Consider the following 57671-nt stretch of genomic DNA (forward strand, 5'->3'; position numbering starts at 1 on the left):
AACAATCATCTGTGTGGACACTACGAACAAATAAGTTCTAAATCGTATAAGGAGGTGATCCAGCCCCAGGTTCCCCTAGGGCTACCTTGTTACGACTTCACCCCAGTCATGAATCACTCCGTGGTGAACGTCCTCCCGAAGGTTAGACTATCCACTTCTGGAGCAACCCACTCCCATGGTGTGACGGGCGGTGTGTACAAGGCCCGGGAACGTATTCACCGCATCATTCTGATATGCGATTACTAGCGATTCCGACTTCATGGAGTCGAGTTGCAGACTCCAATCCGGACTACGACGCACTTTAAGTGATTCGCTTACCCTCGCAGGTTCGCAGCACTCTGTATGCGCCATTGTAGCACGTGTGTAGCCCTACACGTAAGGGCCATGATGACTTGACGTCGTCCCCACCTTCCTCCGGTTTATCACCGGCAGTCTCCTTAGAGTTCCCGACCGAATCGCTGGCAACTAAGGATAGGGGTTGCGCTCGTTGCGGGACTTAACCCAACATCTCACAACACGAGCTGACGACAGCCATGCAGCACCTGTATCAGAGTTCCCGAAGGCACCAAACCATCTCTGGTAAGTTCTCTGTATGTCAAGTGTAGGTAAGGTTCTTCGCGTTGCATCGAATTAAACCACATGCTCCACCGCTTGTGCGGGCCCCCGTCAATTCATTTGAGTTTTAACCTTGCGGCCGTACTCCCCAGGCGGTCTACTTAATGCGTTAGCTTTGAAAAACAAGTCCGAAGACCCGAGCTTCTAGTAGACATCGTTTACGGCGTGGACTACCAGGGTATCTAATCCTGTTTGCTCCCCACGCTTTCGTACATGAGCGTCAGTGTTGACCCAGGTGGCTGCCTTCGCCATCGGTATTCCTTCAGATCTCTACGCATTTCACCGCTACACCTGAAATTCTACCACCCTCTATCACACTCTAGTTTGCCAGTTCGAAATGCAGTTCCCAGGTTGAGCCCGGGGCTTTCACATCTCGCTTAACAAACCGCCTGCGTACGCTTTACGCCCAGTAATTCCGATTAACGCTCGCACCCTCCGTATTACCGCGGCTGCTGGCACGGAGTTAGCCGGTGCTTCTTCTGTAAGTAACGTCACAGCTAAGTGCTATTAACACTTAACCTTTCCTCCTTACTGAAAGTGCTTTACAACCCGAAGGCCTTCTTCACACACGCGGCATGGCTGCATCAGGCTTGCGCCCATTGTGCAATATTCCCCACTGCTGCCTCCCGTAGGAGTCTGGGCCGTGTCTCAGTCCCAGTGTGGCTGATCATCCTCTCAAACCAGCTAGGGATCGTCGCCTTGGTGAGCCATTACCTCACCAACTAGCTAATCCCACTTGGGCTAATCTTATGGCGTGAGGCCCGAAGGTCCCCCACTTTGGTCCGTAGACATCATGCGGTATTAGCAGTCGTTTCCAACTGTTGTCCCCCACCATAAGGCATATTCCCAAGCATTACTCACCCGTCCGCCGCTCGACGCCAGAGGTGCAAGCACCTCTTCGTTTCCGCTCGACTTGCATGTGTTAGGCCTGCCGCCAGCGTTCAATCTGAGCCATGATCAAACTCTTCAATTAAAAGTTTTTTCTGTCCCGAAGGACATGCTCAATGAATTCTGAATTTTGATTCTTTCGAATCGAATTGACTGTGCTGAAACAAGTAAACTTGTTTCCGTTGGTCACTCAGTTCAATTGAGACTCTAAATTTGTTTGCGTCATCTAGCGAACTAGAATCTGCTGTTAGAACTCAATCTGTACGAGTGCCCACACAGATGATTGCTTTATATTGTTAAAGAACGTTGCGACGTTGTCGCTAGGGATGCGTATAATACATCCTTAATTTTTCGAGTCAACACTTAATTTTAAACTTTCTTTTTAGACCGTTTTAAACCGAAGTTTTACTTAACTCTCTGCTACGTTGTTCAGCGTCTTTCGTTGCTGCCCGCCGTGTCATTGGATGCGCATTATAGGGATGCGAAGAATTAACGCAAGCACTTTTTGTAGAAAACTACTAAAAACTTACCTTTCGCGCAAAAAACAAGCTAAAGGCAGTAAAAAACACAGTTTACTGTACAAAATACAGCCAACTTTTCTCGAGAGGATCTTAAGTATTATCGATATTAGGTAATACGCAAGTTTTTAAATAAAAAAAGCGCCACTAATTTTAATGGCGCCTTTATCAATCAACTCTGAATTAGTACAAGATACTATATAACTTACGGCGATACTTAGATGCCAAGGCATCACCATCAGGTAATGAAGCGATAATTTCTAGATAGGTTGGTTTTGCATCTGCGTAGTTAAGATCTTTTTTAAGTACATTAAATAACATCTCTAAAGCTTCTTCTTTACGGCCCGCACTATTAAGAGCATTACTTAGTTCTACTTTTATCTCTAAATCATTTGGGTATTTTTCAACTTTATCTTGCAGTGCTTTTATTTCTGGTGAATCTGTTGCAGCTAATGCTTGTTCACACTTTGCTTGAATATTTGTGAAATACGCATCACGTTCACTTTCAGCAACCGAATCTAATAATGCTTGTGCATCTTCCAATTTATGAATTTGAATGCAGATATCAGCTAAAACTAACTTTACACGCGTATGATTTGGATCAAGCTCATAAGCCTGCTTTGCATAGTTAAAGGCATTGTTTAGGTCTTGATTAATTAACGCTTGCTTAGCCTGCTCTAGTAATAACTCGTTTTGAGCTGGTAAATGTTTGGCTAGCGCATCCCGAATTTGCTGCTCTGTTTGAGCGCCAGGTAACATATCTACAGGCGCTGAATCTTTTAACATCACAAGTGTAGGTAATGCTTGTAAACCGATTTGCTGTGCAAGTTGTCCTGCAAGTGCCTGCTCAACATCACAATCTAATGTTGCTACTAATAAATGCTCACCATATTCATGTGCGATTTTTTCTAAAATAGCAGCTTGCTGATGACACTCTGGGTTTTGCGAAGAGTAAAAAGTAAGTAATACTAATTTTTCAGCGGACGTTTCACCCAATGCTTGCTGCAAATTTTGCTGGGTAAGTTTTATCATATTATTCATTTGATCGATTGCACTATATAAGTATTTAGGTTTTTATATAGTGGCAAACATAACAATTACAAGCCCCACGGGTCGAGGTCATTATGAAATTATCTACTATTTCTGCAGCTTTGTTACTTCTTAGTCCATTCGCGCAAGCAATAACACTAGATTTAAACCTTCAAAAAACCATGCCTGAGATTGAAAAGCTTTATTTAGATTTACATCAATCTCCTGAGCTGTCTTACCACGAAAAACAAACAGGCCAGAAGCTAGCAAAAAAATTAAAGCAACTAGGCTTTACTGTTACAGATAACGTGGGTGGTTTTGGCGTTGTTGGGATTTATAAAAACGGTGATGGCCCAACAGTAATGATCCGCACTGATACTGATGGATTACCAATTGTTGAGCAAACTGGTAAACCCTATGCCTCTAAAGTTACTGTAACAAATGATGCTGGTGCAACCGTTGGCGTAATGCATGGTTGTGGTCATGATATTCACATGAGTTCATTTATTGGCACAGCTCAACAGTTAATGACACATAAAGATCAGTGGCAAGGTACTTTAATGATGGTCGCACAACCAGCAGAGGAAGTAGGTGGTGGTGCAAAAGCCATGCTTAAAGAAGGGCTTTTTACTAAGTACCCTACTCCAGATCATGTTATTGGGTTACATGTAAGTGCCAGTGTTCCTGCTGGTAAAGTCAGTATGAAAACAGAATACACGATGGCTAGTGTTGACTCTGTTGATATTACTGTAAAAGGTAAAGGGGGTCACGGTGCCTATCCACACACAACAATAGATCCAGTTGTGATTGCTTCACGTATTGTGTTGGCACTACAAACAATTACTAGTCGCGAATTGTCACCACTAGAGCCATCAGTGATCACGGTAGGCTCAATTCACGGTGGCTCCAAACACAATGTCATTTCAGATGAAGTAAAACTACAACTTACACTGCGCAGTTATAACCCTGAAGTTCGCTTACAACAAATTGCAGCGATCAAACGAATTTCGAAAGGCATCGCATTAAGTGCGGGACTTGATAAAAGTTTAGCACCTGAAGTATATGTGCATGAAGATGAGTCAATTCCTTCAACATACAATAATCCAACTCAAACCAACTTAGTACGTTCAGCGATTGCTAATGCGATTGGTGAAGACAATGTACTTGAAACTGAAGCTGTAATGGCTGGTGAAGACTTTGGCCTTTATGGTCGTACAGAACAAAATGTACCAATTACTTTGTTTTGGTTAGGGGGTGTTGAACCTAGTCAATATGATGCTGCAATGCAATCTGGCGCAACATTACCTTCTTTACATTCAAGTAAGTTTGCACCTGATTACAAAAAGGCGCTTCCTACAGGGATAACTGCAATGAGTAATGCCGCGGTTGCCCTATTTAACAAAAAGTAGTTTAGGCTGACCTAGCTCTAGGCTTAGACTTTCTTTTAAAACGTCGCTTTTGCGGCGTTTTTGGTAATTGGGCAAAAACTTGGCTGTCGCACTGTTTGGCTTGATCAACTAAAGCATGTAACTCAGTCAGTAATGGCGTTAAAAATTGCTGATAACTCATATGCTGTTCAGCTATATTCCCTAATGATGCTTCCCACTTAGCAGTTAAGTCAGGGCTAGCAAGCTGCTCAGGTAAAGTGCTAATAAGCGCTTTACCTGTTGCCGTAGCTAAAATATTTTTACCCTGACGCTCTAAAAAGCGGCGCTTAAATAAAAGCTCGAGAATACCTGCCCGTGTAGCCTCAGTACCTAGTCCATCAGTTTCTTTAAGGATCTTTTTAATCTCAGGGTCTTTCACATAGCGGCTGATGCCTGTCATAGCACTTAATAAGGTAGCATCAGTAAAATGTGCTGGCGGTGTAGTCATTTTGTCTACCACGTCCCCCTGATTACAATGCAGCTGCTGACCTTTTTCAAGAGCAGGTAAGATTTGCTCATCTTTTAACTCTGTTTTGCCCATTAATGTTTTGAAGCCTAAGCTAACATCTTGCTTAGCAGCGGCTTTAAAAAGTCCACCAGCAATCTCGACTGTTACTTTGGTTTCGTTAAAGACATAGTCAGAATAAAACTGGATTAAATAATGACGACAGATCAACCGATAGATTTTTTGTTCATCACTATTTAATGATGCTGAGCGAAGTTGTTTTTCGGTAGGAACAATAGCGTGGTGTGCCGCAACTTTGCTGTCATTAAAACATTTACTCCGCTTGCTGGTGTCAGCTTGCTTGCAAGCTTCACTTGCTTGGCCTTCATTATTAGCAATAGCAGCAATAATACTCGCTGCATCTTTATGATGCTCTTTTGGTAAATAGCGATTATCTGAACGAGGATAAGTAATTAACTTATGACGCTCATACAAGCTTTGGCAGGTATCTAACACCTTTTGTGCAGGCATTGAAAACGCTTTTGCCGCATCGATTTGTAAAGCTGATAAATTATAAGGTAACGGTGCTTGTTGTTTTTTTTGTTTTTGCTGAAGGTCAACCACTTTAGCTGGTTGATTAGTTATACGTGATACAACATTTTCAGCAAGCCCTCTATGTAATACTCTTCCCTCCTCATCTTGATAAGGTTCGCATGCTTTACTTGGTTGCCACTTAGCTGAAAATGTTTGCTGCTGCTCAGTTTCAAGATGAGCTAATACTTCGTAAAAAGGTTTCGCTACAAAGTTAGCTATTTCATTATCACGATTTACAACAAGACCTAAAATAGGTGTTTGAACACGACCTACAGATAACACATTACCAAACCCTGCTTTTTGCCCAGCAAGCGTATAAGCCCGAGTTAGATTCATGCCAAATAACCAATCAGCACGTGAGCGAGCTAATGCAGACACACTCAAGGGAATAAAATCGCGATTCGACTTTAAATTATTAAGTGCTTTTTTAACTGCACTTAAGTTTAAATCGCTTATTAATAGTCGTTGAATTTGCTGTTTTTTGGCTTTGCTCAGTTTGACCTGCTCGATCACTTCATCAACCAATAGCTGGCCTTCACGGTCAGGGTCGCCAGCATGAACAATTACGCTTGCCTGCTTAATAAGCTTTTTTAATACGGTGAGTTGTTTGCGTGTTTTTGCTTTAGGTTTTAATTGCCATTGCTCAGGCACAATAGGTAAATGCTCGAATCGCCACTTTTTAAAACTTGTGTCGTAATCATCTGGCTCGGCTTGTTCAAGTAAATGCCCTATACACCAAGAGACACAATCACCATTACCAAGCTCTATATAACCATCCTGTTTTTTATGAGGTTTAGGCAGTGCATCCGCAATGGCTCGCGCCAATGACGGTTTTTCGGCAATGTAAAGTTTCATAACGCAACACTAATACTGTTTTTATAAACAGTATTCTAGCACAGGAATTTTAACTTAGGAATGGCTTACGCCTGCTGCCGGCGTCGGGTGAAAAGGTAAATAAGAGGTAGATAACACACAACCACTGTACCAACATTGATTAAAGGTAACAGGGTTTTATACATATAGGTGCTGTACGATAAGTCCCAAAGATGACGATCGACTAAACGAAACAACTGTAATATGGGAGCCATTATAACGACCAGTTGCCCTAAAGCACTTTGCCATAAATAGACTTTGTCTTTAATCCCCAAGTAGGCAATTAAGGCCATCCAAGCAATATCATTAAAAGCCCACACAACATAGCGCCACACATAAATATCATCAAATGCTTTTAGAGCAGAATAAATAAGAGTTCCGAACAAGAAGAAGGCTGCCGTGATAACAGCAAAGTAAAGTGCGGGCCAATCTTTACGAAGATAAAATACAAAAATAGCCGGGCTCAGAATGAACACCCAGCTATGATCTAATGTCACAATGACAGAATCAATCCAATGAGGCAAAGTTACTCACCTTGCGTTTTACCATCATCATTGTCATCGCCACCGCCGCCATTACCTGGCATATAGCTGTACTTATCAACTTTTTTCATTTTTATACTCCATTACATGTGTTAATGAAGTTTCACTTTAATTGATTTATTGTCTTACATCAATAGGGTCAGATTCGTGAGCTTTACCTTGCATGATAGATATTTCGACACGACGATTCCGCTTGCGATCTTCATCAGTCACATTCGGTACAAGAGGCCTAGTTTCTGCGTGACCTACAACCATCATACGAGATTTATCAAAACCAGGGGCTTTTTCCATTTCGCTTGCAACGGCAACTGCACGTTTTGAAGATAAATCCCAATTATTAGTATAAAGCTCATTTGATACTTGGAAGTCGTCAGTATGTCCTGACACGGTTATTTCACCCGGCACATCTTTTAATAGTGTCGCAATATCACGAATAATAGGCTTAAACTTAGGCTGTAAAAAGGCGCTGCCAGATGGGAATGAGCCATTCTCACGGATGCGAATAATAATTTGTTGACCTAATGACTCAAGTTCAATCGCACCATCCATAATTTGCTGTTCAAGCTGCTGGGCAATTTTCTTCACAAGCTCATTAGTCTGTTCTTGGTCAGCCGCAGAAATTGACTGCTCCAATGCTTGTTGCTGAGCCGTACTTTGCGATTCACCACCACGCTTATTACCACGTTGCTCTTGACGACCACCGGCAGAGCTTTCATCACCAGCTTGAAACTCAAGCATTTGCTGAGTCATTTCTACAGTTTGTTGTTGAATCGTTTCGATAGGGGTAGGTTCAGGTTTACCAGGGGTAAACTCCATTGCTATTACCGAGGTCCCTTTTGGAATATCTTTTACTTCAATTTTGTTTTGCACACCAAATGCAAACTTCATTGAACCAGCAATTTGCTTAAACTTCAGTACATCCATTTCCGAGAAAGCAAGTAAGAGTACAAAGAAGCACATTAATAATGACATTAAATCTGCGAAGGTTCCCATCCAGGCTGGTAAACCTGGTGGTGGACATTTGCACTCTTGATCGGACATGCCCTACTCCTCGGTATCAACTTTACGTTTTGATTCAGCTAGGTAATTTTTCAATATACCTTCAATGACTTTCGGATTTTGGCCATCTTGAATACCTAGTACTGCATCGAGAATTAAGCGTTGGTTAAGAGCTTCTTCATCTTTACGTAGTTCTAGCTTTACCTGAATAGGAATTGCTACAACGTTTGCTAAGAAAGCACCATATAATGTTGTTAAAAGTGCAACCGCCATCGCAGGGCCGATTGCTTTCGGGTCATCCATGTTTGATAGCATAGCAACCAGACCTATTAGCGTACCGATCATACCCATCGCAGGGGCAATATCAGCAAGTGACTTGAATAAGCCTGCGCCAAGTTCATGACGATTAGCGGTGAGAGAAATATCTTTTTGCAGAGTGGCACGAACAACATCAGCATCATGACCATCCACTAACATATCCACCCCTTTACGCATAAAACCGTTGGGGATTTCGGCTTCTTCTAATGCTAGAAAACCACCTTTACGTGCTGAGTCAGCTAACTCTACTGCTTTTTCAATTAATTCTTCTGGAGATTCGATTTTGAACATAAAGGCTTTAGCAGCCACTTTACCTATGCCCAAAAATTGCCCCATGGTGAAATTCGATAACACGATAAAAATCGAACCACCAAATACAATGACCACCGAAGGCGTGTTGTAAAACATTGCAACTTGGCCGTCACTACTTAACACCATCGACATAGCAATTAAGCCTATGGCACCAAGAATACCTATTATGGTTGCTAAATCCACATACCCCTCCAGAGGAACAATTACACGACACCCTCAGGCATCAAATTTTTATTATTAACTGCTTATCGGCAAGCAATTGAAATACTTAAATCATTAAATGAATTAATTATATTTTAATGTAAGATTTTTAAGCTACAAGTTTAAGCTGTATGTAAAAGCGTAAAAATAACATATTGAAAATGGATTATGCGTAAAAAAACACATCATTCTTTGACCTAGTTTAGCATTCCCCCTAAAATTGGCCTCACTTTCTAACAGCTATCGAGGCCACAATGGCAACAAAGAAACCAGAAAACTTAAGCTTTGAAGAAGCGCTGGATGAATTATCTCAAATAGTTGCACAAATGGAGCAAGGTGAATTGTCTTTAGAACAATCACTAAAACAATTTGAACGTGGTATTGCGCTGGCGAATGCTTCATCTGGTAAGTTGCAACAAGCCGAACAAAAAGTTGCCATCTTAATGGGTAACGATAGCCAAGCTCCTCTTAGCAATTTTGATTCAAACTTGGACTAATTAAGTGCAACTAAAAGAACAATTACAACGCGCTCGAGAAGACGTTGAGGCACATTTAAATCGCTATTTCGCACAGCCACTTAATACCGAAAAGAACATTAAAGAAGCTACTCATTATGGTGTTTTAAATGGTGGTAAGCGCTTACGTCCTTACCTTGTATATGCGACGGGCCGAATGATGGGTGCTAACAAGGCCGATCTCGATATTCTTGCTGCTGCCATTGAATGTATTCATAGCTACTCATTAGTCCATGATGACCTACCTGCAATGGATGACGATGACTTAAGACGTGGTCGTCCCACCTGTCATATTGTCTATGGTGAAGCGCAAGCAATACTCGCTGGTGATGCATTACAAACACTAGCATTTGATTTAATCGCCAACCACCGATTTTCAGTTCCTGCGAGCCAGCAGGTAAAAATGATAGCCTCGTTAAGCAAAGCCTCAGGTATTGAAGGTATGGTAGGTGGACAGGCACTGGATATAGAAGCGACTGATAAAGAAATTAGCGTGTCTCAGCTAGAGCGTATTCATCAGTTAAAAACGGGCGCCTTATTAAACTGTGCAATTACACTTGGTGCATTAAGTGCTAATAGCTGCGATGAACATACTCTAAAGCAGTTGAACTTATTCGGCCAAGCAATAGGTCTGGCTTTTCAGGTACAAGACGATATCCTAGATGTAGAAGCTGATACTGAAACATTAGGTAAGCCACAAGGTTCAGATATTGCCGCCAATAAAGCAACTTACCCTGCTTTATTGGGAATGGCAGGTGCAAAGCAAAAAGCACAAGACTTACTGGCTCAAGCTCATCAAGCTCTTGAGGCAATTGATTACGACACCAGCGAACTGGCAAGCCTTGCTAGCTATATCGTTGAACGTAATTATTAATGCCTAAAAAAGAAAGACAAAATAACTAAAAAATCAGAGCAGCAATGGGCTATAATGCACTCTGGTTAGCGAAGGATGTATATAAAATCATGACACTTGATAGTAGCAAGTATCCATTATTAAGTTTGGTTGACGAACCAGCACAACTGCGTGATTTAGCGCAAGACAAGTTACCTGCGTTTAGTAAAGAGTTACGCGAATACCTACTTAACTCAGTTTCGCAAAGTAGTGGTCATTTAGCATCAGGTTTAGGCACTGTTGAACTAACGGTTGCGCTTCATTATGTTTATAACACGCCTGAAGATCGTTTAGTATGGGACGTGGGTCATCAAGCATACCCACACAAAATCTTAACTGGTCGTCGTGACCAAATGCATACTATTCGTCAAAAAGACGGCTTACACCCTTTCCCATTCCGTGAAGAAAGCCCTTACGACACCTTCAGTGTAGGTCATTCGAGCACTTCAATTTCGGCTGCACTAGGTATGGCCATTGCTGCTGAAAAAGAAGGTAAAGATCGTAAAACAGTTGCTGTTATTGGCGATGGTGCGATTACTGCAGGTATGGCATTTGAAGCGATGAACCACATGGGTGATGTAAACCCTAATGTGCTAATTATCTTAAATGATAATGAAATGTCGATCTCTGAAAACGTGGGTGCACTAAACAATCACTTTGCACGTATTTTGTCTGGTAGCTTCTACACCAATATTCGTGAAGGTAGCAAAAAACTTCTTTCAGGCTTACCACCTGTGAAAGAGCTTGCCAGTCGAATGGAAGAACATTTAAAAGGTATGGTCATTCCAGGTACTTTCTTTGAAGAGTTAGGCCTAAATTACATCGGCCCAATCGATGGTCATGATGTTAATATGTTGGTCGATACCTTACGTAACATGCGTAACCTTAAAGGTCCGCAATTACTGCATATCAAAACACAAAAAGGTAAAGGTTATAAACCTGCTGAAGCGGATCCAATTGGCTACCATGGCGTACCAAAATTTGATCCTAGCATGTCAAAATTACCAAAATCAAAACCTGGCGCGGCTACATTTTCTAATGTATTTGGTGACTGGTTATGCGATATGGCAGCACAAGACGACAAGCTGATGGCAATTACCCCAGCGATGCGTGAAGGTTCTGGCATGGTGCGCTTTTCTAAAGAGTACCCTGCGCAATACTTTGATGTAGCTATTGCTGAACAACATGCTGTAACGCTTGCAGCTGGCCTTGCCTGTGAAGGCTTAAAACCTGTTGTTGCTATTTATTCAAGTTTTTTGCAACGCGCTTACGACCAACTTATCCACGATGTGGCATTACAAAACTTACCTGTTTTATTTGCTATTGACCGTGCAGGAATTGTAGGTGCAGATGGTGAAACTCACCAAGGAGCCTATGACTTGAGCTTTATGCGCTGTATTCCTAACATGATTATCATGGCACCAAGCGATACTAATGAGTGTCGCCAAATGTTGTATACAGGTTACCAATGCAATCAACCTGTTGCTGTTCGTTACCCTCGAGGTAGTGCGGGTAATTGTGACGTTGAATCGACAATGAGCGCGATTGAAATTGGTAAAGCGCGTAGCATCAAGCTAGGTAGCAAAGTGGCAATCTTGTCGTTTGGTACGCTATTAGAGAACGCCAAAGTAGTCGCCGATGAACTTAACGCAACAGTGATTGATATGCGCTTTATTAAGCCTCTTGATACTGATGCTATTAGCGAATTACTAGCTAGCCATGATGTGATTGTTACCTTAGAAGACAACGCCATTGCGGGCGGTGCAGGTTCTGCTGTGAATGAGCACCTAGCTGCAATTAAGGCTAACGTGTCTATCTTAAACTTAGGTATTCCAGATGAATTCATTAAGCATGGCACGCAAGATGAAATGCACGCCGAAATGGGCTTAGATGCTAATGGCATCTTAGCTAGCATCAAAGAGTTCATGGCTTAAGCCAAACAGCATTCACAAAAAAGGAGCTTTAAAGCTCCTTTTTTAATACCAATCCGCTTAATTAAGTAGTCTATTTTGAGGCAATTAAACCTCGTTGATAACAAGGCAAAAATTTCGTTATTTAGTTGTTCTAAATGAGAAATTTTTAACGCAATTAGCGACAGGTTTAATCCCTCAAAATGATTAAGTATTATTGCGGGTTGGTATAATACCAATAGAAACTCTATCGCATCCAAATTTTTATATCGGCTAAGCCATTAGCTTGTAATGCACTGAGCTGCTGATCAACATTATTGCTTTGCTCGAACTCAAAGGCATCTAATTGCTCATCAAAGGTAATGTTTGCAACACCATCACCACCACGCTTTTTAACTTGATGTAATGCGATATCAGCAAGATTGACTGAAGTTTCCCAACCAATAACTTGTCCACCCAATAAAGGTAATGGGTAGAAAGACCAGCCAATCGACGCAGTAATGGTGGTTGACTCACCATTTGGTAATCTAAATGGATTTGCTGCAATCGCTTCACATAAATCAGCAACATAATTGTCTATCGCTGTACGTTTGAAATCACGTAGTAAGAGTAAAAACTCATCACCACTCCAACGTGCGACATAGTCAGAACCTTGTGTACGGCTATTAAGTAAGGTTGCCATTTGCTGTAAACAGCTATCGCCTGCAAGTGGCCCATAAGCATCATTAATTCGGCTAAAGTTATCAAAGTTAATGATCAACAATACCAATGATTTGCCCTGCGCTTGTAATGACTGCGAGTTTCGCTGGAAGTGCTCGATATCTTTTGGTAGTTGATCAAACAAGAAACGGCGGCTACGTAATCCAGTAAGCTCATCAGAATGGCTAACTAACTTAAGCTGTGAATTTACTTGATTAAGCTTATCGTTGGCTTCACGAAGCTCAACAGTTCGTTCTGTTACTAAGCTCTCAAGAGCTAATTGTTTACGTTTCTCTTGCGCTCTAAATACCCAGAACACAAGATAAAACAATAAAATAAAACTGCTGGTGATCAAAAGTCTGAAATAGATAGTCTCGTCAAAGCGACGCGGCACCACAAAACTATACTCAGTACGACGTGCTTTTTGCCAATCTTCACCACGGCGTTTTGCTTCAAGCTGGAATAAAAAAGAACCCGGCGGTAAGTTGGTATAAATTGCCTCACGACGAGTATTAGCATAACGCCAGTCACTGTCCAAGCCACTTAAGCGGTAACGGAACTCAATACTTGAAGGGGCATAATAATCAATCGCAGTATATTTTAATGTCACATCACGCTCATCAATTTGCAGCTCAGGTTTATTACCTAAGGTTGCCGTACTTAAATGACGAAGCGGCGTGATCAGGCTTTCAATACGAGGTTTCAGAGCTTGCACACCAAAGAGCTCAACACTCTTTGGAATTTCAACAACACCTTGTAGGCTTGGGTACCAAATAGAGTTACCTGTATCTGCCACAGCATCATGGCCAAGACCGGCACAACATTGACTAGCTTTACCATCGAGCTGACGGTCAAACGATGAGATCACTTGTTCTACTTTTAAGCTCTCAATGTCAGTACCAAACTGCTCTACCGGCATGCGATATACGCCTTTCATGGTACTTACCCAAATACGCTTTAACTGCTTATCGTAAACGAGACTAAAAATAGACCCATACGGTAGACCATCGGTCGCATCTAACTGACGCCACTGACCTTTGGTACTGCGATAAAATAGACCATCGTTAAGTGAGCCTATTAATATCCCCACCCCTTCAATATTTAAAATACTGGTGACGTAAGCACTTTCTAAACTAGTTTGGTCGCCAATTTTCTCAATACCTCGGTCGGTAAAGTAATAAGCCCCTTTACTGGTACCAATTAAGCCAAAGTTTTGCTCATCAAGAACATAGGTTATAAATTTACTGCTTAAGAATGCATTGTAAGCAAATGGTGTTAAACCACCATAACTTAAGCGATACATACCTCGGCCAGTACCAAGCCAAAAACCGCCTTTGCTAGAACGGCTAATTGCGAATACAGGGTTATCTCGTAGCGCTCGCCCAGGGACTGTATATAAGTTTTGGTTTTCGTAATAAAACACACCGCGACCAGTTGCGATGTACAAACGGTCACCATCAAATTGTAAGTCGTGCACCGCAGCTCGACCAAATTGATTACTCGGAATTTGATTTACAAAATTTTTGTTATAATCGAAGTAGCCAACACCACTTCGATTGGCCACCCATAATTTGCCATCAGGTGCTTGGCTAATAGCCATCACCGCTTCTGTCATATTTGAAATAGCAGAGTGACGTTCAATACGCCCCTCATGAGCAAGCCATAAACCTTCACTGAAGCTTGCCAGCCAAATATTATTTTGATTATCACGAAAGATATCAGCAAACCAAATACTCTGATCTAGCTGACTTGGCTCAACCCATTGCCAATCACCTGAGTTATCACGAAATAACAGCCTGCCATAGGTCGAAATCCATAACGCCCCATCAGAGTCACTCATAAACTTATAAACAGCAGAGTTACTCGCATTTGGAAGTGGGAATGGACGCAGCTCATCATCTAAATCAAGAAAATAAGCACCTAGCTCAGAGGCTAGGTATAAGTTACCTTCAAGCCAAGCCATATCATGAATAATGGTTTGTGCTAATCGTTCAGGTAATGACACTTTTGCAGTGAGTTCTAATCGTAATTTTGCAAAGTCAGAAGAGGTATTAGTTAAGCGCAGTAAGTGACGCTCATTAACCAGCCAAATACCTTCTGGCGACAAAGCCATTTGACTCACTGAACCAACAATTTGCGTAATTGCAGTGGCATTAGATACCGGTACGATTAACGCTGAGTTTTGATTTAGTGTGACTTGATTTCGAGCAACATAATAAAGGCCGTTCGCGGCAATCCAGATACTACCTTTGGAGTCTTCAAGAATATCCCGCACAGGGCCTTTGACGTTAAAGGTTTGCGACATCATAGTTTTAGGATCAAGTGTCACCAAGCCATTTTTGGTACCTACCCAAAGTAATCCAGTGCTATCAACCAATAACTTATTAATACCGTTACTTGGCAGGAAGTCGCTATTTTGCGTATTGAAGTTGGTGAAAGTATTACCATCAAATCGGCTTAAGCCAAACTGTGTGCCTAGCCACATATAGCCTTGCTCATCTTGAGCAATACTTTTTAAAGATTGTGATGGCAAGCCATTTTGGATGTTCCACTGTTTAACGACATAGTCAGTAATAGATGCAAACACAGGCATGCTGCAAAGCATCAACAAACAGACAACTAGAAATCGCATCATATACTTGCCACCAAGTAACACTTAACTCATCGTTTAAAAAGGCAAATAGCCAGCTTTAAACAAGGCTTGAACACAAATTAATGAAAATATACCTGCTAAAATATCATCAGCCATGATGCCCAAGCCACCGTGTAAACGTCTATCGAGAATTCTGATAGGACCTGGTTTAGCGATATCAAAAAAACGAAACAACAAAAAACCAACCAACAGTGACTGCCAATTCAGTGCAGCACCAATCATGGTGATATAATAACCAGCAACTTCATCCCAAACAATGGCAGGATGATCGTGTACCCCTAAGTCATCTGCCGTTTTACCACATGCCCAAATACCAAATACGCTGATCACGATTGCAAACACAATCTGTAACCATAGCGGAAAGTACATTGTGGTAAAAATAAACGGCAATGCAGCAAAGGTACCAAAGGTGCCTGGAGCTTTAGGCGCAAGGCCTAAGCCAAAACCCAAACCAAAAAATTGGTGTGGGCGTTTTAAATTGAATAAACGGTTATTGCTCAAACCGGCTCCTTCGTGAAGTGCTGAAAACCCTTGCCTTGATAGTTAAATTTTTCACCATCAAGTAATAGTTCAATGTCACTTTCGCCACTTTTAATTTGCCCAACACAACTTGCTTCAACACCATATTGGCGCAACTTCATATCAACCATGCTTTTATTACTTTCAGGCACAGTAAACAGCAACTCATAATCGTCACCGTAATTTAAGATATAATCAAACTGCTCTGCACGTGGAATTGAAGAGTTTAGTGCATCAGAGACTGGCACTTTATCGACATTGATCACAGCACTGACTTGCGATAGCGCTAAAATATGTCCTAAATCAGCTAATAAGCCATCAGATATATCAATCGCCGCAGAGGCTGCACCTCGTAACACCTGCCCCGCTGCAACACGCGGAGTCGGGTAATCAAAGCGATTATTTAAATAATTTAAATGTTCAGGGGCAATTTCAAGTCCTTGTTTACGAGCTTCAATTGCCACACCAGCATCACCTAATGGGCCTGTTACATAAATCCAATCGCCAACTTTAGCACCACTACGACGTAGTGCTTTGCCTTCAGGTACGATGCCTTTAGCACAAATTGTAATAGTTAAAGGGCCTTGGGTGGTATCACCGCCAATGATCTGCACATTGAAGTACTCTGCAATTTCATGCATACCTTCGGTGAACTCTTCAAGCCATTCTATGTTTACTTCTGGCAAAGTTAAGCCAACCGAAATCCACGTTGGTTCTGCACCCATAGCCGCCAGATCACTTAAGTTAACAGCTAAAGCTCGATGCCCAAGAGCACGAGGAGAGATGTCATCAAAAAAGTGTACCCCCGCAACTAACGTGTCTGTTGTTACTGCCAATTGGCAGTTTTCAGGCACAGATACCAAGGCACAATCGTCACCAATACCTAGGTTCACATCATGGCGAATAATACCACGGCCTTTAAAGTAACGATTGATTAATTCAAATTCCTTCATACACAAAAAAGCCGGCCCAAGCCGGCTCTCCTTTTACGGTGCTACTTACTTACGCAGTTCTTTCACTGCTTTATCAAGTACACCGTTGACAAACTTATGACTGTCTTCAGCACCAAACATCTTAGCAAGCTCAATGCCTTCATTGATTGCTACTTTGTAAGGTACGTCTTCACGGAATTTCAGCTCATAGCCAGACAGACGTAAAATTGCTTTTTCGACCATGTCTAACTCATCAGCTGGGCGTGCTAAATGTGGCGCAACGATTTCATCTAATTGCTTACAGTTAACAACAACACCGCGTGCTAGGTCTTTGAAATATTCGACGTCGATCTTAGTCACATCATTTTCAATTAACATTTGCTGTTCAATATCAGCAATCGGGTTACCGCTTAACTGCCAAGAGTATACGGCTTGAAGTGCTAAGATACGTGCTTTACGTCTTGCTGCTGGTTTCACAGAGATTCCTTAAACTTAAATTTTGTCTAACACATTAACCATTTCAAGCGCACCTAAAGCAGCTTCGCCGCCTTTATTACCCATTTTGGTACCTGCGCGCTCAATTGCTTGCTCAATGCTTTCAGTGGTTAATACGCCAAATGCAACCGGGATATCATACTCAAGAGATACTTGCGCAAGACCTTTGTTTGATTCGCCAGCGACTAAATCAAAGTGTGGCGTACCACCTCTGATCACTACGCCTAAAGCGATGATTGCATCGTGTTCTTTCTTTGCTGCAACGCGTTTCGCTGCTAAAGGTAATTCAACGGCACCTGGTACGTAAACAACAGTAATGTCGTCTTCAGATACGCCACCTGTGCGCTTAAGCTCATCAACAGCGCCTGCTAATAGGCTGCTACCAATAAAGTCATTAAAGCGAGAAATGACAATGGCAAACTTTTTGCCCGGTGCGTATTTGTTACCTTCAATAATTTTCATTTAATAACCCTAAAAAATAAGTTTAAGCGGTTGCGATTGCGCAAAAATTACGGCGCATAATACCACAAAAATATAAAAGTAGCCTAGTAAATCTGTTTTCCAACAATTTGCCTAATTATGACTGCGGCTCAACGTAGTCAACCACTTCTAAGTGGAAACCAGATAACGCATGGTACTTTTTAGGACGGCTCATCAAGCGCATCTTTTCAATACCTAAATCAGCAAGGATCTGTGAACCCACCCCCACAGTACGCGATGTACCTTGGAATTTACGGTGACTAACATTTTCGCCAGCATCTTGTGCAGCAAATGCTTTAACGGTTGCTTCTAGGTCTTCCGTTGATTCTTGCTTACCTAAAATAACCAGTACGCCGTTGTGCTCAGCGATATAAGCCATAGCATCTGCTAAGCCCCAGCTACGATCAGCACTTCTATCTGATAATAAGATGTCATTGAAGGTACTTTGTAAGTGAACACGAACTAACGTCGGCTCATCTTTAGATACTTCACCTTTTTGTAGGACATAGTGAAGTTGACCATCAATGGTGTCTTTGTAAGTAACTAAATCAAATTCGCCGTGATCAGTTGGCAATTTACACTTGGCAACACGCTCGATGGTGGTTTCGTTTAGGTTTCTGTATTCGATTAAATCTGCAATAGTGCCAATCTTTAAGTCATGCTCTTTAGCAAATATTTCAAGATCTGGGCGACGTGCCATAGTGCCATCAGCATTTAAGATTTCAACAATCACTGATGAAGGCTCAAGGCCCGCTAAACGCGCTAAATCACAACCCGCTTCGGTATGACCCGCTCGAGTTAGCACGCCACCTGGCTGCGCCATAATAGGAAAGATATGCCCCGGTTGAACAATATCGCTTGGCACGGCACCTTTAGCAATAGCAGCTTGTACTGTACGAGCACGATCAGCTGCAGAAATACCTGTCGTTACGCCTTTCGCCGCTTCAATAGACATGGTGAAGTTAGTCGAAAAAGCAGCACCATTATTTTTAACCATGAGTGGTAACTCTAACTGTTGACAACGCTCTTGTGTCATAGTTAAACAAATTAAACCACGGCCATGCGTTGCCATAAAGTTGATGGCATCTGCACTGATATGCTCTGCTGCGATGATTAAATCGCCTTCATTTTCTCTGTCTTCATCGTCCATTAAAATAACCATTTTACCGGCTTTAATGTCATCGATAATTTCTTGCGCGCTGTGTAAATTCATAATATGCCCATGAGAGTATTATTAATAGTGACTATCTTTGCTTATTTAATAAAGCCAGCTTGTGCTAGCAAGCTCATTGATATGTCTGAACGGGAAGGTTGTTCGGCCCCTTTTATTAGGCGCTCTAAATAGCGAGCAATCTGGTCAACTTCTAAGTTCACCTGAGTACCCACCTGAAATTCTGCAATCGTTGTTTGCTCAGCGGTATGCGGAACAATAGTAAGCTTAAAGCGGTTTTGTTCGACCTCATTGACCGTTAAGCTAATGCCATCAATACATACCGAACCTTTGTACGGAATGTATTTCATTAAATCATTGTCTGTACTTAACCAGTACTCTGTTGCACGGGCATTAGGACTGATACTTTCTACAGTCGCAATACCATCAACATGACCTGATACTAAATGCCCGCCTAGGCGAGAAACGGGTTGCATGGCTTTTTCGAGGTTGACTGTTTGTCCTTTTTTATAATGCGCAAACCCAGTTAAGCTGATTGTTTCGTTAGATAAGTCAGCACTAAAACCATCGCTATGTTTAGCGACAACCGTTAAACACACACCATTAGTGGCAATACTGTCACCGAGCTTGACGTCTTTCATATCCAAATTAGTGCTTTGAATACGAATAGCCAGATCGCCTTGCTTTTGTGTTAGTTCAACAATTTTACCTGTTGCTTCAATAATTCCAGTAAACATAGTGCTACTCTTTTTTTTTCAATTTTTGTGGCTTGCTTTGCTTTGTAGCTGTTAAGCGAATATCGTCGCCAATCATCACTGTATCAGTAAAGGTCAGTTCAGTGATATCACTCATCACGGTAACTTCTGCAAAGTTTAGTAAGCTTTTGCCCATATCACCTATTAACTTAGGGGCAATATAAACGATGTATTCGTCAATTAAATCCTGCTCAGCAAACACCCCTGCAAGGGTCGCTCCTGCTTCGAGCCATATCTGATTAAATTGTAGTTCAGCAAGACGCTTTAAAACCGCCGATAAATCAACTTTATTATTAACTGCTGGTACAACTTCGTGTTTAACAAAGTGAGGCCATTGATGTTGTTTATCAAGCGATGTAGTGAAAATAATCACCGGGCTTTCAATGCTAAATAATGTAAGTTCAGGCGTTAACCTATTTTGTGAATCAATAATCACTCGAGTAGGCTGGCGCAAAGGCAAGGATGTAGGCATAGCAAATGGCAGTTCATCAACGCGCACATTGAGTTTTGCATTATCAGTAATGACTGTGTCAGCCCCCGTCAAGATAGCGCAACTTTGCGCACGATATGCTTGCACATCTTGGCGCGCTTTAGGACCAGTAATCCATTTACTTTGACCATTATTTAGCGCAGTTTTGCCATCTAAACTACAGGCCATTTTACAAGTCACATATGGTACCCCTGTTTCCATACGCTTTAAAAAGCCTTTGTTTAGGTCACGCGCTTGTTGCTCAAGTAAACCGGATGCCACTGAAATACCAGCATCGGCTAAAATCTGTAGACCACGACCACTCACCGCAGGGTTAGGATCGACCATGGCAGCAATAACCTTACTGACACCAGCTGCTTTTAAACCTTCGGCACAAGGCGGAGTGCGTCCATAATGACTACAAGGCTCTAAAGTTACATATGCTGTGGCGCCTTTCGCATTGTCGCCAGCCACAGCCAAGGCATTTACTTCAGCATGGCCCTGCCCTGCTAGTTGATGAAACCCTTCACCGACTATTTCGCCATCTTTAACCAGTACACAGCCAACATTAGGGTTTGGAGTCGTGGTAAAACGCCCTTGTTTAGCAAGATCAATGGCACGCGCCATATAAGCAGTATCAAGCTCTGTGAATGACATAGTTAATCACCTAAACGAGCGATTTCTTCACCAAACTCGCGGATATCTTCAAATGAACGATATACAGATGCAAAACGCACATAGGCCACTTTGTCGAGTTTTTTCAGTGACTCCATGATGCACTCGCCAATTAAATGGCTAGATATTTCACGCTCACCAGTAGCACGAAGTTGAGATTTAATAATGTTAACGACTTCGTCGACCTGCTCAGTGCTAACTGGGCGTTTCTCTAAAGCGCGATGCAAGCCATTGAGTAACTTATCTTCGTTAAATGGTTCGCGACTACCGTCTTGCTTAATCACTCTTGGCATCACAAGTTCAGCGCCTTCAAAGGTGGTAAAGCGCTCATGGCATTCGTTACATTCACGTCGACGTCTAACTTGGTGACCACCGCCAACAAGTCGAGAATCAATTACTTTGGTATCTTTTGCGGTGCAAAAAGGGCAATGCATAGGGTTCAACTTCCGTTTATAAAAAACAAAAAAAGGCCGCTTACTAAGCGGCCTTTATAATAGCAAAAAACAACGCTATTGTTATCTTAATTACGGTTTAACCAGTAATTAAGCGTAAACTGGTAATTTTTTACAGATAGCTTTAACTTTCTCTTTTACTTCTGCTTGTACAGACTCATCGTTGATGTTGTCTAATACGTCACAGATCCAGCCTGCAAGCTCTTTTGACTCAGCTTCTTTGAAACCACGGCGAGTAATAGCCGGAGAACCAATACGAAGACCAGACGTTACGAACGGTGAACGTGGGTCGTTTGGTACTGAGTTTTTGTTAACAGTGATGTTAGCGTTACCTAGTGCAGCGTCAGCATCTTTACCTGTGATATCTTTGTCAATTAGGTCAAGAAGGAATAAGTGGTTGTCTGTTTTACCAGAAACAACTTTATAGCCACGCTCTTGAAGTACTTCAACCATAGCTTGAGCGTTCTTAACAACTTGTGCTTGGTACGCTTTGAACTCTGGCTGTAATGCTTCTTTGAAAGCAACCGCTTTAGCAGCGATGATGTGGCATAAAGGACCACCTTGACCACCAGGGAAAACAGCACTGTTTAGCTTTTTGTAGATCTCTTCATCACCACATGCAGAAACGATTAGACCGCCACGAGGGCCTGCTAATGTTTTGTGAGTTGTCGTAGTAACAACGTGTGCATGAGGAATTGGGCTTGGGTATACACCCGCTGCGATAAGACCAGCAACGTGAGCCATATCTACGAATAAATATGCACCAACTTTATCAGCGATTTCACGGAATTTAGCCCAGTCAACAACGCCTGAGTATGCAGAGAAACCAGCGATGATCATTTTTGGCTTATGCTCTAATGCAAGTGCTTCAACTTGAGCGTAATCAATTTCGCCAGTTTCGTCATTTAGGCCGTATTGAATTGCATTATACGTTTTACCAGAAAAGTTAACGTGTGAACCGTGAGTTAAGTGACCACCATGAGCTAAGCTCATACCTAGTACTGTATCATGCGGCTGAAGAAGAGCTTGGAAAACAGCTGCGTTTGCTTGTGAACCCGCATGCGGTTGGACGTTAGCGTAATCTGTGCCGAATAATTCGTTTGCACGATCAATTGCTAGTTGCTCAACAACGTCAACATGCTCACAACCGCCATAGTAACGTTTGCCTGGGTAACCTTCAGCGTATTTGTTGGTAAGCTGAGAACCCTGCGCTTCAAGTACGCGTGGGCTACAGTAGTTTTCAGACGCGATCAGTTCGATGTGCTCTTCTTGACGAGCCGTCTCTTTAGTGATGGCTGCAAATAACTCTGGATCGAAATCCGAAATATTCATGCTACGTTCTAACATGGGGTCTCCTAAGGCAACGTGTATGGTGTTTTTTGAAGGCTGTATTGTACGCTTAAAACGCACTTTTGCCTATCTTGTAAAGATGAACATATTTAAACAGGGATTGAATTTATTTCACAGTGTTTTAATAATGATATTTTTTTATTGATACATAAAAAAAAATTATAGATTTAAAATATTACATATATTTTTAAAATGTCACTCTAGATAAAATTATCAACGCTTTATTGCGTTTCAATAGAAGCGAACTAAGCTTATATTCCTAGTCAATATCAAGGATGGTATAAGTACATGTTAGCTAAACCTATATATGAATTAGTCCCCTACGGATACTTCTTTCTCGGCATGAGCTGCATCACATTAGCAAATAATTATGTACCAACATTAATTGGTGTAACTTTATTTTTATTAGGCGCTAACATTTGGCGAATGCGCTCAGAAGCTAGAAGAACAGATCATATAAGCCAGCGAGTTAAACAAAAAAAGTCCAACTACTACTATGAATTTAAACCATTTATTATTTTTATTTCGGCTTTCACTTTGATGCAATGGACACAAAATGAATTAGTCTCAGTGATCAGTATTTTGCTATGTATTGCTGCGGTGGTCATTTTATGCATGCGAGTTTTAAACCGTCATAGTCATTCATTACTTCATTAAAAAAGAGCGGCTTCGCCGCTCTTTTTTTAGTATTAAGCTAATTTATTTAGCAGCTCTGTTCGAAGCAATTGATAATCAAACTTAATATCTTCAGCCAAACACTGCTTTGCCAATGCATCAGCAAGCGGTTTTGGCATTGGCAGTTCAATGTCTAAAATTTGCTCTACACTGTCTTTGAATTTAGCAGGGTGTGCGGTCGCTAAAAATATACCTGCACTACCGTCAGCTAGATTTTCTTTCAAGCCTTGATAAGCAATTGCAGTATGAGGTTCTGCGATATAACCAGTCTGATGAATTTTTTTCATCACCTCTTTTGTTTCTTCTTCACCAACACAGCTTGAATAAAAGTCATCATAGCTAAACCATTCGTTATCTAGCATAAATTGAACGCGTGGCCAGTTATTCGGTTTACTCACATCCATTGCGTTCGATAAAGACTCAAGTGTGTCATTTGGCGCCCACTCTTTATTTCGCAAGAAGCGTGGCACAGTGTCGTTTTGATTAGTTGTGGCACTTAATTTAGCAACAGGCATTCCAAGTACAGCACCAATCATCGCCGCACATACATTACCAAAGTTACCACTAGGTACTGAGATATGCGCTTTACTACGCTGCTCTTTTGGTAATTGCGCAATTGCTTCAAAGTAATAGCATACTTGCGCAACTAAACGACTGATGTTGATTGAATTCGCTGAGTTTAAACCTAGCTTTTGTTTAATTTCATCGTCTAAGAAAGCTTGTTTTACCATACTTTGGCAGTCATCAAAGCTACCATCAACGGCGTAGCAGTGAATGTTATTACCTAAAGTAGTGAATAGTTTTTGCTGCGCTAATGATATTTTACCTTTTGGGTATAAGATCACGACATCGATATTTGGCTTGTTATAAAATGCATGAGCAACGGCTGCGCCAGTATCGCCCGATGTGGCCGTTAAAATAGTGACTTTTTCGCCTTGGTTAAATTGGGCAAGACACTCAGCCATAAAACGACCGCCAAAGTCCTTAAAAGCAAGCGTTGGGCCATGAAATAACTCCAAACAATAAATGTCTTTTTCAACTTCTACCAACTTCACATCGAAGTTAAAAGCGTTTTGCACCATCTGTGCGACGGTATCAGCAGGTAATTCATCACCAATTAAGTGCGATAAAATCTTACTACTCCGACTAACAAAGTCCAAATCTAATAAAGTATCAATGTCTTGTATTGGCGATAGGCTATCAGGGAAGAACACACCTTGATTACGGCCTAAACCCGTTTTTACCGCTTCCACAAACGACACCTGTTGTGTTTCATCTTTTAAATTATGTAATTGCATGTTTATTCCTTAAATTCTTTAAAGCTGTCGCGTGCCAAGTTGATCAAGTTGGCAGATATGGCAGAAGCCCTGCTCATTAATGTAATTATCATTCAGCCACGCAGCACACTTTTGTGCAGCTTCAAGACTCTTACACACGGTAAATAATGTTGGCCCAGCACCTGAAATACTGACAATTTCAGCGCCAAGCTCTGGTAAAGCACTTTTCGCTTCGACAAAGCCTTGAATAAGCGGTGCACGATACGGTTCGGCTATTTCATCAGACATAATTGATAGTGCAGCATCAAAACGGCCAGTGAGCAATAAGCTACTAAACGCAGAAAGCCGCTGTGCAAATTCAACACTGTCGTGCATTGATAATTGCGTTGGCAAGACCGAACGCGCTTTTGCGGTATTCAGTGAAAAACCAGGGAAAGCCGCTACGTAATACCATTGATTATCAACAGGTAACGAAATTGACTTGTTCGGAATGAGTTCACCCGTTAATTGCAAACCACCTAAATAACACGGCGTGATGTTATCGTAATGACGGCCGCCACTAACAATGGCTTCAAAGTCAGCCATCAACTCGATAAGTTGCTCTTGGGATAAATTCGTTTCGGCGAACTTATCGAGGGCCGCGAACGCAGCCACTACAGAACAAGCACTTGAACCTAAACCAGAGCCAATCGGTAGATTCTTTTTAAGCTCAAGCTTTACTGCTGACATAGTCGGCGCAACGTGCTCTTTAAAGTGAATTAAACATTGATAAGCTAAGTTTTCTTCAGCATTTGCAGGCAATTTACTGGCATAGTCGCCAGAGCATACAAAAGTATCTTGCTCTGCGGCACTAACCTCTACAACATCACCTAATAAGGTGCCATCGATAGGTGCCAGTGCGGCACCTAGTGCATCAAAGCCGACAGCAAAATTCCCGATTGAAGCGGGTGCATATACACGGATCATGACCAGCTCCTAACGTGTTAACGTTTTTAAGATATCAGCAAATACGCCTGCAGCCGTTACTTCAGCACCTGCGCCATAACCACGAATCACAAACGGACGTGGTTGATAATATTGACTTAAGATTGCCAATGCATTTTCACCGTCACGGATATCGTAAAGAGCATGGCTACTATCTACGGCTTCAATGCCTACTTTACATTGACCGTTTTCAATAGTGCCCACATAACGAAGTACTTTACCTTCACTTGCAGCACTTTGAATGCGGTCGTTAAACTGCGCATCAAGTGATGGTAGTTTTGCCATGAAATCGGCTACAGAATCATCTTCTGCAAACCCTAAAGGTAAAACTGATTCAACTTCAATATCGCTTAGTTCTAACTCAAGACCCGACTCACGAGCAATGATCAGTAGTTTTCGAGCAACATCAGTACCTGATAAATCATCACGCGGATCTGGTTCTGTAAATCCACTTTCTTTTGCTTTTAATGTTGCTTCGCTAAGAGATAAACCATCTTGTAGCGCACCAAACATATACGATAATGAACCCGACAAGATACCGCTGAATTTAATGAGTTCATCACCGGCACCAAATAGTGATTTCAGGTTATCAAGTACAGGTAAGCCTGCACCTACGTTTGTTTCGTATAAAAACTTACGGTTATTCTGTTGTGTTGCTGCTACTAAATCTTGGTAGTAAGCATACGAGCTAGTATTGGCTTTTTTATTCGCCGCAACCACATGAAAACCGGCATTCAAGAAATCTACATATTGTCCAGCAAGCTTATCGGCCGAACTACAGTCAACTATCACAGGGTTGATTAAATGGTTTTGTTTTACAAATTGCTCAACCAGATTTAAATCAAATGCTTGTTCTGACTCGGCTAGTTTGTCTTGCCAGCCATCAAAAGCGATGCCTTCACTATCTAGATAAAGCTGTCTTGAGTTAGCAACACCGTACAAGTTCAGCTTGATGTTACGTTTTTCAAGCCATGCTTGTTGGCGTTGTAACTGCTGAATAAGCTCTTGACCAACCAAACCACAACCAAGTAAAAAAACATCAATTGAAGGAATGTGGGTAAAGAAATTCTCATGGCAAACTTTTACAGCGTCGTTGCAAAACTCACCGTCGATGACCGCTGAAATTGCACTTTCAGTGGAATCTTGTGCAATTGCAACAATGTTAACCTGCGCTTGTGCTAACGAAGCAAAGAACTTAGCCGCTAACCCTTTGTGAGCACGCATGTTATCGCCTACTAAAGTGACAATAGCAAGGTTACGCTGCACTTGAACTGGTTCGATTAGGCCAGCTTGTGATTCTAATTCGAAAGCAGTCTGAAGTGCTTCAAGGGCAAGCGATAGGTCGCTTTCATGAACACAAAAACTGATGCTAAATTCACATGAAGATTGAGTGATTAAAACAATTGAAACATTGTCATGAGCAAGTGCATTAAATACTTTTGATGCCATGCCCACTTTACCTTTCATACCTGGGCCTGAAACAGTTAACATAGCAAGGTTTTGTAGACTTGATAGCGCTTTAACAGGCTCGTTAGATACACTGTCGTTACTGATCACTGAGCCTTCAGCACGTGGATTATGTGTATTTTTGATCTCACACGGCACACCCGCTTTGGCACAAGGTAAAATCGTTTTCGGGTGCAATACCTTCGCCCCAAAATAAGAAAGCTCCATCGCTTCTTTATATGATAGTGAATCAACCTTAGACGCTTTTTTGATATAACGCGGATCAGCATTAAAAACGCCATCAACATCAGTCCAGATCTGACATACATCGGCTTCTAAACATGCTGCAGCAATTGCCGCTGAGTAGTCTGAGCCATTTCGACCAAGTGTTGTTAGCTCACCTTGTTCGTTAGCAGCAGTAAAGCCCGGCATGATATAAATAGTGCTCGGTGCAGCTTTTAGTGCTTCTTGAAAACGCAACTTACTTGCAGCCAATTCAGCTTCAGCATCAATGTAGCCGCCCACAGAGGCAATACAATCAGTCGCTTCTAGATAGCGAGCATTGCTTTGTTTAAGCATGCACTCCATCAAAGCAACACTTACGCGCTCACCAAAGCTAATAGTATAGGCACGTACTTGGTCTGGGCAGCACTTTAAAAGTGCAACACCATCAAGTTTATTCTTCAGTTCATTCAAGTTAGGCCAACTTGCTACCTGACCAAAATCAGCTTCAACAGCAGCTTTTAGTTGTTCACAGCGCGCAACCAATGCTTGCCATAGCTCACTAAAGTCCTGCCCATGTTCTGCAGTACTTGCTAACGCGACTAATGAATCAGTCATACCACCTGGAGCTGATAGCACTAACAGCATTTCATCGCGTAATTCTTCTTTGACTAACTGAGCTACCTGTTGCAAACATGCGTAGTCGGCCAAGGACGACCCACCAAATTTTAATACTCGCATTATTTATGTTTCCTCATTCCATAAACGAAAAAGGCCTGTGTTCTAGTGAACACAGGCCTATAAATTTGTTACACCGACCTATGCCACTATCCAGTAAGGATGATGGTTGTAATAATAATGGTCGTTGCGTGATTAAATGTTTTCATAGACTCTAGACTGCCTTAAATGTAGTCAGGCTGTCAACCCTTAAAGAAAAGATAAATTATGCGTTTGTGTTATTTAAAAGATTAATGAATACCAAATTTATGCAAAGTTGCTTTTAGACGAACAAGATCTATTGGTTTATCAATGAAATCAATGGCGCCCAACTTTACTACTCTTTGCTTCATTTCAGTCTGAATATCAGCCGAAATAACTATTACAAAGCATTCTATTTTCTCTGCTTTAATAGATTCAAGCACAGCGACTCCATCCAGTTCAGGCATGGTTAAATCTAAACAGAGTAGATCAAAATTATGTTCGCGCAGTAACGCAAGTGCTTCACGCCCATTGGTTGCTTGTTGAATATCTGCATTCAAGCAATCCCCTAAACAGCGCACTACCTGCTTGCGGGCAATATTTGAGTCATCACAGACCAGTACTGAAAAATTAGGATTATTCATGAAATAAAAATCTTTGCTGTAGCAAATACAACATTAAAAAAGGCTAATGTTAAAAAAGTTAAAGGTGAAATAAATTTATAACACAATTTTTAAAGCGCAGTAAGGCTAAGCTTTTTCAAAAAATACTAACAATTTATAAATGTTCCAGTAAAAAAGGATATATTTATTTCTTTTTAACCATTTATTAGCTAACTTTAGAACTAGCTGAATGTATTACAATTGTCACCAAGGAGCTATGGATATTCCATGCTACAAAAAAGCCTGTCAAAAGAATTATTAACAAATGTGCTCTCTGTCTACTTTTTACTAACCTTCGTGGTGACGTGTGGACAGGTTATTGCTGAGTACGTTAATACAAAAGATTACATTCGCGACGAGTTAACTACTTTACAAAAAACATTTAGCCGTAGTTTAACCCGTGCAATTTGGGAACTGAACGATAAACAAACCATCACGACGGCTGAGGGCCTACTGGCAATCCCTATGATCGAAGGCATTATTGTGCGTGATGATAGTGGTGAGGTACTCTCACAATTAGGGCGTTCGTTAGATATTCATGAGCTTTACAGTCAACAGTTAGTTCAAGAAGAAGCAATTATCGAAGATACGCCGTCGGGTTTATTTGGTTATACATTCCCACTTATTTTTGAATTCTCGGGTAAAACAACCCAAGTAGGCGACGTAACCCTATTCTCAAGCCGTGAAGTGGTATTTAGCCGCATCATGATTTCTATCTATTTTTTAATCGGAAATGCGATGATCAAAACCACCTTTTTGATCATTCTTTTCTTACTCGCATTTAGAAAGCGCTTAACCGAGCCATTGGCACAGTTCACAGAACAAATTGAAGATCTAGAACTAAACGACTTAGAAGGTCGCCATATCGAGATCAAAACCGTTGAGCATAACGAATTAAAAGTAATGGAAGAATCTTTCAACCGCTTAATTGATAAAGTGGTACTTTACCGTGAAGAGCTCGAACATACCCAAAAAGAACTTTTGATAAGTAATGAAAAGCTCGACCAACATAACTTGCAGTTAGAACAAGAAGTCGCACGCAAAACATCAAACCTAAGCCAAGCTATGATGGACTTGCAGCAACAAAAATACGAGCTTGAAAAACAAAAGCTAACACTTACTGAAGAAATCGATTTACGTAAGCAAACTGAACAAGAGCTAATAACTAAGCAAACTGAGTTACAACGCTACCTTGATGAACTTAATATGGCACAAGAGCGCTTAGTAGGCTCAGAAAAAATGGCTGCATTAGGCGGCTTAGTTGCAGGTATTACTCATGATGTTAATACACCTATTGGGATTGGTGTTACTGCAACTTCCTTTTTACAAGAGCGCTTAGACCAAATTGAAGCAGCTTACAAAGATAAGACTCTGTCGCCAAAAGCACTGGAAGAATTTATTAATGATGCTAAACAAAGCACCAGCTTACTCACCAGTAACTTAGACCGTGCTTCTGAGCTGGTTGCAAGCTTCAAGCAAATTGCAGTAGACCAAGCCAGTGAAGCGGTACGAACAATTAATTTTAAAGAGTATTTAGGTGAAGTGATCCGCTCTTTACATCCAAAACTCAAAAAAACATCGCATCACATTAATTTAGATTGCCCTGATGATTTAACGCTTAACCTACCTGCGGGTGCTATCAGCCAAATTTTCACAAACTTGATTATGAACTCACTCATTCATGGTTTTGAAGGTATTGAAAGTGGTGTTATTGATATTGTTATCAAAGAAGAAGATGACGAAGTTGTCATCGACTTTAAAGACAATGGTAATGGCGTATCAAAAGAGCAATTAGAAAAGCTCTTCGACCCATTCTTTACTACTAAACGCGACCAAGGCGGCAGTGGTTTGGGCACACATATTACCTTTAACCTCGTTAAACAAACCCTAAGTGGCGATATTGAGGTATCAAGCGAAGTCGGTAAAGGCTTGCACTACCATATTAGTTTTCCGAAAAACATGCCAAAACCTCTTTCAATGTTTAACTCATAAGCAAATAGAGCTGATGCCGAAATGATTCATTTCGGCATCAGTTTTTTATTGCTATGATTGGGCAAATTTATTGAAAGGATTAGCCTAATTATGTGGTTTAGTAACCTTATCTGTTACCGTTTTAAACAAGACGTTTCATACTCTCAAGAAGACTTCGACAAAGCCCTAGAGCAAGACCTGTTTCGTTCATGTACCGGCCAAGAGCTTTCAACTTTTGGTTGGACAAAAGCGTTTGGTAAGCATGGGCAAACCCTGTCTCACTTCTCTCAAGACAGCATTTTAGTATGCGCAAAGCGTGAAGAAAAAGTGCTGCCAGCTGCCGTTATCAATGAAATGGTTGCAGAAAAAGTTGAGCAAATAGAAGCGGAAGAAAACCGCCCAGTTAAGAAAAAAGAAAAAGACGAACTAAAAGAAAATATTCTACACACGTTACTACCTCAAGCATTCAAAAAATCGAGCCTACAGTTTGCGTTTATCGACCAAAAGAATGGCTGGGTTGTTGTTAACAGCGCAAGCTTTAATAAAGCAGAAGAGCTTTTAGCCCTACTTCGTAAATCACTTGGCACACTTCCTGTCGTACCTGCATTTGCTAATTATGATTTAGATGTATTTTTAACTGATTGGTTAACTAATTTCAGTACGCCTGAAGGCTTTTCAATCGGTAACGATGCAGAACTTGAAGAAGCAGATGACAGTGGCGCTCAGGTTAAATTAAAAGGCCATGATTTATCATGTGACGAAGTTAAGTCTCATTTAGAAAATGGTAAGCGTGTAACTAAGCTTGCTCTTGATTGGCAAGAGCGCGTCAAATTCATGCTGCAAAACGATGGCTCGATTAAACGTTTAAGCTACTCAGAAACACTAAAAGAAGAAAACGCTGACATTCCAAAAGAAGATATGGCAGTAAAACTTGATGCTGACTTTATCTTAGCGTCAGAAGAAATTAAGCAAATGCTAGAAGAGCTGACTCAAGGCTTAGGCGACAAGGAAGATTTATAAAATTAACTCTTAGGTTAATTAACACTAAAAGCGCGACTAACTAAGTCGCGCTTTTTGTTTAAATTAGTCAGTAAAAATCGCTTTTACTTCGTTAAGCATATCGTGATATTCATCTTCACTGAACATATCAAGTGATTCAATCACGCCTTTATCCATGTAGGTTTGTAATGCTGCAGACTTATCAGAAACCTGTAAAATCCCTTCTAAAATTGCGCCAATACGAATGAAATCAACATAGCAGATATGTTCTGGACGATAGTTTGGATTTGCCCAACTTTCAGCAACTTCTACAAACTCATCAGTAAAGCCCCAAGCACGCATAATTGCACCACCTACTTTACCACCTAATTTTTGGATAGCATGTGCAAGGAAGCTTGGGTTTGCGAACACCTCTGGGTGCTTTTCGGCTTCAGTTAAAATTGGCAGTACACCAATGTTATAAACTAATGCCGCTAAGGTGATTGTGTCGCGATTAAGCGAGGTTTGCTTGTTTCTGCGTAAAAAGAAGTCCATTAAGGTAATTGAGTGGCACGCTACTTTAAGCGTTTTTTGCCATGCCTTGTCCATATAGCCTTTGATCAGCTCATTGTGCGATACAAACAGCTGTTCCATTGCCATTGCGGTAGCAATGTTTTTGATTTGACGAAGACCAATTCGTGTTACCGCTTGGTGTAGATTTGTGACTTTAACTGAGCGCCCCATAAATGCACTATTCGCAACTTTGATCATTCGTGCTGATAATGCTGGATCATGAGAAATGACATCTGCCATATCCATCAAGTTTACCTCGGGGTTATCCGCGGCTTGCCTAACCTTTACTGCAACTTCCGGTAAGGTAGGTAACACTAAAGTGTCGTTATTTATTCTGTCGACCAATATGGTCAGTAATGCATTTTCTGTTGACATATGTGTGCCATCCTCTTGGATTAGCCCGCCCAAACAAAGACAGACTAATGACTGACATTATTAGATTAGTTATAGTTTTAGTATTGTCTAACTTAGCGCTAAAGTTAAGAAATTCACAGAAATTATCTATTTTTATATTTTTTAACTTCCTAACTCATAAATAAATATTGCTTCTAGCGTAGTAAACTTGCCATATATATGTCAGGTTTGCTTTAATGCATAGACTTTTCGTTTTCTAAGCAATGACTCTCACTTTTTAACGGGCAAAAAAATGACATTAAATAAAATTAGCCAAGCACTTATCTTATCAGGTGCTGTTTTTCTTGGTGCATGTTCTGACGAGCAAGCTAGCACTTCTCAAACTAAGCCTGCTGCAGAGCAAACAAAACAAAGTACTGAACAAAACAACCCACAACTAATCAATGCAGAGAAAAGCCGTTTAGACATATACACAGACTTCACGCTTACTTCTGACCTAAGCCATTTAAGCGACAACCAAAAGCAAATGGTTGGCAAATTAATTGATGCATCAAAAATTATGGATGAGCTATTCTGGCGTCAAGCATTTGGTGATAACAAAGACGCTTTCCTTGCAAAAATTAATGATGAAAAAGTTCAGAAGTTTGCAGATATCAACTATGGCCCTTGGGATCGCTTAAACGGCGACCAAGTTTTCTTATCGGGCTATGAAGAAAAACCACTAGGTGCTGAATTTTATCCAAGCGATATCACTAAAGAAGAGTTAAACAACGCAACGGTTGATGACAAAACAGGTCTTTATTCGGTGATAAAACGTGACGAAAAAGGCCAGCTTTACAGTGTGGCTTACTCAGTTGAGTACGCACAAGAACTTGAAAAAGCAGCTAACTTGTTACGTGAAGCAAGTACGCTTGCTGATGACAAAGAATTCGCTAACTATCTTAGCATGCGCGCAGAAGCACTAGTAAGTGATGACTTCCAACCTTCTGATTTTGCATGGATGGATATGAAGAATAATCCAATTGACGTGGTTATTGGTCCTATCGAAACTTATGAAGATCAACTATTCGGTTACCGTGCAGCGTATGAATCTTATGTACTTATTAAAGATTTAGCATGGAGCGAGCGCTTAGCTAAATTTGCCGCTTTCTTACCTGAGCTACAAAAAGGTTTACCTGTAGACGAAAAATACAAACAAGAAGTCCCTGGCTCTGATGCTGACCTAAATGCTTATGATGTTGTGTATTACGCAGGCCACTCAAATGCAGGTAGTAAAACAATTGCTATCAACCTGCCAAATGATGAACAAGTACAGCTAGAAAAAGGCACACGTCGTTTACAGCTTAAAAACGCAATGCGCGCTAAATTCGATAAAATCTTAGTGCCAATTTCAGAGCAGTTAATTGTTCCTGAACAACGTAAACACATTACCTTTGATGCTTTCTTCGCAAACACTATGTTCCACGAAGTAGCGCACGGTTTAGGTATTAAAAACACGATCACTGGTAAAGGAACTGTTCGCCAATCACTCCAAGAGCATGCAAGTGCCCTTGAAGAAGGTAAAGCGGATATCTTAGGTCTTTACATGGTTGAGCAATTGCTTAAGAAAGGTGAGATCACAGAGGGCACATTAGAAGATTACTACATCACCTTTATGGCCGGTATCTTCCGCTCAGTGCGTTTTGGTGCATCAAGCGCACACGGTAAAGCGAACATGATCCGCTTTAACTTCTTCGCTGAAGAAGGCGCCTTCTCTAAAAATGCTGACGGCTTATACAGCGTTAACATGGAGAAAATGAGTCAAGCAATGGAGAAACTATCTAACCTAATCCTTACTATTCAAGGTGACGGTGATTACCAAAAAGTTGATCAGCTAATCGCAACTCATGGCGATATCAAAGCTGAACTAGCTAAAGACTTAGAAAAACTAAGCCAAGCTAACATCCCTGTTGATGTTACTTTCAAACAAGGTAAAGAAGTATTAGGCCTTTAAGGTTAATGCTTCTTTAATATTAAAAACGCTGCAATTGCAGCGTTTTTTATTGCCTGACCCCTAGTAAAACACGACTAGTGTGCGATGAAGTTCAAACCATATTTGGAGTTTAGCTCTACAATATCCCCGTTGATCAGCATCTTTTGAAACTCAGTATTAAAAGCTTCAATAAATTCATCGAGTTCGCGTTGCTTACTAAAGCCGTAGTAGCCCTGATTAACCGTCACCGGCGGCGATAACATTATGACTTTATCATCGATACCTAAGCTTTCGATCACAGGCATTGCTGCGCGAGGATGGGTAAGTATTAAATCAACTCGGTTATGCATCAACTGTAAAAAACTAGCCCGCACATTACCCACTTCAGATAGCGATAAATTTGCCTCGTTACGTTTAAATTCAGGACCATAGTTCCAACCTCGAATGGTACCAATAATATCTTTTCGTAAACTGGCAAAGTTTCCAACCCAAGTCACATCATTGTTCTTTTTGGTATATAAAACAATCGGGTCTTCGTAAAAAGGTAAGTCACTAAATTGCATATACTGCTGACGTATAATAGATTTGTAAGGACCTATAATGGCATCAGCTTGACCTTGCTCTACCATTTTTAAAGCGCGTTTTAGTGGCATGATATCGATAACCAACTCGTGCCCTAAACGCCTGCAAATTTCGTGGGCAATATCGGCACCTAAGCCAACCACTGTGCCCTGCTGCTCTTGTTCTAAAATCGCAGGAAAATGACTACCAACAAAGTAATAGCTTTTTGCTAAACACGAAAAAGAGCTCAGAATAAGCAACATGGCAAACACTGTGTGTTTCATTTATTCTGTACCCCTTTACGCATCACTCATTTAGCTTAGTCCAATCTTACTAGAACAAATAGTTTAAAAATGCGCTTTTAATGCGGAAATTTGTTCATCAGTGTAAGGCACTGCGGGTAATTTTCCCCAAACTGGTGTTGGCCAAGCCGCATCGGCTGTAAAACGTGCAATATGATGAACATGTAATTGCGGCACCATGTTACCCAATGCCGCCACATTTAGTTTGTCTGGGTTGAATACCTGTTGTAATAGTTTACTGAGTTTGCCCGATTCTTGTAATAAGGTAATTTGTAGTTCTTCAGAAAGATCAATAATTTCTTTAACACCAGCGACTCTTGGCACTAAAATAAACCAAGGGTATTGGCTATCATTCATCAGCAATACTTTACACAGTGGCCAATCAGCAAGTTCGATGCAGTCGCGTTGTAATTCTGGGGCCAAAGAAAACGGCGTGTCAGTATTTTTCATCAATAAATCCTTTGATATTGGGTAAACATACCCTACTTTATAGCATTTTGTTGCAGTTGACTAAGCTTACCATTACCATCGTTGCAGTTTTTATTCGAGCGAAGGTACTCCTGTGCTAAAAAAAATTAAATCTCTCTCACTTGCTTTGCCAGTCGTGGCAACAGCATTCAGTGTGACCGCTGACCCCCTCACTCTTGAACGTATTTTTGACGATCCAAGCTTAGCAGGCAAAGCCCCTGTACAACTTAAATTTTCTCCAGACGGCAGTCGTGTAACTTACCTGCAAGGTAAAACGGATGATTACAACCGCTACGACTTATGGGAGTACAATTTAAAAGATAACAAAAACCGCCTATTAGTTGATTCTGCAGCACTATTTTCTGGCCCTGAAAACTTATCTGACGAAGAAAAAGCACGCCGTGAGCGCCAGCGTATTTTCGGCAAAGGGATCTTAGAATATAAGTGGTCAAAAGACGGTAAAGCGCTTTTATTCCCGCTTAATGGCGACCTTTACTATTATGAGCTTAATTCAGCTAAAAGCCGTAAATTAACCGACACAGAAGCATTTGAAACCGATGCGCGTTTCTCACCAAAAGGGCACTATGTGTCATTTATTCGTGAGCAAAACCTGTACGCTCTTAACTTAAAGACGGGTCAAGAAATCCAATTAAGTAAAGATGGCGGCGGCGTAATTAAAAATGGTATGGCCGAGTTTGTTGCGCAAGAAGAAATGGGCCGTATGACTGGCTACTGGTGGTCAGGTGATGAATCTAAAATCGCTTATACCCGTGTTGATGAGAGCCCAGTAAAAGAAGCTATTCGTAATGAAATTTACGCTGATGAAGTAAAGCTTTTCAACCAACGCTACCCGTTTACTGGTACCGACAACGTTAAAATCCAGTTAGGTGTTGTGAGCATCAACAATCAAAAAACCGACTGGGTTGATTTAGGCGACGAGCAAGATATTTATATTGCCAGAGCTAAATGGTTAAAAGATAACAAAACGCTTTCTTACCAGTGGCAAGACCGCTCGCAACATAACTTAGAATTACGTTTTTATAATAGCGAAACTAAAAAGCAAACAGTTGCCCTAAAAGAAACCAGCGATACTTGGATTAACCTGCACTTTGATTTGCAGTTCTTAAACGATAAAAAACATTTTGTTTGGGCATCTGAGCGCGACGGTTTTAAACACCTTTATTTATATCGCACAAACGGTGAAATGATCCGTCAAATCACCCAAGGTGAATGGGTAGTTGATAGCTTAAAAGGTATCGACGAGAAAAAAGGCATCGTTTATTTTGCGGGTCGTAAAGACACAGCTCTCGAGAGCCACCTTTACAGCGTACCGCTATTCAAAAAAGGCGAAATTAAACGTGTAACTGAGCTTGGTGCTTACCACAATGTAGTAATTGCTAAAGATAACAAAACCTTTATCGATAACAGCTCATCAGTGAATAAGCCTGGCTCTGCGGCATTACGTAAAATTAATGGCGAATTTATCACTTGGCTTGAAGAAAACAAGTTAGATAAATCACACCCATTAACGCCTTACCTAGCTGATTTAATCACTCCAGAGTACGGCACGTTAACGGCTGAAGACGGGCAAATCATGCATTATCGTTTATTCAAGCCAACTAATTACCAAGATGGTAAAAAGCACCCGGTTATTGTTAACGTTTACGGCGGTCCTCATGCCCAACGTGTAACGAACAGCTGGCGTAGTAAAAACTTGTACTTCCAGTACATGGCACAACAAGGCTATGTTATTTTCCAACTTGATAACCGTGGTTCATACAACCGTGGTAAAAAGTTTGAAGACGTAATTTATAAACATTTAGGTGTTGCAGAAGTAGCAGATCAAATCAAAGGCGTTGAGTTTTTACGTACCCTTGATTACGTTGATCCTGAGCGTATTGGCATTTATGGCCACAGCTACGGTGGTTACATGGCGCTTATGACCATGTTTAAAGCGGGCGATTACTTCAAAGCGGGTGTTTCTGGAGCGCCAGTAACTGATTGGGCACTCTACGACACTCACTACACAGAGCGTTATGTAGGTCACCCTGCAACGAATGCTAAAGGTTACGAAGCAAGTGCTGTTTTCCCTTATGCTGAAGGTTTAAAAGGCCCGCTGATGATTTATCACGGGATGGCTGATGATAACGTGTTATTCACTCATGCCACTAAGTTATTCAAACAACTGCAAGATCAAGAAAAGCAGTTCGAAATGATGACTTACCCAGGCTCAAAACACAGTTTACGTGGCAAAAGCGTACAAACGCACTTACACCAAACTATCACAAGTTTCTTTAACCGACACTTTAACGTTGAGTAATCACTTTTAATTTCGGTAACTTAGACTAAAGGCTGATTGTTAAATCAGCCTTTTTTTTGTCTCAATGTATTCTACTATTTAACTAGATTTTCGACCTATTTTGGCTACGCTTAATACATTGCTCTTAAGAGCATGACGAAGGAATACACATGAATTACTTACGCCGTTTTACGATCTTTCAGCGCCTCGCCATGTTAGTGAGTGTGGTAGTGATAGGTTTAATATTTTTGAGTGTCTCAAGTTTGATGCAGCAGTTTAGCTCGCTAAAACAAGAGCAATACATAAAAACCAAAAACCTTGTTGAGTCTGCTCACTCTATTATCGAGCATAACTATGCTTTATTCGAGCAAGGTAAGCTGAGTGAACAACAAGCCAAACAAGCAGCCCTCGAAACAATTTCTGCACTTCGTTACGACGATAACAATTACTTTTGGATTAATGATTATCAACCCGTTATGGTCATGCACCCATTTAAGCCCGAATTAAATGGTAAATCACTAGCCGGCAGTAAAGATCCAGACGGCGTGCCGTTATTTGTCAACATGGTTAATATTGTCAAAAAACAAGGTGAAGGTTTTATTCCTTATAAATGGCCAAAGCCAGGTAAAGACGAGCCAGTTGATAAAATTGCCTACGTAAAAGGCTTTGATAAATGGCAATGGATTGTAGGCTCTGGTGTCTACATCGATACCATTGAAGAGGCATTCTCTTCGCTACGTAATCATGTGATTATTACCGCGCTAGTGATCATTGCCCTACTAGTTGCGCTAAGCTACCTAATTGCCAATAGCATTCTTCGACCGACACAACTTGCTGCCGACATGATGAAAGACATCTCACAAGGTGAAGGCGACTTAACCCAAGAGCTTGATGAAAATGGCAATGATGAAGTATCTCGTTTATCGCGCTACTTTAATTTGTACACCGCAAAAATGCGTGAGTCACTGAAACATGTTGCCCACAATGCAGATCAAGTAAATCAGTTTGCCCATAGCGTTGATGATGCCAGTAAAACAAATCACTCTTTTATTGAGCTACAAAACGACAGCTCGACTCAAGTAGCAACCGCAATGGAACAAATGACTCATCAAATTCACGATGTCAGTCAAAATGCCGATCAAGCTGAGCATGCCGCTAATGAAGCCGCGCAAAATGCAGAAGCGGGTAAGCAGGTTCTTAACAAGACCATTACCGCCATTGAGACCCTGTCGCATAATATTGAACAAGTTAGTAAGGTAACAGCCGACCTCGCTGCAGAGAGTAACAACATAGGCTCAGTACTTGATGTTATCCGCAGCATTGCAGAGCAGACCAACTTACTGGCACTCAACGCTGCTATTGAAGCGGCTCGTGCTGGCGAGCAAGGTCGAGGCTTTGCTGTTGTAGCTGACGAAGTACGTACATTAGCAAGTCGCACAGGTAAAAGTACTGACGAAATTCAAGCCATGATCAGTAAACTACAAACCGGCGCACAAGCTGCTGTTGATGCTGTATCGGCAAGCCAACAATTATCAAGCGAAACCGTTTCACAGGCAGGTGAAGCAAATAGTTCACTGAGTGAGATTGAGCGACTTGTCACTATTATCAAAGATATGAACAGCCAAATCGCCCGCGCTACCGAGCAACAAACCAGCGCCGCAGATGAGGTTAATTTACGGATTAATGAGCTTTCGCAATCAACTGAGCAATCACTGTCGAATACCGAAGGGCTTTCAAACGCCAGTGAAAACTTAAAGCAAAGCTCACAAGCATTAAGTGATGTCGTTAACCGTTTCAAGCTCGACTAACACCACAAAAAAAGCCCCGCACAGCTGTGCGGGGCTTTTCAAACTTATAGCTTTTAGCTTATAAACAATAACGAGCGAATAAGCTGCTTACTGTTGCTGCGGTAGGCTTACCATGTTGCCAATCACCGCCTTCTACACCACTGCCTGCGATGTCCATATGAACATACGGTAATGGCTTTTCAGATTCAGTGCCATGTTTATCTAAACCACCAACAATTGCTAAAAATGCCATTGGGAATTGGTGACCACGAGCTGTCACTGCAGAAGCTGCATTGTTACTTGATAATACATCGTCAGCTAACGTTCGAGGGCGAATGAAGTCATAATCTTCACGGCGGCTGCGTGATACTTCTGCACCATCAGCCCATAAATCGCCTAGGTCAGCAATTTGACGAGAAATTTTAGCTGCACGAGCAGGACCATTTTCAACATACGCACTGTAAGGACCCATCGCACGTGCTGCGTGACCGGTTAGAGTTGCAACAGTGAATAGCTCAGGGTTCACTTCGTTTAGGGCGCGATCTTTCATTTCGCTTAGTAAGTCGCCCATTGCTAAACGACCTTCAGCATCTGTGTTACCGATACGAACACGAACACCTTCACGGCTGGTAATGATTTCATCCGGTACGAAACAATCAGAACCAATTGAGTTACGAACTACGGCTAAGTAAGCAATTACTTTTACGCCTTTAGGAGCAAAGTCAGCTACTGATTTCATAAAACCTGCAACCGAAGCTGCACCGCCTTTATCGCGGCTCATACCTGCCATAAAGCCACCCACTTTAAGGTCTGCACCACCGGTATCGTAAACTAAACCTTTACCAACAAACATTAAGGTGCGCTCAACGTCGCCTTCAGGAACATACTCTAGCTTTACAACTCGTGGGTGATGACGCTCAACAGCGTAAGATGCGCGTGCTACGGTGCTCATCATTGGGTAATCTTTATCGATGGTGTTGATATCTGAAATCACTTCTACAGACACCTTACTACCTGCAAATAACTCAACGCAATAATCTGCAAAACGAGGTGGTGCCATACGCTCAGGTTCTGTACCACATAAGTCACGTGCAGCGTATTGACCTGCTGCAATGGCATTAAGGGCTTTGCTCATCGCGTCATCTGCGCCCACTAGGCTAATTTGGCTGATTGGTTCAATCGCCTGACCGTGGAACTCACGTGCTTCAAGAGGTTGCCACAGCGCTTGGCAAGCACCTAAATACGCCACTTCAAGGGCATGCTTGTAACGGCTGTCTTGATTTACATTTGCAAGTAAAATAGCAGGCTGAGTGCTACCCGATGCTTTCGCTTCTAGTACACCTTGCTTTGCCGCGTCAAAGTAACGACGTACATCATCATAATCACGGTTTAGAGGACCTGTAGGCGCTAAAATAACACGTTTTGAGTCAACTACAAGTAATGTTACTTGTTTGCCAATACGCGCGTCTACAGCTTGTTGAGTGTTAATAGCTTGGCTTAAGCTTGCGTCCGCTAAAGAAGAAAAATCATCACCGATAATAATCAATGCATCGTGATCTGCATCCGCTAATTGAGGGGCTGCAACTGCATGAGGGTATGCCATAAAAAAGGTCCTGCTGTTAGAAACATAGGACCTTATTATCATTGATTTAGAGCGCTATTGCCAGCCGAGTAAGATAGCTAACTATAAGGCTGGCAAGCTAAGTTTACTGCTCTGTAACCTGTGTTGAATCTTTACGATGTTTAACAATCACAGACCAAGCTTCAAGCATAACCAGAACACTCACTACCAGCACTAACAAATCAAGTGTCACCAGTAACCAGTTACCTTGTTGGTAGTATTCACCAAGTTTGATAACACCAGCAAAGAACGCCATAACTAATACGAAGCTCATTGGGATCAAGGTGTATTTAGCCGGACGATTCGCTTTAATTAGCATTACCGAGATAACCAGTAAGGTTAAGCTTGCAAGGATTTGGTTAGTCGAACCGAATAACGGCCAAATGATCATACCGCCGCTACCGTCAGCACCACCAGCACCAAAGGCAAGTAATAAACAGCTAAGTACTGCAACTAGCGTAGCTACAATACCGTTACGAATGATACTGATATTATAAATATCGCCCCACTCTTGGATGATATAACGCTGCAGACGCACGCCAGAGTCCATCGTAGTGCCCGCAAATAACACAACCATTACAGCAAGTAAGGTTGATGCCACTTCTTGTGAGATACCCCAACCATTTTCAATTAAGTTAGCGCCACCATTAATGAAGGCGCTCACACTACCGGCACCTAAGTGACTGTATATTTCGTGCCATTCTTCTGGTGATACCGCAAGTGCAACACCACTTACTGCAACCAATGTAATAAGCGCAAGCATACCTTCGCCTACTGCACCTAAGTAACCAACAAAGCGACCATCAGTTTCTTTATTAAGCTGCTTAGAGCTAGTACCTGATGACACAATACCGTGGAAACCAGATACCGCACCACAGGCTATGGTCACGAATAGCAATGGAATAATACTTGGTGTATCTACCGCCGTTTGGGTATTAAACGCAGGCGCTGTGATATCAGGCATTGAAATAAATACCGCACCATAAAGCAGCACTAATCCCACTAATAACTGCATACCGTTGATGAAGTCACGTGGCTGTAACAGCATCCATACCGGCAATAATGAAGCAATAGCCGCATAAATAAATAAGATAATGATCCAGTTCGCATTAGCACTTAAGCCGAACATTTCATCAGGTAACGCAATCGGCATGCTACTACCAAGGTAAATGGTGTAATAAAGAATCGCTACACCGATTAAACAAAGCGGAATTAACGACACTTTACGGCGTAGCAACTGGCCAATTACTAAGGCCACAACAATCGCTGACCAAGCAGGGAATACCGCGTTAGGCTGTGATACAAATGATTTGGCTATTACCACACCGAATACCGCATTCACCATCAGCAGCACTAAAAACACCACAATCATAAATAACGCACGGGTGCGTTTACCGATTACGCTTTCAGATAAAGCGCCCATTGATTTGCCTTTGTTACGCGCACTGGCCCATAGAGCCCCCATGTCGTGAACACCAGCAAAAAAGATAGTACCAAATACCACCCAAAGTACCGCAGGCACCCAGCCCCAATATACGGCAATCGCAGGGCCAACAATTGGCGCAGCACCTGCAACAGAGGTGAAATGGTGGCCCCATAACACAACTTTGTTGGTTGGCACATAATCCACACCATCCTCAAGTTCATGAGCTGGTGTGATAAAATTATCATCCATTTTAAATATTTTTTCGGCGATGAATTTCGAATAAAAGAACCATCCGAACAACATACCGACTATTCCGAGCAGCACGATTACGACCGATTGCATAGTCATCTCTCTTTTTAAGTTATAATGTTGTCTAAGGTGTTGAACTAGATAGGCCTAGCACCCCAACTAGACACTAACAAACTTTCAAGCACCAAGGTGTTAACCTTTAGTCTAATATACTCAGCTGAAAATGCTCATGCGCTTGGCTCTTTATTCCGACACCTATCCCTAGCAGGCGCACTGGCTGGTTATTACCTCGCTCATAGGCTTTGCTCATTAACTCAGAAAAAATGCGTTCGTCTAATTGGTGGTGGCTTTGATCGGCACTGGTAACAACAAAGTTGGCAAATTTTACTTTTACCGATAACTTATTGATGCAGTTGCTTAATTGCTGTTTATCAAGGCGACGAGTTAATTCGTCCATCAAACGAGGTAACTGGCTTAAACACTCGTCTAAATTATTTTTATTGTATTCATAGGTATGCTCAACACTGAGTGACTTACGTACTCGCTCAGTCGAGACTTTGCCAACGTATTCACCTGCACACTTTTGATATAATGACACGCCAAAGTTACCAATGTGTTGCTGCATCCAGTTAACCCCTTTCGCGCGCACATCAGCCCCTGTGTAAAGCCCTTTAAGTTGCAGCTTTTCTAATGTCACCTTGCCAACGCCGGGAATTTTGCCAAGCGGTAAACTCGCCAAAAAGTCATCAACTTGATCAGGCAATACGACAAACTGACCATTAGGCTTGTTTTCATCACTGGCAATTTTGGCAATAAATTTAATCGGTGCAACGCCTGCTGATGCGGTTAACCCCGTCGTATCATAGATTTCTTGGCGAATTTGCTGTGCCATCAGCGTAGCACTGCCCCTACAAGCAGTACTGTCGGTTACATCTAGATAGGCTTCATCTAAAGATAAAGGCTCAATAAGGTCAGTATACTTTGCAAAAATAGCTCGAATTTGCGTTGAGATTTCTTTATAGACCTGCATTCGTCCAGGCACGATAACCAAATCAGGACATAATTGCTTGGCATGATAGTTAGACATCGCCGAGCGAACACCATATTTACGGGCAATATAGTTGGCTGTTGAAAGCACTCCGCGACGACTATTACCGCCTATAGCCAGTGGCACATTGGCAAGCGCGGGGTTATCACGCATCTCTACAGCTGCATAAAAGCAGTCCATATCGATATGAATGAATTTTTTCATCAGGAATATAACAACTGTTTATATATACAGTTATTATATTTAAACTTCCTGAGAGTGCAAGCTAAGAGGTTTGGCTTGTTTGTTGGTTTGGCTTTTTACGGCTGATAAGCCGTGAACCAAATAACCAAAACGCGGCTTCTAATAACAAGCCCACGACAATTAAAGCGATAAATCCTGACATTGTGCCCATGCTATAACAGAGCAAAGCTAGAGCAAGTAAGATGAAAAGTGCGATCCACTTTATCACCCTCAAGGTTAGTTGCTGCATAATTAAGGTCCTTTAATGTGTGTTCATTTTGCTCACACTTTACGTAAGCGTGAACTTATAAATCTAGCACAATCTACTGACTTTTCTAATTTCCTTGAGCTAAAAGCAGCATATTGCTAACCTAAGTTTTCTCACAATCAACTAAGATTTACTATGCAATCGTTTATAGAACAACATCCTATCAGAACAAAAATTAATGTTGCATGGGGTGAAATGGATGCCCTGCAACACGTCAATAATGTGGTGTATTTTCGCTACTTTGAAACAGCCCGTATCGATTTTTTTACTCAACTAGGCTTTCTTAAAGATTTACAAGTAACAGGTGTCGGCCCGGTGATCAGCGAAAACAATGCTCGCTATAAACGTCCGGTGACATTTCCTGATACAGTGCATGTTGGTGTTAAGATTAGTGATATTGAACAAGATCGTTTTATGATGCATTACACTGTATTTAGTGAGAGCCAAGACACAGTAACAACAATTGGCTCATCACAAGTGGTTATGTTTAATTTTAAAACGGGTAAAAAAGCCCAGTTAAATGATGAGTTATTAACTGCACTTAAAGCCCATTCTAGCGATTAACAAGGATCTATTATGCTATATAGCCCACTTGGTCGAAGTGGTATTGATGTATCTCGTGTCTGCTTAGGTAGCATGACATGGGGTATGCAAAACAACCAAGCCGATGCCGATGAACAAATCGCCTATGCATTAGATAAAGGCGTTAACTTTATTGATACCGCAGAAATGTATGCCGTACCACCTTCTCCAGACACCTACGGTAAAACAGAAGAGATCATCGGTAATTGGTTAGCGCGTAATAAAGACAAACGTGATGACCTTGTCATTGCAACTAAAATTGCAGGTAACGGCTTACCTTGGGTACGCGATGCAGGCGACATTACCCGTCAGGCGGTGGTTGAAGCCGTCGATGCTTCACTTAAACGTCTCCAAACTGATGTTATAGACTTATACCAATTACATTGGCCAAACCGTACATCACCACACTTTGCTAAACAATGGCCTGGCATCGTTCGTTTTTCAGAGGCAAACACTGAGCAAAATATCGCTGGCATGTTAGATATTCTCGAAGGTCTGAATGACTGTGTAAAGGCAGGTAAGATTAAACATTGTGGTTTATCGGACGATACTCCTTGGGGCATTAGTCAATACCTGCGTTTAAGTGAGCAACACAATCTACCGCGTATGGTATCGATTCAAAACGAATTTAGTTTATTGCACGCTAAAGATTGGCCATATTTAATAGAACAATGTATTCACGAAGATATCGCTTATCTGCCTTGGTCACCCCTTGGTGGCGGCATGCTAAGTGGTAAATACTTAAATGGCGCACGTCCTGAAGGAAGCCGTTGGACACTAGTGCAACGTAATGGCCTATTCAGAGACACACCACAATCACAAGCTGCGATTGCTGAATATGTTGAAATTGCTAACGCCTTTAATTTAACACCTTCACAACTCGCACTTGCTTGGTGTAATCAAGTAGATGGCGTTAGCTCAACAATCATAGGCGCAACATCTATGGCGCAGTTAAAAGAAAATATCGATGCTTTTTCAATTGACTTAACAGATGAAGCCCTTGAAAAAGTGGCACAGGTATTCAAAAACTATCCAATGCCTTTCTAAGTAAAAAGCCCTGCAGTTAATTATGCAGGGCTTTAACCACACAATGAGCTTAGTTAAAATCGATACCCTGCTTGCAAAGTTATACTTCTACCTGGCTCAACCCATGTTGCATACATTCCTGACGGTGCGAACGACATATCTGTACTGTAGCTACTAGTCATCTTGTCAGTTAAATTTTTACCTAACAATGCAACAGACCATCCAGACTCTAAATCCATTAAACCGAAACGCATATTGACTTTGCCGTAGCCACTTTGCGCTGTATATGGATTTAGATCGTAATTAGTGAAATAACGCGATTTAAATTCACTCTCAAGATTAAAAGTAAACTCCATCGCTGAACCAAACTCTTTAATATAATCAAGGTTAATACTGCCCGACCATTTAGGCGCATACGCCCCTGTTTTACCACTTAAGTCACAGGTTTTACCTGAGCTTTCAAGGTTTGATGGTTGATACATCGCACTGTTAAAACATTTGGCACCTGTAAACTCATCCCAGCTAAAATCAAGATACGCAATATTGCCTGACAACTGCCAGTTGTCGGCAATTAACCAACGACCATCGAGTTCAACGCCTTGGCTTGATGATTCAGCGCCATTTTCAACATAAAAACCTGCAACACCATCAAATGTTGATGTTTGTAAATCTTCAAACTGCATACTAAATACTGCGATATTCAAATCAGCAGCACCGTCATCCAAGGTAAATTTAGCGCCCATTTCATAGGCTATTACTTTTTCTGGTTCAAATTGCCAATTTGATGCTAAATTAGCTCTCGCGTCATAGCCACCAGCTTTAGACCCTGTCGACATTGATACATAGGCCATTGCATCATCAAACTTACGGGTGATATAAAGCGATGGGTTGAATTCATTTTCATTACGTTCACCATTTACTTGATGTTGCTCAAGCCCTAGTTGAGAGCTTAAAACTCCTAAATACATTGATGTAGGTAAAACTGCAGGTAACCCCATTGCTTGCAAAGTTGCTGGGACATTCACCTGTGCCATATCATTGATAGGTGTACCTGAGCTTAGCTCGATCATGCTTAAACGTCTTGATGCTGATTTATCTTCTTGCGAATATCGTAAACCTAATGATGCCTGCCAATTAGGTGCAAATTGATAATCAAACTTTGCAAATACTGCTTGTGTATCGCTGTCAGATTGATAATCACGTGGACCTATCGCATTAAGTGGATAAATTCGATACAGTTCAGAAAAGTCGAGTTCAGTGGTTTGAAAGTATAGACCCGCAATATAATTAAACGGCCCATCATTATACGAACTAATACGCAGCTCTTGACTGAACTGCTGAAAACTTTCATCACTCGCTTGGCGGTAGGTTAGAGGTGCAGGGCCATGATCACCATCGTTACTTTGCAACATAGTATAATCTTGCCACCCTGTTACCGAACTAAGTACGTGTTGGCCTAAATCCCACTCAACATTTAAAGTCCAATAATCAGCCTTGAACTCCCCTTGCTCATTTTCACCTAAAGTGGACAAACCCTTGTTAAGCTTATCGCCGATTACATAACTACTTACATCCCCAAATACGGCAGGTAATGGCGCATTATATAATACAGGCTCTGCAACTGGCTGGCTGGGTGTGATACCAATATTATCTTCTTCGTCATGTTGATACTTCAAAGAGACATCCAAGCTCTCTAAAGGCTGCCAAGTCAAAGTTAAACGACTAAAAACCCCATCGCGCCCAACTTCATCACGCTTTTGCAGTGTATTGTAAAAATAACCATCTTGGTCTATTACTTTTACCGCTGCTCTAGCCTGAAAATGTTCAGTTACGCCTCCACTAATAGCACCATCAAAAGTACTGCCATTATTCAACTCATAGCTAAGATTAGCATAACCTGATAGCTCCTCAGTGGGTGCTGCGCTCGTTATATTCAGAGCTCCTGCGGTGGTATTTTTACCAAATAACGTTGATTGTGGTCCTCTCAATACTTCAAAGCGTTCGAGATCAACAAAAGCGCTGCGCATTTGATAAGCACGACCACGATAAACGCCATCAACATAAGTACCCACGGTTTGCTCAAAACCTTGGTTTGGGCCAGAGCCTAAACCGCGCATAGTGATATTGTAGCCCTGCCCTGACTGACTGATATTAAAGTTTGCTATACGTGATGACAGCTCCTCACTATCGTTAATGTTTTTACTTTGTAGCTCTTTACCCGATATGGCAGTGATCGATAAAGGCACATCCTTGACACTTTCAACACGTTTTTGGGCCGAAACTAAGATTACTTCAAGTTCTTTGTCATCTGCTGCTTTTACTTCAGCCATGCTACCTGTTGCTAAGATTATTCCTAAGGTAATGGCATTAATTTTTGTTTTTGTGTGCATTCAAATTCCTCAGAGAGTGCTGATATTCAGCAATTTACATAGCCACCTACTACCACTGCCACAGTGCGGTTAAGCACAGCAACACTCCAAGCAGTAATAAAGTGATAAAGACTAAGCGTAAAAATTGTGTTTGATTAATTGTATGGTGAAAGTAGTTACCAATAAGCGCCCCAAACAGAACACATGGGGCGAGCATTAGAAAGTGGCCCAACTGCCCTGCTAATTGTCCTGAGATGAGAAACCAAAGAGTTAAACAGCTATTTAAAATAAGCCAAATAGTTAGAAGCGTGGCGCGAAATGAAGTTTTGTCTAAACCACTGCGAGCCATTGCATATACAAGAAGAGGCCCTCCTGATGCAAATAAACCATGCGTAATACCTGCACCACCTATCACGGAAAGCTGTACAGGCTTACTCAAAGGCATAGCTGACGCTTGCCAAATGGCACGTCCCGCAAACCAAATGATTAATAAAGCAAATAATACTTTTGTTAATTGCGCTGGAAAATAAGGCGTTAGTAAAGCACCAATCATTGTGCCAAGCAGCATTGGAGGTAAAATCTGCTTTGCTAACAAATTCAACTGAATATACGCACGCAGCTTAAACACCATCACTGAAGTCATTAGTAAATTAAGTGGCACGAGTAACAGCATTGCTTGCTGAATATCCATAAATAATGCTGCAATTGTTAAGGCAATAACGATGCTACCAAAGCCAGTCATAGCTTCCACTGCAAAGGCAAAAATAATAGCCGCCCCTAAGCCTATTAAAACCATTACGCAACCTCCCACTCACTGGCAAATTTACGTGCCATAAAATGCATGTATAAACGTGGAATTAAGCGGTATAACAACGCCGAAAAATATGTAAATCTATCAGGGAAAAGCCGTTGCTTATCAAGTCGAATAGCCTCACAAATTTGCTTTGCCATCCAGTCACTCGTACGCATTTTACCAACCATTGAGCGGGCATGGTTGGTTTTTCCGCCATCGCCATTTAATGCATTTTTATCAATCGGAGTATCTAAAAAACTAGGATATACCATCAACACCGACACGCCCGTTGGGCGCATTTCAGCGCGAAATGTTTCGAAATATTGGTGTAACGCAGATTTAGCTGCGCAATAGCCTGCTCTGGCCATAACAGGCATCCATCCAGCCATAGAACTGATATTTACGATTTTGCCATGTGCTTGCTGTAATGGTTCGATTAAGCCTGACACAAGACGTACAGGCGCAAAGTAATCAACAGCCATTACTTTTTCTATTACCTCTGGACGAGTAATGCGAGCCAAAGAACGATGCGTAATCCCTGCATTATTAATCAGTAACGCTATTGAGTAATGCTTAGCTTTGATCTGCGTTATTAACTCATCAAGCTCGTCCTTGTTCGCTAAATCACAGCCATATAATTGCGCATTAATTATTTGTCCGCATTGCTCTTGCAACAGCTTAAGGTCTAGGTCAATCAATACTAATTGATATTGAGTTGCTAACTGTTTTGCTAAATCTAAACCCAACCCAGAAGCCGCACCAGTAATCACAGCAACGGGTAACGATGGATTAATCATATGGATGCCTCTTAATGTTATTAGTGAGATAAAAAGCAAATACTTCTTTACTCGATTTTTGTGGCTGGTAGGCAAATTGCTGTTTCAGTGCTTGATTGCAAAGTACTGGGCGGTAACGTAAAAAATTAAGTTGTTCAGGGCCATACTGGGTCATTCCGAATAGCTTCGCGACCCGTAAGCTGAGTTTTAAAAGCCAAGCAGGAAGCTCAATGACAGGTTTGTTTAGGGCTTTAGCAATTTCTTTTATGCCCATAGCTCCATCACCAGCTAAATTAAAACTGCCTTCACGATTTTCTGTAACCCCCTGTAAAATAATCGCTAAGACATCTTCATCCCAGATAAACACAAAAGGAGAGTCACTGCCTTTAATGGCAATTATTCTTGGCTTATTAAATAAATCAGTAATCTGATTATTAGTAGTTTTACCAAGCACAGTCCCCGGGCGAAGTACTAACTGTTTTAGCTGGGGATGCGTATATCGATAGTTTTTTAATAGCTCTTCGATTAAGCGTTTATGATGGCTATAAGCAAATTCAGCATTACCTCTTAACGGATGTTGTTCGGTTAACCAGCTAGGGTTATCAGCGTGATAACCATAGGCAGCTCCAGAACTCGTTACCGTAATATGCTGCACATTTGCCTTAACACATGCTTCAAGCACATTTCGAGTGCCATTGACGTCGATATCAAAGTCTCGAACGGCATCTTTAGACGGTTGTAAAATACTCGCTAAGTGCACAACATGTGTAATATTGTGTTCAAGCATAATTTCTGCGAGTCGCGTATCACGCACATCAAGTTGATAGTAATGACAACCAGTTTGAGGGAGATCAACAATATCAATACCTACCAGCTTATGCTGTGTTGATAGCGACTCGACTAACCGTTTGCCGATATAGCCTTGGCTACCTGTTATCATGATCTTATGAGCCACATTGAACCTCTTTATTACTTGCGATCTTTATACCGTGTTTACGATCATGGTGTTGCCAGTAAAAACATAGCCCCATACCTGAAATTAGATGCCAACATCCCCATGCTGCTGCAATAATGGCCATGCCTGTTAAATTATCGAAAAAAGTAAAAATAATACCCAAGCCTAAACCAGAGTTTTGCAGCCCTACCTCAAGCGTAATAGCACGCGTATCCGCTTTATTCAGTTTCATAATTCTGGCACTCGAAAAACCAACCAATAGTGCAATCGCGTTATGAACAATCACCGCCAGCAGAAAAATACTGGCACCAGCAATAAATGCGGACCAATTACTGGTAAGTGCAATTAATACAAATAAGAACAAGGTAAGCAGAGAAATAAATCTAAAAAAGGGTTCACTACGAGCTGCGAATACAGGCCACAATTTAGCTGCAAGTAGTCCCAAACTTAGTGGTAACGCCAGCACTAGAGCAACAATCACAAGAATATTACTTGCAGGGACATTAATTTGGGTCAGCAACACAGCCGTATCTGGGTTCAAACTGCTATAAAGCATAAAATTAAACGGTGTCATTACAGTTGCAGCAAGACTTGCTACTCCTGTCATACTTACCGACATCGCGGTATTGCCTTTTGCTAGGAAAGTAACAATGTTAGAAAAACTACCTCCAGGACAACTACTAACAAGAATAAGTCCCAATGCAACTTCAGCAGGCATAGGAACCATTAAAGTAAGTAACCACGTTATCAGCGGCAGTAAAATAAACTGAGCTAATAACCCTGTAATAGGTCCTCTAGGTGCCTTAAGTACACGCTTAAAGTCTGCAAGTTTGAGACTAAGCGCAATACCAAACATCATCATGGCCAAAATTAAGTTTAAAGTGATTAAGCTTGCTTGAGACATCATTTATCCCATTTTTAATTGGCGCATTTCATCATTAATCGCCGCTAGGTAGTCAGCTTTATGAACATAATACGCCATGCGTTCAAGCTCTAAATAATTCATACCACCGTCAATTCTGACAGCTGCTTTACGCTTCACTTTTTCAGCAAACTTAGCCGCTTTAGTAGGGTTATCTAGTTGCATTCGGATCACTTTAGCAACTAGCTTTGCCTGATCATCACGGCCTTGCCAACCTAATCCAGTTGCTTCAACCATCCCCATCACATACAAGTTTTGATGTAATGGATTAAACACATTTAAATACAAGCGAGGAGCATCCCCCTGCCAGTTAAGGTGAGCTTGGTCTAAAAACGGGTAATGCAACTTGTAACCCGTTGCTTCTAAAATCAAATCATAGTCAGCTTTATTGCCATCAGTAAACGCGGCTCCCTCCTCGGTTAACTCAGCAATTGATGGTCTAACTTTGATATCACCATGACCAATGTGATGTAAAAACAATGAATTAACCACAGGGTGCGATTCATACATTTTATAGTCTGGATCAGGTAAGCCATATGAACTTGGTTTGCCTGAAATAAGCCTAACTAATGTACCATCGACTATTTGTTTCAATTTATTCGGTAATCGCACTTTACCACCAAGTGTATCTGTAGGCCTGCCTGCGACAAATTTCGGTAAAAAGTAATAACCTCTGCGTACCACCATATCTACAGATTTTGCACGATGAACCGCATCGACTGCGATATCACACGCAGAGTTGCCACAACCAATTATCAGAACACGTTTACCTGAAAATAAGCCTGCACTTCGATATTCACTTGAATGAATTTGCTCTCCTGCAAAAGAGCCCTTGAACTGTCCCCGATTAGGGTGATGCAAAGTACCATTAGCGAGCAATAAACCGCTCGCTAAAATTTCTTTTTGCAGGCCATTTTGCACATAGCTAACTCGCCAAAACTCACCTTCTGGCTCGCAATGAGAAACCCATGCTCCAAAGCGGTAATGCTTATAGAGGTCAAAATGTTTAGCGTAGGCTTGAAAATACTCACGCATTTGATCATGTTTTGGATATGTTGCGACGTGTTCTGCCATTGGAAAATCAGCAAACTCGGTCATTCTCTTTGATGAAATTAAATGAGCTGATTCATACATGGTGCTGGTTGGGCTATTAATATCCCATAAACCACCTACATCACTGTGTGCTTCAAGACCAATCACATCAATGCCAGTCTCAGCTAGTCGACGAACAGTACAAAGACCCATTGGGCCTGCGCCAATTACAACGTATGGATGCATACTCATTCCTACATAGATAAATCAAAGTGTGACAACCAGATTAACTATTTTTTAAAAACTTGTAATAGCGATGACAGGACAAAAACCAGTTAAAACGAGACATCATTTCTTAGTTGTGCTATAAAAATCACACAACAATAAGAAGAACACACATGACTACAAACAGCGTAACACCTGGCTTTAGCAAGGCTATTTTGCATATTCTTCCCGCGTTAGATGTACAATTAGATGCTAATTTATGCCAGCAAATTCAAAAATTCCCAAGTGAAGGAAGACTGCCGATGGCGCTACAAGATGCGCTTTGGCAAGCTTTGACAGATTTAAATGACAATGAACTTGGTCTTAAAATAGCCTTAAGTTTAAAGCCCGATAGTTACGATATGCTCGGCTACTTACTATTTAGTTGTCCGACTCTAGGTGATGCTGTCGACAGCTTAATTGCCTATTCAGCCTTAATAGGTGAAGGTGGTAAGTTTAGTAAATCACATTCAAAAAATGGCTGGAAAGTCACTTTTGATGCCTTTTTTAGCACTCCTACAGCAATAAGGATAGAGGCAGTTCTTGCCTGTGTTGCCTGTGGCGCGAAATGGATCTCTGGTGCACCAATAAAGCCCAAGGTGGTTGCATTTACGCATTCTCAGCAAGGGAATATAGCAAGCTATCGCGCCATTTTTGGAGACGCCGAATTGCTTTTTAACACCAACGAAAATTACTTAATTTATCATGATGATGATTGGCAATTGCAACAACGTAACGTTAATCAAGCTGTGCAACAACAAATGCAATCACTGGCAGAGCAACAACTAAAGCAACTGCAACCACAGAGTTATGTTGATAAAGTCAGTGCAATTTTACTTAAGCAACCCAATTTAAAACGTGAACAAATAAGTAATTTATTGGCTGTGAGTGAAAGGCACTTAAATCGTAAGCTTGCTGAAAAAGGCTACTCATTTAAAAAGTTAAGTGATGAAGTTCGCTGTGAACTAGCCAAGAAGTTGATACGCCAAGGTAGTGCGAATCAAGCACACCTTGCTTTGTACTTTGGCTATGTAGATGAAAGTGCTTTTGCCAAAGCATTCAAACGTTGGACAGGGGTTGGCTTTAAAGAATACAAAAAAACACTAGAAAATGAATAGGTAAATGCTTGAACTTGCTCTTCAATGCGAAGCAATTGGATTAAACGAAAACCAATACTTATTCATCATTTATCTATTCAAACTACACGCTTCCTAATACTATAGTGTATAGTTATTCTTAGCACTTAACTTGCAAGGTTGTTGATGAGTAAATACATAAAACAAGTATTATGCGTGGTTGCGGGGGCGTTCTTTGCCCCGAAAACTGATGCCTCAGAACAACTCACTATTACCTGGTTTGAAAATGATGCTAAGCCTTTCTTTATCGAGAAAAGCAAAGCTAACCCCCATGGTGGGTTATGCAATGAAATTACCGATATGTTGATTGAAGCCTTACCCGAAATTAACCACAGCAAAGTGATATTACCGCAAAAGCGTGGCAGTAAATATCTCGCTGACGGGAAAATGGCATGCTATGCCTGTATGATCCATCGAGGTAAAAAAAATAATCATGTTACTTACTCAATCCCAACCACAGTGTACCCACCATTCAGTGTTTTAAGTACTGAAGAAAAATCATTAAAGATTAAACAAAAACATGGCGATCCAGTGCCACTAATCTCTTTATTCACTGATGCTAATTTTATTTATGGTCAAAATAGTGCGCGTAAGTTTGGCAGTAAATTAGATAAGATTGCGAAAAATACCAAACTCTACGAAAGTGCAGCACTAAGTGGTAACGGCAGTAGCCCAAATTTTGCTCTGCTATCACAGCTAGAACACGGCTACATTGATTACACTATTGATTACCCATTTGTTGCTGATTATTACAACCAGCAAAACCTACAGAATATTCAAAAACTCACCATCGTTAATCCAGCACAGAGTATTGTTTTTGGCGCCATTGGTTGCTCAACGAATGCGCCTAATCATTATGCCGAAAAAGTACTTGTACAGATTAATGAGGCGCTGAAAAACAAGGTGTTGCCAAGTGAGAGATACCAGCAAAGCCAACGCACTTGGCTCGAACAAAGCTTTCCTGAGTTTTCAACTTATTATCAGCGCTACATTTTAGACCCACTTACAGAGCCTGCCACTGATGAGATAGTAACTCCTGTTGACCATCCATAAGTGTTACAGCAAAGGTTGAATTAGCCGCGACTTTCCCTACCCCGGCAGGCGTGCCTGTCATAATTATATCGCCATCCTCTAAGTCCATAAATTCACTGATCTCAGCTAAAATTTGCTCAGCGTTAAACAACATTAGCTTTGTGTCACCTAGTTGAGTTTCTTTACCATCTATCTTTAGACTAAATTGATAATGCAAGCTGTCATTAACAGCGACAAATTCAGTAAACAATGCTGAGCCATTAAAGGCTTTTGCACGCTCCCAAGGTAGGCCTTTTTCTTTAAGTATGCTTTGTAGTTCACGTTTGGTTAAATCGAGGCCAAGTCCAACCGCTGCCAGTTGCTTGTTTTTAACTAAAAAACAAAGCTCAGTTTCGTAATGTAAAGCTTCACCTAAGTGTTCACTATTAAGCATATCTGTGATGGCACTATTTGGTTTTGCAAACAACACCATACTAGCGGGTGTTTCATTGTTAAGCTCTGCAATATGCGCTGCAAAATTACGACCAACACAAATAATTTTACTTGAGGTGAATACATCACCATTCCATTTTACTGATTGCACGCAACCTCCTCAATTTAACAAATGTAAAAGACTATATTTTTCTCATTCCAGCTTAAACCCGCAGGATTTGTACCTAAAAAACAGAAACTTACTTATAAAATATTTCTAATAATAACATAAGCATAGAAATTTACCCTGATCTTAACTCGTTATTTATATTGACGATTGTTTTACTTTCCAATAACGTAATGTAAGCGGTTACATTTATAAAATCGGGTTCGGCGATTTTTTTTGGAAAAAAATGTAAGCGCTTACAAAAAATAGACGACAACATTATTTAAAACCAAATCTGGAGATTTGCATGAACCACACACTTTTCAAGAAAAAGCAGCTTGCTATTAGCCTGTCTATGGCAATGGGTCTAAGCGCGCTAGTTCCTCACTCAGCTGTCGCCGAAGAACAGCCCGACAAAGCGAGTGATATTGAAGTAATACAAGTATCCGGTATTCGCGGAAGTCTTGTAAAATCAATGGATATCAAACGTCAATCTGCAGGTGTTGTTGATGCAATTACTTCAGAAGATATTGGTAAATTCCCAGATACCAACCTAGCTGAATCTTTACAACGTATTACCGGTGTGTCTATTGACCGAAGTAACGGTGAAGGTAGCAAAATTACAGTTCGTGGTTTTGGTCCTGAATTTAACTTAGTAACGCTTAACAATCGTCAAATGCCAACAACCGGTGGTCGTTCATTTGATTTTGGTGATATCGCAACTGAAAGTGTGAGTGGTGTTGAAGTATACAAAACAGCTCGCTCTGATATCCCTAGCGGTGGTATTGGTGCAACCGTTAATATCACCACTGCAAAACCTCTCTCTAATCCTGGCCTACACGCATCGATTGGCGCAAAAGCCGTTCACGATACATCAAACGAAACAGGTAGCGATGTAACACCTGAACTTTCAGGTATTTACAGCAACACATTCAACGATGACAAATTTGGTATCTTAATTTCAGGTTCAGTGCAAGAGCGTGATAACCGTGAACAATCAATGGCGGTTGATAACTGGATCCCAAATGTTGATATTTCATCATCTCCTGATTTAGCTGTCACAGATAACAACCAACGCGCTGATGGTGCTACTTGGTATCCGCAGAATGCTGGTTACGCGTTTTCTGACAATTCACGTAAACGTACCAATGGCCAACTTGTGCTGCAATATGCACCTAATGACCGTATTACAGCGACAGTCGATTACACGTATTCAAAGCTTGAGTTTGAAAAAGATGGTCGTAGCTTTGGTGTTTGGTTCAATAATGGCGGTAACGTAAGTGCTGCAACTATCAATGAAAACGGTACTTACACTCAAGTAACTGAGATTGGTGGTGACTACTCTACAAACTTAAATCGTGGCGCGACAACCAACGAAAATAAATCGCTTGGTTTAAACATTGATTGGCAAGTAA

At 41.3% G+C, this 57671-nt stretch carries 48 protein-coding genes and 1 rRNA gene (1 of these 49 running past the window's edge); 15 read left to right on the forward strand and 34 right to left on the reverse strand.

Features of this window, described 5'->3' with window-relative positions; translation table 11 throughout:
* Positions 1-47: 47 nt before the first annotated feature.
* Positions 48-1588, reverse strand: a 16S ribosomal RNA gene (locus tag HCZ11_RS07760).
* Between the two features lie 616 nt (positions 1589-2204).
* Positions 2205-3062: a tetratricopeptide repeat protein gene (locus tag HCZ11_RS07765; protein ID WP_167658134.1), complete on the reverse strand. Its 858-nt coding sequence runs from the start codon at positions 3060-3062 to the stop codon at positions 2205-2207.
* Positions 3063-3145: 83 nt separating this feature from the next.
* Between HCZ11_RS07765 and HCZ11_RS07770 the strand changes: the two genes are divergently transcribed.
* Positions 3146-4459: a M20 family metallopeptidase gene (locus tag HCZ11_RS07770; RefSeq protein ID WP_130049547.1), complete on the forward strand. Its 1314-nt coding sequence runs from the start codon at positions 3146-3148 to the stop codon at positions 4457-4459.
* A gap of 1 nt (position 4460) precedes the next feature.
* Here HCZ11_RS07770 and HCZ11_RS07775 read toward each other — a convergent pair whose 3' ends face one another.
* From HCZ11_RS07775 to pomA, 4 genes are all read right to left on the reverse strand, one after another.
* A complete protein-coding gene (locus HCZ11_RS07775; protein ID WP_167658135.1) occupies positions 4461-6371 on the reverse strand; it encodes a DNA topoisomerase III in 1911 nt (636 codons plus the stop codon).
* Between the two features lie 65 nt (positions 6372-6436).
* Positions 6437-6913 (reverse strand): hypothetical protein, encoded by a 477-nt coding sequence (locus HCZ11_RS07780; protein WP_130049549.1) that lies wholly within the window; start codon positions 6911-6913, stop codon positions 6437-6439.
* 135 nt (positions 6914-7048) lie between these two features.
* Entirely contained in the window at positions 7049-7972 is a 924-nt protein-coding gene (locus tag HCZ11_RS07785) for a flagellar motor protein MotB (protein ID WP_054562656.1), read from the reverse strand.
* 3 nt (positions 7973-7975) lie between these two features.
* Entirely contained in the window at positions 7976-8743 is a 768-nt protein-coding gene (gene pomA, locus HCZ11_RS07790) for a flagellar motor protein PomA (RefSeq protein WP_054552564.1), read from the reverse strand.
* A gap of 272 nt (positions 8744-9015) precedes the next feature.
* Here pomA and xseB point away from each other — a divergent pair, with 272 nt between their 5' ends.
* The 3 genes from xseB (at position 9016) to dxs (ending at position 12102) form a co-directional block, all read left to right on the forward strand.
* Positions 9016-9258, forward strand: coding sequence for an exodeoxyribonuclease VII small subunit (gene xseB, locus HCZ11_RS07795; RefSeq protein ID WP_054552565.1), 243 nt, complete (start codon positions 9016-9018; stop codon positions 9256-9258).
* A gap of 4 nt (positions 9259-9262) precedes the next feature.
* On the forward strand, positions 9263-10150 hold the full coding sequence (gene ispA, locus HCZ11_RS07800; RefSeq protein WP_130049550.1) for a (2E,6E)-farnesyl diphosphate synthase: 888 nt from the start codon (positions 9263-9265) through the stop codon (positions 10148-10150).
* Between the two features lie 89 nt (positions 10151-10239).
* Positions 10240-12102 carry a 1-deoxy-D-xylulose-5-phosphate synthase gene (gene dxs / locus HCZ11_RS07805; RefSeq protein WP_130049551.1) on the forward strand — a complete coding sequence of 621 codons (1863 nt, stop codon included), beginning with the start codon at positions 10240-10242 and terminating at the stop codon, positions 12100-12102.
* Between the two features lie 223 nt (positions 12103-12325).
* On the opposite strand, the gene HCZ11_RS07810 is transcribed toward dxs, so the two are convergent.
* From HCZ11_RS07810 to glyA, 10 genes are all read right to left on the reverse strand, one after another.
* The gene (locus HCZ11_RS07810; RefSeq protein WP_130049552.1) at positions 12326-15412 is read right to left on the reverse strand and encodes a ligand-binding sensor domain-containing diguanylate cyclase; all 3087 of its coding nucleotides are present in this window, start codon (positions 15410-15412) and stop codon (positions 12326-12328) included.
* A gap of 33 nt (positions 15413-15445) precedes the next feature.
* Positions 15446-15931 (reverse strand): phosphatidylglycerophosphatase A, encoded by a 486-nt coding sequence (locus HCZ11_RS07815; protein ID WP_130049553.1) that lies wholly within the window; start codon positions 15929-15931, stop codon positions 15446-15448.
* Positions 15928-16902 (reverse strand): thiamine-phosphate kinase, encoded by a 975-nt coding sequence (gene thiL / locus HCZ11_RS07820; protein WP_167658137.1) that lies wholly within the window; start codon positions 16900-16902, stop codon positions 15928-15930. Before thiL ends, HCZ11_RS07815 begins: the two co-directional genes overlap by 4 nt.
* A gap of 45 nt (positions 16903-16947) precedes the next feature.
* A complete protein-coding gene (gene nusB / locus HCZ11_RS07825; protein WP_054552571.1) occupies positions 16948-17358 on the reverse strand; it encodes a transcription antitermination factor NusB in 411 nt (136 codons plus the stop codon).
* A gap of 15 nt (positions 17359-17373) precedes the next feature.
* Positions 17374-17838, reverse strand: a complete 465-nt coding sequence (gene ribE / locus HCZ11_RS07830; RefSeq protein ID WP_054562661.1) for a 6,7-dimethyl-8-ribityllumazine synthase — start codon at positions 17836-17838, stop codon at positions 17374-17376.
* 115 nt (positions 17839-17953) lie between these two features.
* On the reverse strand, positions 17954-19069 hold the full coding sequence (ribBA, locus tag HCZ11_RS07835; protein ID WP_167658138.1) for a bifunctional 3,4-dihydroxy-2-butanone-4-phosphate synthase/GTP cyclohydrolase II: 1116 nt from the start codon (positions 19067-19069) through the stop codon (positions 17954-17956).
* 41 nt (positions 19070-19110) lie between these two features.
* Positions 19111-19764 carry a riboflavin synthase gene (locus tag HCZ11_RS07840; protein ID WP_130049556.1) on the reverse strand — a complete coding sequence of 218 codons (654 nt, stop codon included), beginning with the start codon at positions 19762-19764 and terminating at the stop codon, positions 19111-19113.
* Between the two features lie 4 nt (positions 19765-19768).
* Entirely contained in the window at positions 19769-20908 is a 1140-nt protein-coding gene (gene ribD, locus HCZ11_RS07845) for a bifunctional diaminohydroxyphosphoribosylaminopyrimidine deaminase/5-amino-6-(5-phosphoribosylamino)uracil reductase RibD (protein ID WP_167658140.1), read from the reverse strand.
* Positions 20909-20910: 2 nt separating this feature from the next.
* Entirely contained in the window at positions 20911-21360 is a 450-nt protein-coding gene (nrdR, locus tag HCZ11_RS07850; RefSeq protein ID WP_054552576.1) for a transcriptional regulator NrdR, read from the reverse strand.
* Between the two features lie 108 nt (positions 21361-21468).
* Complete coding sequence (glyA, locus tag HCZ11_RS07855; RefSeq protein WP_054552577.1) at positions 21469-22725, reverse strand: serine hydroxymethyltransferase; 1257 nt, start codon at positions 22723-22725, stop codon at positions 21469-21471.
* Positions 22726-23016: 291 nt separating this feature from the next.
* Here glyA and HCZ11_RS07860 point away from each other — a divergent pair, with 291 nt between their 5' ends.
* Positions 23017-23385 carry a hypothetical protein gene (locus tag HCZ11_RS07860; RefSeq protein ID WP_130049558.1) on the forward strand — a complete coding sequence of 123 codons (369 nt, stop codon included), beginning with the start codon at positions 23017-23019 and terminating at the stop codon, positions 23383-23385.
* A gap of 32 nt (positions 23386-23417) precedes the next feature.
* Here the strand turns inward: HCZ11_RS07860 and thrC are convergent, their stop codons facing one another.
* The 4 genes from thrC to HCZ11_RS07880 all read right to left on the reverse strand — a co-directional run bounded on the left by thrC (position 23418) and on the right by HCZ11_RS07880 (position 28675).
* Positions 23418-24701 (reverse strand): threonine synthase, encoded by a 1284-nt coding sequence (gene thrC, locus HCZ11_RS07865; protein WP_167658142.1) that lies wholly within the window; start codon positions 24699-24701, stop codon positions 23418-23420.
* 18 nt (positions 24702-24719) lie between these two features.
* Positions 24720-25646, reverse strand: coding sequence for a homoserine kinase (thrB, locus tag HCZ11_RS07870; protein WP_167658144.1), 927 nt, complete (start codon positions 25644-25646; stop codon positions 24720-24722).
* A gap of 9 nt (positions 25647-25655) precedes the next feature.
* A complete protein-coding gene (gene thrA, locus HCZ11_RS07875; protein WP_167658145.1) occupies positions 25656-28073 on the reverse strand; it encodes a bifunctional aspartate kinase/homoserine dehydrogenase I in 2418 nt (805 codons plus the stop codon).
* Between the two features lie 227 nt (positions 28074-28300).
* Complete coding sequence (locus HCZ11_RS07880; RefSeq protein WP_130049562.1) at positions 28301-28675, reverse strand: response regulator; 375 nt, start codon at positions 28673-28675, stop codon at positions 28301-28303.
* A 246-nt stretch (positions 28676-28921) separates the two neighbouring features.
* On the opposite strand from HCZ11_RS07880, the gene HCZ11_RS07885 reads away from it, so the two are divergent.
* Together HCZ11_RS07885 and rdgC are read left to right on the forward strand one after the other, a co-directional pair.
* On the forward strand, positions 28922-30685 hold the full coding sequence (locus tag HCZ11_RS07885) for a sensor histidine kinase (RefSeq protein WP_130049563.1): 1764 nt from the start codon (positions 28922-28924) through the stop codon (positions 30683-30685).
* Between the two features lie 90 nt (positions 30686-30775).
* Positions 30776-31684: a recombination-associated protein RdgC gene (rdgC, locus tag HCZ11_RS07890; protein ID WP_130049564.1), complete on the forward strand. Its 909-nt coding sequence runs from the start codon at positions 30776-30778 to the stop codon at positions 31682-31684.
* A gap of 63 nt (positions 31685-31747) precedes the next feature.
* Here rdgC and HCZ11_RS07895 read toward each other — a convergent pair whose 3' ends face one another.
* The gene (locus HCZ11_RS07895; RefSeq protein WP_058586211.1) at positions 31748-32590 is read right to left on the reverse strand and encodes an HDOD domain-containing protein; all 843 of its coding nucleotides are present in this window, start codon (positions 32588-32590) and stop codon (positions 31748-31750) included.
* A 271-nt stretch (positions 32591-32861) separates the two neighbouring features.
* Between HCZ11_RS07895 and HCZ11_RS07900 the strand changes: the two genes are divergently transcribed.
* Positions 32862-34562, forward strand: a complete 1701-nt coding sequence (locus HCZ11_RS07900; protein WP_130049565.1) for a Zn-dependent hydrolase — start codon at positions 32862-32864, stop codon at positions 34560-34562.
* Between the two features lie 74 nt (positions 34563-34636).
* On the opposite strand, the gene HCZ11_RS07905 is transcribed toward HCZ11_RS07900, so the two are convergent.
* Complete coding sequence (locus tag HCZ11_RS07905) at positions 34637-35386, reverse strand: ABC transporter substrate-binding protein (protein WP_167658146.1); 750 nt, start codon at positions 35384-35386, stop codon at positions 34637-34639.
* A gap of 63 nt (positions 35387-35449) precedes the next feature.
* On the reverse strand, positions 35450-35854 hold the full coding sequence (locus HCZ11_RS07910; RefSeq protein ID WP_167658147.1) for an HIT domain-containing protein: 405 nt from the start codon (positions 35852-35854) through the stop codon (positions 35450-35452).
* A 112-nt stretch (positions 35855-35966) separates the two neighbouring features.
* Between HCZ11_RS07910 and HCZ11_RS07915 the strand changes: the two genes are divergently transcribed.
* Entirely contained in the window at positions 35967-38192 is a 2226-nt protein-coding gene (locus HCZ11_RS07915) for a S9 family peptidase (RefSeq protein WP_130049568.1), read from the forward strand.
* A 149-nt stretch (positions 38193-38341) separates the two neighbouring features.
* On the forward strand, positions 38342-39979 hold the full coding sequence (locus tag HCZ11_RS07920; protein WP_167658148.1) for a methyl-accepting chemotaxis protein: 1638 nt from the start codon (positions 38342-38344) through the stop codon (positions 39977-39979).
* A gap of 58 nt (positions 39980-40037) precedes the next feature.
* Here the strand turns inward: HCZ11_RS07920 and HCZ11_RS07925 are convergent, their stop codons facing one another.
* The 4 genes from HCZ11_RS07925 to HCZ11_RS07940 form a co-directional block, all read right to left on the reverse strand.
* Positions 40038-41561, reverse strand: coding sequence for a leucyl aminopeptidase family protein (locus tag HCZ11_RS07925; RefSeq protein WP_167658149.1), 1524 nt, complete (start codon positions 41559-41561; stop codon positions 40038-40040).
* A gap of 103 nt (positions 41562-41664) precedes the next feature.
* Complete coding sequence (locus HCZ11_RS07930) at positions 41665-43347, reverse strand: carbon starvation protein A (protein ID WP_130049571.1); 1683 nt, start codon at positions 43345-43347, stop codon at positions 41665-41667.
* Positions 43348-43453: 106 nt separating this feature from the next.
* Positions 43454-44506, reverse strand: a complete 1053-nt coding sequence (dinB, locus tag HCZ11_RS07935; protein ID WP_167658150.1) for a DNA polymerase IV — start codon at positions 44504-44506, stop codon at positions 43454-43456.
* 61 nt (positions 44507-44567) lie between these two features.
* Positions 44568-44774, reverse strand: a complete 207-nt coding sequence (locus tag HCZ11_RS07940) for a hypothetical protein (protein ID WP_054562678.1) — start codon at positions 44772-44774, stop codon at positions 44568-44570.
* 153 nt (positions 44775-44927) lie between these two features.
* Here HCZ11_RS07940 and HCZ11_RS07945 point away from each other — a divergent pair, with 153 nt between their 5' ends.
* A complete protein-coding gene (locus HCZ11_RS07945) occupies positions 44928-45356 on the forward strand; it encodes a thioesterase family protein (protein WP_130049573.1) in 429 nt (142 codons plus the stop codon).
* A gap of 12 nt (positions 45357-45368) precedes the next feature.
* Positions 45369-46421, forward strand: coding sequence for an aldo/keto reductase (locus tag HCZ11_RS07950; protein ID WP_167658151.1), 1053 nt, complete (start codon positions 45369-45371; stop codon positions 46419-46421).
* A 53-nt stretch (positions 46422-46474) separates the two neighbouring features.
* Here HCZ11_RS07950 and HCZ11_RS07955 read toward each other — a convergent pair whose 3' ends face one another.
* From HCZ11_RS07955 to HCZ11_RS07980, 6 genes are read right to left on the reverse strand one after another with little or no spacing between them, the layout of a single operon-like run.
* Positions 46475-48790, reverse strand: a complete 2316-nt coding sequence (locus HCZ11_RS07955; protein ID WP_167658152.1) for a TonB-dependent receptor — start codon at positions 48788-48790, stop codon at positions 46475-46477.
* 49 nt (positions 48791-48839) lie between these two features.
* Positions 48840-49565, reverse strand: a complete 726-nt coding sequence (locus tag HCZ11_RS07960) for a sulfite exporter TauE/SafE family protein (RefSeq protein WP_130049576.1) — start codon at positions 49563-49565, stop codon at positions 48840-48842.
* Positions 49565-50359, reverse strand: a complete 795-nt coding sequence (locus HCZ11_RS07965; RefSeq protein WP_167658153.1) for an SDR family oxidoreductase — start codon at positions 50357-50359, stop codon at positions 49565-49567. The genes HCZ11_RS07960 and HCZ11_RS07965 overlap by 1 nt, the downstream gene beginning before the upstream one ends.
* Complete coding sequence (locus HCZ11_RS07970) at positions 50352-51293, reverse strand: SDR family oxidoreductase (RefSeq protein ID WP_218650138.1); 942 nt, start codon at positions 51291-51293, stop codon at positions 50352-50354. The genes HCZ11_RS07965 and HCZ11_RS07970 overlap by 8 nt, the downstream gene beginning before the upstream one ends.
* On the reverse strand, positions 51283-52197 hold the full coding sequence (locus tag HCZ11_RS07975; RefSeq protein WP_130052194.1) for a bile acid:sodium symporter family protein: 915 nt from the start codon (positions 52195-52197) through the stop codon (positions 51283-51285). The genes HCZ11_RS07970 and HCZ11_RS07975 overlap by 11 nt, the downstream gene beginning before the upstream one ends.
* Before the next feature lie 3 nt (positions 52198-52200).
* Positions 52201-53493: an NAD(P)/FAD-dependent oxidoreductase gene (locus HCZ11_RS07980; RefSeq protein ID WP_130049579.1), complete on the reverse strand. Its 1293-nt coding sequence runs from the start codon at positions 53491-53493 to the stop codon at positions 52201-52203.
* A 152-nt stretch (positions 53494-53645) separates the two neighbouring features.
* On the opposite strand from HCZ11_RS07980, the gene HCZ11_RS07985 reads away from it, so the two are divergent.
* Positions 53646-54629 (forward strand): AraC family transcriptional regulator, encoded by a 984-nt coding sequence (locus HCZ11_RS07985; protein ID WP_130049580.1) that lies wholly within the window; start codon positions 53646-53648, stop codon positions 54627-54629.
* A gap of 144 nt (positions 54630-54773) precedes the next feature.
* A complete protein-coding gene (locus HCZ11_RS07990) occupies positions 54774-55700 on the forward strand; it encodes an ABC transporter substrate-binding protein (protein WP_130049581.1) in 927 nt (308 codons plus the stop codon).
* Here HCZ11_RS07990 and HCZ11_RS07995 read toward each other — a convergent pair.
* Positions 55651-56262 (reverse strand): fumarylacetoacetate hydrolase family protein, encoded by a 612-nt coding sequence (locus tag HCZ11_RS07995; RefSeq protein WP_130049582.1) that lies wholly within the window; start codon positions 56260-56262, stop codon positions 55651-55653. The genes HCZ11_RS07990 and HCZ11_RS07995 overlap by 50 nt on opposite strands.
* A gap of 301 nt (positions 56263-56563) precedes the next feature.
* Between HCZ11_RS07995 and HCZ11_RS08000 the strand changes: the two genes are divergently transcribed.
* Positions 56564-57671: the 5' end (the start) of a TonB-dependent receptor gene (locus tag HCZ11_RS08000; RefSeq protein ID WP_254869127.1), read on the forward strand. Its footprint extends 1841 nt past the window's final position; only the first 1108 of its 2949 coding nucleotides appear in the window; it begins with the start codon at positions 56564-56566; its stop codon lies off the right edge, out of view.

The organism is Pseudoalteromonas sp. HF66, assembly GCF_011806445.1.
Classification (GTDB): domain Bacteria; phylum Pseudomonadota; class Gammaproteobacteria; order Enterobacterales; family Alteromonadaceae; genus Pseudoalteromonas; species Pseudoalteromonas apostichopi.

What these genes read in the sequence shown, in the direction of transcription:
- HCZ11_RS07765 (WP_167658134.1), bottom strand. Translation starts at nt 3,062, where the DNA reads ATGAATAATATGATAAAACTTACCCAGCAAAATTTGCAGCAAGCATTG.
- HCZ11_RS07770 (WP_130049547.1), top strand. Translation starts at nt 3,146, where the DNA reads ATGAAATTATCTACTATTTCTGCAGCTTTGTTACTTCTTAGTCCATTC.
- HCZ11_RS07775 (WP_167658135.1), bottom strand. Translation starts at nt 6,371, where the DNA reads ATGAAACTTTACATTGCCGAAAAACCGTCATTGGCGCGAGCCATTGCG.
- HCZ11_RS07785 (WP_054562656.1), bottom strand. Translation starts at nt 7,972, where the DNA reads ATGTCCGATCAAGAGTGCAAATGTCCACCACCAGGTTTACCAGCCTGG.
- xseB (WP_054552565.1), top strand. Translation starts at nt 9,016, where the DNA reads ATGGCAACAAAGAAACCAGAAAACTTAAGCTTTGAAGAAGCGCTGGAT.
- dxs (WP_130049551.1), top strand. Translation starts at nt 10,240, where the DNA reads ATGACACTTGATAGTAGCAAGTATCCATTATTAAGTTTGGTTGACGAA.
- HCZ11_RS07810 (WP_130049552.1), bottom strand. Translation starts at nt 15,412, where the DNA reads ATGATGCGATTTCTAGTTGTCTGTTTGTTGATGCTTTGCAGCATGCCT.
- thiL (WP_167658137.1), bottom strand. Translation starts at nt 16,902, where the DNA reads ATGAAGGAATTTGAATTAATCAATCGTTACTTTAAAGGCCGTGGTATT.
- ribE (WP_054562661.1), bottom strand. Translation starts at nt 17,838, where the DNA reads ATGAAAATTATTGAAGGTAACAAATACGCACCGGGCAAAAAGTTTGCC.
- ribBA (WP_167658138.1), bottom strand. Translation starts at nt 19,069, where the DNA reads ATGAATTTACACAGCGCGCAAGAAATTATCGATGACATTAAAGCCGGT.
- HCZ11_RS07840 (WP_130049556.1), bottom strand. Translation starts at nt 19,764, where the DNA reads ATGTTTACTGGAATTATTGAAGCAACAGGTAAAATTGTTGAACTAACA.
- ribD (WP_167658140.1), bottom strand. Translation starts at nt 20,908, where the DNA reads ATGTCATTCACAGAGCTTGATACTGCTTATATGGCGCGTGCCATTGAT.
- nrdR (WP_054552576.1), bottom strand. Translation starts at nt 21,360, where the DNA reads ATGCATTGCCCTTTTTGCACCGCAAAAGATACCAAAGTAATTGATTCT.
- glyA (WP_054552577.1), bottom strand. Translation starts at nt 22,725, where the DNA reads ATGTTAGAACGTAGCATGAATATTTCGGATTTCGATCCAGAGTTATTT.
- HCZ11_RS07860 (WP_130049558.1), top strand. Translation starts at nt 23,017, where the DNA reads ATGTTAGCTAAACCTATATATGAATTAGTCCCCTACGGATACTTCTTT.
- thrC (WP_167658142.1), bottom strand. Translation starts at nt 24,701, where the DNA reads ATGCAATTACATAATTTAAAAGATGAAACACAACAGGTGTCGTTTGTG.
- thrB (WP_167658144.1), bottom strand. Translation starts at nt 25,646, where the DNA reads ATGATCCGTGTATATGCACCCGCTTCAATCGGGAATTTTGCTGTCGGC.
- thrA (WP_167658145.1), bottom strand. Translation starts at nt 28,073, where the DNA reads ATGCGAGTATTAAAATTTGGTGGGTCGTCCTTGGCCGACTACGCATGT.
- HCZ11_RS07880 (WP_130049562.1), bottom strand. Translation starts at nt 28,675, where the DNA reads ATGAATAATCCTAATTTTTCAGTACTGGTCTGTGATGACTCAAATATT.
- HCZ11_RS07885 (WP_130049563.1), top strand. Translation starts at nt 28,922, where the DNA reads ATGCTACAAAAAAGCCTGTCAAAAGAATTATTAACAAATGTGCTCTCT.
- rdgC (WP_130049564.1), top strand. Translation starts at nt 30,776, where the DNA reads ATGTGGTTTAGTAACCTTATCTGTTACCGTTTTAAACAAGACGTTTCA.
- HCZ11_RS07895 (WP_058586211.1), bottom strand. Translation starts at nt 32,590, where the DNA reads ATGTCAACAGAAAATGCATTACTGACCATATTGGTCGACAGAATAAAT.
- HCZ11_RS07900 (WP_130049565.1), top strand. Translation starts at nt 32,862, where the DNA reads ATGACATTAAATAAAATTAGCCAAGCACTTATCTTATCAGGTGCTGTT.
- HCZ11_RS07905 (WP_167658146.1), bottom strand. Translation starts at nt 35,386, where the DNA reads ATGAAACACACAGTGTTTGCCATGTTGCTTATTCTGAGCTCTTTTTCG.
- HCZ11_RS07910 (WP_167658147.1), bottom strand. Translation starts at nt 35,854, where the DNA reads ATGAAAAATACTGACACGCCGTTTTCTTTGGCCCCAGAATTACAACGC.
- HCZ11_RS07920 (WP_167658148.1), top strand. Translation starts at nt 38,342, where the DNA reads ATGAATTACTTACGCCGTTTTACGATCTTTCAGCGCCTCGCCATGTTA.
- HCZ11_RS07925 (WP_167658149.1), bottom strand. Translation starts at nt 41,561, where the DNA reads ATGGCATACCCTCATGCAGTTGCAGCCCCTCAATTAGCGGATGCAGAT.
- HCZ11_RS07930 (WP_130049571.1), bottom strand. Translation starts at nt 43,347, where the DNA reads ATGCAATCGGTCGTAATCGTGCTGCTCGGAATAGTCGGTATGTTGTTC.
- dinB (WP_167658150.1), bottom strand. Translation starts at nt 44,506, where the DNA reads ATGAAAAAATTCATTCATATCGATATGGACTGCTTTTATGCAGCTGTA.
- HCZ11_RS07940 (WP_054562678.1), bottom strand. Translation starts at nt 44,774, where the DNA reads ATGCAGCAACTAACCTTGAGGGTGATAAAGTGGATCGCACTTTTCATC.
- HCZ11_RS07945 (WP_130049573.1), top strand. Translation starts at nt 44,928, where the DNA reads ATGCAATCGTTTATAGAACAACATCCTATCAGAACAAAAATTAATGTT.
- HCZ11_RS07950 (WP_167658151.1), top strand. Translation starts at nt 45,369, where the DNA reads ATGCTATATAGCCCACTTGGTCGAAGTGGTATTGATGTATCTCGTGTC.
- HCZ11_RS07955 (WP_167658152.1), bottom strand. Translation starts at nt 48,790, where the DNA reads ATGCACACAAAAACAAAAATTAATGCCATTACCTTAGGAATAATCTTA.
- HCZ11_RS07960 (WP_130049576.1), bottom strand. Translation starts at nt 49,565, where the DNA reads ATGGTTTTAATAGGCTTAGGGGCGGCTATTATTTTTGCCTTTGCAGTG.
- HCZ11_RS07965 (WP_167658153.1), bottom strand. Translation starts at nt 50,359, where the DNA reads ATGATTAATCCATCGTTACCCGTTGCTGTGATTACTGGTGCGGCTTCT.
- HCZ11_RS07975 (WP_130052194.1), bottom strand. Translation starts at nt 52,197, where the DNA reads ATGTCTCAAGCAAGCTTAATCACTTTAAACTTAATTTTGGCCATGATG.
- HCZ11_RS07980 (WP_130049579.1), bottom strand. Translation starts at nt 53,493, where the DNA reads ATGCATCCATACGTTGTAATTGGCGCAGGCCCAATGGGTCTTTGTACT.
- HCZ11_RS07985 (WP_130049580.1), top strand. Translation starts at nt 53,646, where the DNA reads ATGACTACAAACAGCGTAACACCTGGCTTTAGCAAGGCTATTTTGCAT.
- HCZ11_RS07990 (WP_130049581.1), top strand. Translation starts at nt 54,774, where the DNA reads ATGAGTAAATACATAAAACAAGTATTATGCGTGGTTGCGGGGGCGTTC.